At 61.2% G+C, this 53,477-nt stretch carries 48 protein-coding genes and 7 pseudogenes; 18 read left to right on the top strand and 37 right to left on the bottom strand.

The window, feature by feature from the left end:
* Positions 1-75 precede the first annotated feature (75 nt).
* The 3 genes and pseudogenes from ACTJKL_RS29395 to ACTJKL_RS29405 all read right to left on the bottom strand — a co-directional run bounded on the left by ACTJKL_RS29395 (position 76) and on the right by ACTJKL_RS29405 (position 2,615).
* Positions 76-1,503 (bottom strand): ISNCY family transposase, encoded by a 1,428-nt coding sequence (locus tag ACTJKL_RS29395; protein ID WP_440852859.1) that lies wholly within the window; start codon positions 1,501-1,503, stop codon positions 76-78.
* Positions 1,504-1,941: 438 nt separating this feature from the next.
* A pseudogene (locus ACTJKL_RS29400) lies at positions 1,942-2,160 on the bottom strand (IS110 family RNA-guided transposase); the annotation flags it as partial.
* Between the two features lie 50 nt (positions 2,161-2,210).
* Positions 2,211-2,615 (bottom strand): MerR family transcriptional regulator, encoded by a 405-nt coding sequence (locus ACTJKL_RS29405; RefSeq protein WP_440854523.1) that lies wholly within the window; start codon positions 2,613-2,615, stop codon positions 2,211-2,213.
* 54 nt (positions 2,616-2,669) lie between these two features.
* On the opposite strand from ACTJKL_RS29405, the gene ACTJKL_RS29410 reads away from it, so the two are divergent.
* The 7 genes and pseudogenes from ACTJKL_RS29410 to ACTJKL_RS29440 all read left to right on the top strand — a co-directional run bounded on the left by ACTJKL_RS29410 (position 2,670) and on the right by ACTJKL_RS29440 (position 7,024).
* Complete coding sequence (locus ACTJKL_RS29410) at positions 2,670-3,458, top strand: MauE/DoxX family redox-associated membrane protein (protein WP_440854524.1); 789 nt, start codon at positions 2,670-2,672, stop codon at positions 3,456-3,458.
* 148 nt (positions 3,459-3,606) lie between these two features.
* The gene (locus ACTJKL_RS29415) at positions 3,607-4,218 is read left to right on the top strand and encodes a class I SAM-dependent methyltransferase (protein ID WP_440854525.1); all 612 of its coding nucleotides are present in this window, start codon (positions 3,607-3,609) and stop codon (positions 4,216-4,218) included.
* Positions 4,219-4,627: 409 nt separating this feature from the next.
* Positions 4,628-4,873 (top strand): annotated as a pseudogene (locus ACTJKL_RS29420) (L,D-transpeptidase); the annotation flags it as partial.
* Positions 4,873-5,316, top strand: a pseudogene (locus tag ACTJKL_RS29425) (hypothetical protein). The pseudogenes ACTJKL_RS29420 and ACTJKL_RS29425, both read left to right, overlap by 1 nt.
* A pseudogene (locus tag ACTJKL_RS29430) lies at positions 5,309-5,462 on the top strand (EsV-1-7 cysteine-rich motif-containing protein). The pseudogenes ACTJKL_RS29425 and ACTJKL_RS29430 overlap by 8 nt, the downstream one beginning before the upstream one ends.
* A gap of 187 nt (positions 5,463-5,649) precedes the next feature.
* On the top strand, positions 5,650-6,648 hold the full coding sequence (locus tag ACTJKL_RS29435) for a sensor histidine kinase (RefSeq protein WP_440854526.1): 999 nt from the start codon (positions 5,650-5,652) through the stop codon (positions 6,646-6,648).
* 16 nt (positions 6,649-6,664) lie between these two features.
* A complete protein-coding gene (locus ACTJKL_RS29440; protein WP_440854527.1) occupies positions 6,665-7,024 on the top strand; it encodes a response regulator in 360 nt (119 codons plus the stop codon).
* Positions 7,025-7,820: 796 nt separating this feature from the next.
* Here the strand turns inward: ACTJKL_RS29440 and ACTJKL_RS29445 are convergent.
* Positions 7,821-8,498 carry a YoaK family protein gene (locus ACTJKL_RS29445; RefSeq protein WP_440854528.1) on the bottom strand — a complete coding sequence of 226 codons (678 nt, stop codon included), beginning with the start codon at positions 8,496-8,498 and terminating at the stop codon, positions 7,821-7,823.
* 203 nt (positions 8,499-8,701) lie between these two features.
* Between ACTJKL_RS29445 and ACTJKL_RS29450 the strand changes: the two are divergent.
* Positions 8,702-11,025 (top strand): annotated as a pseudogene (locus ACTJKL_RS29450) (heavy metal translocating P-type ATPase).
* A 58-nt stretch (positions 11,026-11,083) separates the two neighbouring features.
* Positions 11,084-11,401 carry a c-type cytochrome gene (locus ACTJKL_RS29455; protein ID WP_440854529.1) on the top strand — a complete coding sequence of 106 codons (318 nt, stop codon included), beginning with the start codon at positions 11,084-11,086 and terminating at the stop codon, positions 11,399-11,401.
* 427 nt (positions 11,402-11,828) lie between these two features.
* Here the strand turns inward: ACTJKL_RS29455 and ACTJKL_RS29460 are convergent, their stop codons facing one another.
* Together ACTJKL_RS29460 and ACTJKL_RS29465 are read right to left on the bottom strand one after the other, a co-directional pair.
* Positions 11,829-12,347, bottom strand: a complete 519-nt coding sequence (locus tag ACTJKL_RS29460; RefSeq protein WP_100674850.1) for a GNAT family N-acetyltransferase — start codon at positions 12,345-12,347, stop codon at positions 11,829-11,831.
* 275 nt (positions 12,348-12,622) lie between these two features.
* Positions 12,623-13,453, bottom strand: a complete 831-nt coding sequence (locus ACTJKL_RS29465; RefSeq protein WP_440854530.1) for a ferritin-like domain-containing protein — start codon at positions 13,451-13,453, stop codon at positions 12,623-12,625.
* A 171-nt stretch (positions 13,454-13,624) separates the two neighbouring features.
* On the opposite strand from ACTJKL_RS29465, the gene ACTJKL_RS29470 reads away from it, so the two are divergent.
* The 8 genes from ACTJKL_RS29470 (at position 13,625) to hmpA (ending at position 23,915) form a co-directional block, all read left to right on the top strand.
* Positions 13,625-15,892 carry a 4Fe-4S binding protein gene (locus ACTJKL_RS29470; RefSeq protein WP_440854531.1) on the top strand — a complete coding sequence of 756 codons (2,268 nt, stop codon included), beginning with the start codon at positions 13,625-13,627 and terminating at the stop codon, positions 15,890-15,892.
* A 24-nt stretch (positions 15,893-15,916) separates the two neighbouring features.
* Positions 15,917-17,836, top strand: a complete 1,920-nt coding sequence (nosZ, locus tag ACTJKL_RS29475; protein ID WP_440854532.1) for a TAT-dependent nitrous-oxide reductase — start codon at positions 15,917-15,919, stop codon at positions 17,834-17,836.
* Positions 17,836-19,197, top strand: a complete 1,362-nt coding sequence (locus ACTJKL_RS29480; RefSeq protein ID WP_440854533.1) for a nitrous oxide reductase family maturation protein NosD — start codon at positions 17,836-17,838, stop codon at positions 19,195-19,197. The genes nosZ and ACTJKL_RS29480 overlap by 1 nt, the downstream gene beginning before the upstream one ends.
* Positions 19,194-20,108 carry an ABC transporter ATP-binding protein gene (locus tag ACTJKL_RS29485; RefSeq protein WP_440854534.1) on the top strand — a complete coding sequence of 305 codons (915 nt, stop codon included), beginning with the start codon at positions 19,194-19,196 and terminating at the stop codon, positions 20,106-20,108. Before ACTJKL_RS29480 ends, ACTJKL_RS29485 begins: the two co-directional genes overlap by 4 nt.
* Positions 20,105-20,932 carry an ABC transporter permease gene (locus ACTJKL_RS29490; RefSeq protein WP_440854535.1) on the top strand — a complete coding sequence of 276 codons (828 nt, stop codon included), beginning with the start codon at positions 20,105-20,107 and terminating at the stop codon, positions 20,930-20,932. The genes ACTJKL_RS29485 and ACTJKL_RS29490 overlap by 4 nt, the downstream gene beginning before the upstream one ends.
* A complete protein-coding gene (locus ACTJKL_RS29495; protein ID WP_440854536.1) occupies positions 20,929-21,489 on the top strand; it encodes a nitrous oxide reductase accessory protein NosL in 561 nt (186 codons plus the stop codon). Before ACTJKL_RS29490 ends, ACTJKL_RS29495 begins: the two co-directional genes overlap by 4 nt.
* A complete protein-coding gene (locus ACTJKL_RS29500) occupies positions 21,482-22,483 on the top strand; it encodes an FAD:protein FMN transferase (RefSeq protein ID WP_440854537.1) in 1,002 nt (333 codons plus the stop codon). Before ACTJKL_RS29495 ends, ACTJKL_RS29500 begins: the two co-directional genes overlap by 8 nt.
* 220 nt (positions 22,484-22,703) lie before the next feature.
* Positions 22,704-23,915: an NO-inducible flavohemoprotein gene (gene hmpA, locus ACTJKL_RS29505; RefSeq protein WP_440854555.1), complete on the top strand. Its 1,212-nt coding sequence runs from the start codon at positions 22,704-22,706 to the stop codon at positions 23,913-23,915.
* Between the two features lie 92 nt (positions 23,916-24,007).
* On the opposite strand, the gene ACTJKL_RS29510 is transcribed toward hmpA, so the two are convergent.
* The 28 genes and pseudogenes from ACTJKL_RS29510 to fixL all read right to left on the bottom strand — a co-directional run bounded on the left by ACTJKL_RS29510 (position 24,008) and on the right by fixL (position 50,284).
* Complete coding sequence (locus tag ACTJKL_RS29510) at positions 24,008-24,301, bottom strand: DUF6522 family protein (protein WP_440854538.1); 294 nt, start codon at positions 24,299-24,301, stop codon at positions 24,008-24,010.
* Positions 24,302-24,372: 71 nt separating this feature from the next.
* Positions 24,373-25,560: pseudogene (locus ACTJKL_RS29515) on the bottom strand (NnrS family protein); the annotation flags it as partial.
* A complete protein-coding gene (gene ric, locus ACTJKL_RS29520) occupies positions 25,557-26,231 on the bottom strand; it encodes an iron-sulfur cluster repair di-iron protein (protein WP_440854539.1) in 675 nt (224 codons plus the stop codon). The gene ric and the pseudogene ACTJKL_RS29515, both read right to left, overlap by 4 nt.
* Before the next feature lie 307 nt (positions 26,232-26,538).
* Complete coding sequence (locus ACTJKL_RS29525) at positions 26,539-28,164, bottom strand: copper resistance CopC/CopD family protein (RefSeq protein ID WP_324765283.1); 1,626 nt, start codon at positions 28,162-28,164, stop codon at positions 26,539-26,541.
* Positions 28,165-28,232: 68 nt separating this feature from the next.
* Positions 28,233-28,763: a YcnI family copper-binding membrane protein gene (locus tag ACTJKL_RS29530; protein ID WP_198516824.1), complete on the bottom strand. Its 531-nt coding sequence runs from the start codon at positions 28,761-28,763 to the stop codon at positions 28,233-28,235.
* An 816-nt stretch (positions 28,764-29,579) separates the two neighbouring features.
* Positions 29,580-29,909 carry a hypothetical protein gene (locus ACTJKL_RS29535; RefSeq protein ID WP_440854540.1) on the bottom strand — a complete coding sequence of 110 codons (330 nt, stop codon included), beginning with the start codon at positions 29,907-29,909 and terminating at the stop codon, positions 29,580-29,582.
* The gene (gene ccoS, locus ACTJKL_RS29540) at positions 29,893-30,156 is read right to left on the bottom strand and encodes a cbb3-type cytochrome oxidase assembly protein CcoS (RefSeq protein ID WP_324765281.1); all 264 of its coding nucleotides are present in this window, start codon (positions 30,154-30,156) and stop codon (positions 29,893-29,895) included. The genes ACTJKL_RS29535 and ccoS (ACTJKL_RS29540) overlap by 17 nt, the downstream gene beginning before the upstream one ends.
* Positions 30,153-32,420 carry a cation-translocating P-type ATPase gene (locus tag ACTJKL_RS29545; protein ID WP_324765280.1) on the bottom strand — a complete coding sequence of 756 codons (2,268 nt, stop codon included), beginning with the start codon at positions 32,418-32,420 and terminating at the stop codon, positions 30,153-30,155. Before ACTJKL_RS29545 ends, ccoS (ACTJKL_RS29540) begins: the two co-directional genes overlap by 4 nt.
* A gap of 2 nt (positions 32,421-32,422) precedes the next feature.
* Positions 32,423-33,229, bottom strand: coding sequence for a DUF2189 domain-containing protein (locus ACTJKL_RS29550; protein WP_440854541.1), 807 nt, complete (start codon positions 33,227-33,229; stop codon positions 32,423-32,425).
* A gap of 27 nt (positions 33,230-33,256) precedes the next feature.
* Positions 33,257-33,448: a hypothetical protein gene (locus ACTJKL_RS29555; RefSeq protein ID WP_324765278.1), complete on the bottom strand. Its 192-nt coding sequence runs from the start codon at positions 33,446-33,448 to the stop codon at positions 33,257-33,259.
* Positions 33,448-34,329 (bottom strand): cytochrome-c oxidase, cbb3-type subunit III, encoded by an 882-nt coding sequence (gene ccoP, locus ACTJKL_RS29560; protein WP_440854542.1) that lies wholly within the window; start codon positions 34,327-34,329, stop codon positions 33,448-33,450. The genes ACTJKL_RS29555 and ccoP (ACTJKL_RS29560) overlap by 1 nt, the downstream gene beginning before the upstream one ends.
* Positions 34,320-34,490, bottom strand: coding sequence for a cbb3-type cytochrome c oxidase subunit 3 (locus tag ACTJKL_RS29565; protein WP_100673587.1), 171 nt, complete (start codon positions 34,488-34,490; stop codon positions 34,320-34,322). The genes ccoP (ACTJKL_RS29560) and ACTJKL_RS29565 overlap by 10 nt, the downstream gene beginning before the upstream one ends.
* Before the next feature lie 21 nt (positions 34,491-34,511).
* Positions 34,512-35,264: a cytochrome-c oxidase, cbb3-type subunit II gene (gene ccoO / locus ACTJKL_RS29570; RefSeq protein WP_440854543.1), complete on the bottom strand. Its 753-nt coding sequence runs from the start codon at positions 35,262-35,264 to the stop codon at positions 34,512-34,514.
* A gap of 4 nt (positions 35,265-35,268) precedes the next feature.
* Entirely contained in the window at positions 35,269-36,924 is a 1,656-nt protein-coding gene (gene ccoN, locus ACTJKL_RS29575) for a cytochrome-c oxidase, cbb3-type subunit I (RefSeq protein WP_127712321.1), read from the bottom strand.
* Positions 36,925-37,217: 293 nt separating this feature from the next.
* The gene (locus ACTJKL_RS29580; protein ID WP_338280806.1) at positions 37,218-37,898 is read right to left on the bottom strand and encodes a Crp/Fnr family transcriptional regulator; all 681 of its coding nucleotides are present in this window, start codon (positions 37,896-37,898) and stop codon (positions 37,218-37,220) included.
* Between the two features lie 82 nt (positions 37,899-37,980).
* A pseudogene (gene ccoS, locus ACTJKL_RS29585) lies at positions 37,981-38,139 on the bottom strand (cbb3-type cytochrome oxidase assembly protein CcoS); the annotation flags it as partial.
* Complete coding sequence (locus ACTJKL_RS29590; RefSeq protein ID WP_440854544.1) at positions 38,136-40,409, bottom strand: cation-translocating P-type ATPase; 2,274 nt, start codon at positions 40,407-40,409, stop codon at positions 38,136-38,138. The pseudogene ccoS (ACTJKL_RS29585) and the gene ACTJKL_RS29590, both read right to left, overlap by 4 nt.
* Positions 40,406-40,909, bottom strand: coding sequence for a FixH family protein (locus ACTJKL_RS29595; RefSeq protein WP_338280802.1), 504 nt, complete (start codon positions 40,907-40,909; stop codon positions 40,406-40,408). Before ACTJKL_RS29595 ends, ACTJKL_RS29590 begins: the two co-directional genes overlap by 4 nt.
* Complete coding sequence (gene ccoG / locus ACTJKL_RS29600) at positions 40,906-42,480, bottom strand: cytochrome c oxidase accessory protein CcoG (RefSeq protein WP_440854545.1); 1,575 nt, start codon at positions 42,478-42,480, stop codon at positions 40,906-40,908. Before ccoG ends, ACTJKL_RS29595 begins: the two co-directional genes overlap by 4 nt.
* A gap of 230 nt (positions 42,481-42,710) precedes the next feature.
* Complete coding sequence (ccoP, locus tag ACTJKL_RS29605) at positions 42,711-43,580, bottom strand: cytochrome-c oxidase, cbb3-type subunit III (RefSeq protein WP_440854546.1); 870 nt, start codon at positions 43,578-43,580, stop codon at positions 42,711-42,713.
* 3 nt (positions 43,581-43,583) lie between these two features.
* Entirely contained in the window at positions 43,584-43,736 is a 153-nt protein-coding gene (locus tag ACTJKL_RS29610) for a cbb3-type cytochrome c oxidase subunit 3 (RefSeq protein WP_102763113.1), read from the bottom strand.
* 12 nt (positions 43,737-43,748) lie between these two features.
* The gene (gene ccoO, locus ACTJKL_RS29615; RefSeq protein ID WP_440854547.1) at positions 43,749-44,480 is read right to left on the bottom strand and encodes a cytochrome-c oxidase, cbb3-type subunit II; all 732 of its coding nucleotides are present in this window, start codon (positions 44,478-44,480) and stop codon (positions 43,749-43,751) included.
* 13 nt (positions 44,481-44,493) lie between these two features.
* Positions 44,494-46,113, bottom strand: coding sequence for a cytochrome-c oxidase, cbb3-type subunit I (ccoN, locus tag ACTJKL_RS29620; protein WP_440854548.1), 1,620 nt, complete (start codon positions 46,111-46,113; stop codon positions 44,494-44,496).
* Positions 46,114-46,463: 350 nt separating this feature from the next.
* Positions 46,464-46,916, bottom strand: coding sequence for a pyridoxamine 5'-phosphate oxidase family protein (locus ACTJKL_RS29625; RefSeq protein WP_440854549.1), 453 nt, complete (start codon positions 46,914-46,916; stop codon positions 46,464-46,466).
* 83 nt (positions 46,917-46,999) lie between these two features.
* Complete coding sequence (locus ACTJKL_RS29630; RefSeq protein ID WP_440854550.1) at positions 47,000-47,635, bottom strand: helix-turn-helix domain-containing protein; 636 nt, start codon at positions 47,633-47,635, stop codon at positions 47,000-47,002.
* Between the two features lie 78 nt (positions 47,636-47,713).
* Positions 47,714-48,058, bottom strand: coding sequence for a transcriptional regulator (locus tag ACTJKL_RS29635; RefSeq protein ID WP_440854551.1), 345 nt, complete (start codon positions 48,056-48,058; stop codon positions 47,714-47,716).
* 101 nt (positions 48,059-48,159) lie between these two features.
* Positions 48,160-48,774: a response regulator FixJ gene (fixJ, locus tag ACTJKL_RS29640; RefSeq protein ID WP_440854552.1), complete on the bottom strand. Its 615-nt coding sequence runs from the start codon at positions 48,772-48,774 to the stop codon at positions 48,160-48,162.
* Positions 48,767-50,284: an oxygen sensor histidine kinase FixL gene (gene fixL / locus ACTJKL_RS29645; protein WP_440854556.1), complete on the bottom strand. Its 1,518-nt coding sequence runs from the start codon at positions 50,282-50,284 to the stop codon at positions 48,767-48,769. The genes fixJ and fixL overlap by 8 nt, the downstream gene beginning before the upstream one ends.
* 231 nt (positions 50,285-50,515) lie before the next feature.
* Between fixL and ACTJKL_RS29650 the strand changes: the two genes are divergently transcribed.
* Entirely contained in the window at positions 50,516-51,340 is an 825-nt protein-coding gene (locus ACTJKL_RS29650; RefSeq protein ID WP_440854553.1) for a universal stress protein, read from the top strand.
* 62 nt (positions 51,341-51,402) lie between these two features.
* On the opposite strand, the gene ACTJKL_RS29655 is transcribed toward ACTJKL_RS29650, so the two are convergent.
* The 3 genes from ACTJKL_RS29655 to ACTJKL_RS29665 all read right to left on the bottom strand — a co-directional run.
* A complete protein-coding gene (locus tag ACTJKL_RS29655) occupies positions 51,403-52,104 on the bottom strand; it encodes a cytochrome c3 family protein (protein WP_013845446.1) in 702 nt (233 codons plus the stop codon).
* Positions 52,105-52,107: 3 nt separating this feature from the next.
* Positions 52,108-52,563, bottom strand: coding sequence for a nitrate reductase cytochrome c-type subunit (locus tag ACTJKL_RS29660; RefSeq protein WP_440854557.1), 456 nt, complete (start codon positions 52,561-52,563; stop codon positions 52,108-52,110).
* Positions 52,564-52,580: 17 nt separating this feature from the next.
* On the bottom strand, positions 52,581-53,477 hold an 897-nt coding region (locus ACTJKL_RS29665; RefSeq protein WP_440854554.1), incomplete at its 5' end, for a molybdopterin dinucleotide binding domain-containing protein.

Genomic DNA, 53,477 nt, shown 5'->3' on the forward strand with positions numbered 1-53,477 from the left:
CTGGTCAGGGTTGCGCAGCCCGGTCGGCGGCGGATGGCTCCAGCTGCAAGATAAACTTTAGCTTTGACATCCCGATCACTCCGCCGCTTTCAGCTGCGCAAGGGCTTGCTGGCGCTTGGCGATGACCACCGGATCCTTGGTAAAATCCGTCTTCCGGCCAGGCTTCGTGCCGCGCTTTTGATAGCCATTGCTCTGGCTGCCGTCGCGAATGCCGAACATATGGTCCGTCTGGCCGGTGCGGCGCGGCCCGCCCTTGCTGCGCTGTTGCTCTCGTCCGGCCTGCATCTCGGCCACCACCGCCAGCATGTCATCAAGGCGCTTGTTCTCAACCACCTCGCAGCGGTGCACCGAGCGCAGCGTGTCGAAGGTTCTGTAGGGCAGGGACGTCCCCTCATGGGTGACCTCGAGGCGACCGTCGGGATAGTCGCAGACAATGACCTTCTTGCCGGCGAGCGCCGTGGCGAGGTCGGTCGGATCGAGGATGAACATCACCTTGTCATAGCGCAGCGTCAGCGACTGCGACAGCTTGCGGATCTCCTTGCGGCACATCGCGCCATCGAGGTTCTCATGCGCGGCAAACGGCCGATGCATGTCCTTCGGATTGCGCGGCGCCTTGCCAAAGCGGCGATTGAAGTCGGCCATGAACTCCGGCGCATAGGCATTCGCCGCCGCGATCGTGTCGATGCCGCGCAGCCGCAGTTCCTTGACGAGGCGATCCTGCAGCGTCTGGTTGGCGCGCTCGACGCGTCCCTTGGCCTGCGGGGTGTTGGCGCAGATGATGTCGATGTTGAGTTCATAAAGGGCTCGCCCGAACTGCGTCAGGCCACTGGTTCTGTCCTTCTTGGAAGCATGGGTGGTGCGGAAGACGCCATGCTTGTCGCTATAGAAGGCGATCGGCTTGCCCCATTGCTGCAGGTAGGCCTTCGTCGCGTGCAGATAGTCGAAGGTGTTCTCCGATCCGGCGAAGCGTAAGTGCAACAGCTTGCCGGTGGCATCGTCGATATAGACGAGCAGGGCGCATTTGGGGCCGCGGCCTTCGAACCACCAATGAAGCGAGCCGTCGATCTGAACGAGTTCGCCGAAACAATCGCGCCGGCCGCGCGGCTGGAAGACCCGCTTCTTGCGCTCGCGTCGCGACACCCAGATGCCGACTTCCATCATCCACTGACGCAGCGTCTCCTTGCTGACGGCAATCCGGTGGCGCTCCAGCAGCTTCTCGGCCGCCAACGTTGGTCCAAAATCCCCGTAATGCTCACGCACCAGATCGAGCACCAGGTTGCGGAAATCCTCGCTATGACGCCGGTTGCTCGGACGGCCGCGCTTCTTCGACACGAGACCGTCGGCGCCGTCCAGGTCATAGGCCTGCAACAGCCGGTGGACCTGACTGCGGCTGAGACGAAGCAACGCGGCCGCCTCGACGACGGTCAGGCTGCCACCGCGAATCCGCTGTATGAGTTCAAGACGATGCAATTCCTTCTGCGACATGGTGATCAAACAAGACATGACGACTCCGAACGCTCATGGTCTCAACCACGCTTCACGTCGCCAGTCTTCCTTCCAAACGTTGACGTTTGACCAGCATCCCGAGAGGCGACGACTGTCGCATCTCTAACTGGCTCATATGTCGCATCTCTAAACTGCCGCTACAATTGTAAAATCAGATAACGCATATTATGGAACTTCTCAATTCGGCGTCTTGAGGTCAAGCGCTATCGAGCCTTCCACCTTCACCGTTAGTTGATGTCGTACGGAGCCTTGCTTCTCTTCGGGATCGCGGCCTTTGCCCCCCCATTATGGGATCAGTAGAATGAAGTTGAACAATCTAAGACGCGTCCTGGTCGGTGAAGCCGATCGGTACGAGTTCCATAGCGGACTCACTTCATTCATCGGCCCGTGAAGGACCTCTTTCCACCGGCGGTGGAATCCAGCCGTGTAAGATGGTCAGGCCTTCGCCCATCCGGAGTCCTTTGACCACTGGAAGTCCGTACCATCACTCCACATGCGGTGCATGATCACAGCCAGTCGGCGTGCCAAGGCCACAATTGCCTTTTGATGGCCGCGACGTTTGGCAATACTCATCGCCCACGCCTTAAGCCAGGACCATTTCCTGACCACCGTTAGCATTACTTGAGCCGCTTCATAGAGCAGCGTTCGCATCATTATGTTATGACGCTCGAACCGAATCCCTCCGCGGCCGACCTGATCCGAATTCAAACTCCAAAGGAAGCCAGGATCGGGCAAGGCCCGGTCTTGTCCTCTGCGCATTCAGAGACCAGCTTACGGAGTGCTTCCCGAGCCCGATTAAGCTCTCCAATCTTGGCATCCAGCTGTTCAAGCCTCTTCTTCGCCAGTTCCCGTGCGGCCGAGCGGTTGTGCCCGGCATCCAGTGCCAGAAGCTGCCCAATCTCCTCAAGCGTGAAACCGGCCGCCTGCGCCTGTTTGATGAAACGGAGTCGGCGCACGTCTTCGCCTCCATAGTGGCGCACGCCTTCTAACCGCTTCGGCGTCGCCAGCAGCCCCTTGCGCTGGTAGAAACGAATGGTCTCAACACCCACGCCTCCGGCAGCTGCAAATTTCCCGATCGTCAGTTCTTGAAGGTCTTGACTCTGTACCATGCTACGGAACCTATAGTCCTGCCAACGATTTCACAAGAACAAGGAGATGTGAAAATGTTGGACAGGACCAATCCGCAGAATCTGGCCAGGAAGGCCGTCCTGTACCGGATGGTGATGCCAGGCCACACCTGCCCCTACGGGCTGAAGGCAAAGGACCTGCTGCAGCGGTCAGGCTACGAGGTGGACGACCATCACCTGACCACCCGCGAGGAGACGGACGCTTTCAAGGCGCAGCACGGCGTGCCGACGACGCCTCAGGTCTTCGTCGATGGCAAGCGGGTCGGCGGCTACGACGATTTGCGTCGTTTTCTCGGAAAGCCCGTAACCGAGCCGAAGGCGACCAGCTATCGCCCGGTTATGGTGCTGTTCACGCTGACGGCACTCACGGCGATGGCGGCGAGCTATGCCGTCAACGGAACTCCATTCACCTTGCGCGCAGCCGCATGGTTCATCGCCTTCTCGATGGTGGTTCTGGCGATGATGAAACTCCAGAACGTCGAGAGCTTTGCGACGATGTTCCTGAATTATGACCTCTTGGCAAAGCGCTGGGTCCCATACAGCTACATCTATCCCTATGCCGAGGGACTGGCTGGCGTGCTCATGGTGGCAGGCGCTCTGAACTGGTTGTCTGTTCCAGTCGCGATGTTCATCGGTACGGTAGGGGCTGTTTCGGTCTTCAAGGCGGTTTACATCGACAAGCGTGAATTGAAGTGCGCCTGCGTCGGCGGATCGAGCAACGTCCCCCTTGGTTTCATCTCGCTCACCGAGAACCTGATGATGATCGCGATGGCAGTCTGGATGGTCGCTGGAGGCATTGGGCTCATACCAACCCACGCCATGTAAAGCAGCGCGATGCAAACGCGCCCGATGATCGTGCGGGTCGTCGAGAGTGGCGTACCGGCGCATTCGGCAAGGACGATGCGTTCCGCCTACCCCGGAGCGGTTTGCCACAAACCACGATCTGAGGGAGAGTCCAAGCGGGAGAACGACCATGGGCATCTATCGGGACGTGATCTTGCCGAAGCTATGCGATCTCTCGATGCGCAACGAACGTCTGCGCCCCTACCGCGAGCGCGTAATCGGCGCTGCGCAGGGGCGAGCTCTGGAAATCGGCGTCGGCTCTGGCTTAAACCTCCCGTTTTACGGCCCTTCGGTAGGTGAAGTTCTGGCGCTCGAGCCGTCCGCGGGTCTTGTGGCGATGGCCCGCGAAGCCCGGCGTCCCGACTTGCCCGTCAGCTTCATCGACGCGTCTGCCGAGGCCATACCGCTCGACGATAGGAGCGTCGACACCGTCGTGACGACCTGGACGCTATGCACGATCCCGGACGCCGCCGCGGCGCTGACGGAAATGCGTCGCGTGCTCAGACCTGGCGGAAAACTGTTGTTTGTTGAACACGGCCTTGCGCCCGACCGGGGAGTACGCTGGTGGCAGGATACTCTCACGCCTGTCTGGCGGCGGATCAGCGGCGGCTGTCACCTCAATCGTCCGATCCGGTCAATGATCGAATGCGGCGGCTTCCGGATCGAGCGGGTCGAGACCGGATACATGCAGGGACCGAAACCGATGACGTTCATGTACGAAGGCAGCGCCCGTCCGGAGTGATGCGCGCCGCCAGGGTCGCCCAACTTCTCCCGATGAAGTAGTCGTTACCGTGATGAACGTGAGCATGAACGAACAAGGCGTGGATCGGCTGAACTTCTGATACGGAACCTTCGGCATTTTGAAATTGCAACAGCCCCCAAGATATGAGGGTTGCTGATACTGTTGGTTGTATCCTACGGTCGTCATCTCGGTGTCACAAAGCTTACCGGATCCCAATCAGGACAGCATGGAATTCCCGACCGCCAAGGACAAGGGGCCCCTTTGACTCAGCCGATCAACCTTCAGCGTCTTGCTCGCCAGCAATGTTTGCGCTCGTCAAGCCATTCGGCAGAAAACAACTTTCACGCTGCGCTCGGCAGGGCACAACGTCCTCAGGCAGCCGAGAACAACAAAGGGCCGAGGGACATTTTACTACGTCGAGGCTGGTGGAACAGCCACTCGCTACAGCGTGGGCGTCGGTCGAGAAGGCTATGGCTGGCGCGGAACCGAGACGGTGACCGCCAAACGTCCTGGGCCGGATTGGCGCCCGCCGGCGGACATGCTCGCTCGAAGACCGGATCTCCCGACACATATGGTCGGCAGGCCTGACAATCCGCTCGGCGCGCGGACCCTCTACCTGGGTAACACTCTCTACCGCATTCATGGTTCGAACGAATGCCTGCGCACCAGAGGCGGGCCTACGCCGGCCTCGACCAGTATCGCCGTCCCGTCGATGTCCGCGGCGTTCGGGAACTCGCCAAGGGATTGCCGAATCCTTCGGCGCCTTTGCGTCGACGTGGAGGCGGTGCTGCGATCTCCAGCGATCGCGCCATTTGTAACGCAGACGCTCTACTCGATCCCGCTTGAACTGCGGCGGGCCGCCTGCGACCGTGATCGGCTGAAAGCAGATAGGACGCGCAAGGAAATCGCGCGGATAATCTCGGCCGCCCTGCTGTCGCGATACCATTTCGAGCCGCTGAGGCACGTCAGCACCTCATGCCATCCGAATTGGGAAATGGCGTTCGAGCAGCAGTTTGGCGCCGGTCGAGATCACCCCAACTTTGAAGCCCAACGAGTCGCCATAGCTCTGAAGGAAGAGGAGGCGACCTGGATGAGTGACGAACTAGGCGCCAAGCCTCATTACGACGCCGGACCCCTATATCCACTACTGCGAGCACCCGGGCTGCACCAGATGGGGCAGCTTCGGCTTCGCCGTCGGCCGGGCGGAGCCGAACTGGTTCTGCGCTGAGCATCAGCCGGAATGAAGGTCGCGCCATGAGGCCCAGTCGCGGCATTGAACTCGTCCCCGACACCCGTGCAATCGCAGCGCTGCGTAGCGGTTCGGTCGCCACGACGCAGCTGCTTCCGCGCCGACGGCCGCGATCAATTGTCGTTTTGCGGGCGCACGGTCGCAGTAGTATGATTGTTCAGTCTAGCGTCAGGGGAACAGAAATGAATTTGGAAGAACTCTATCGGCTCTTGCGAAATGGCCATGTCCAAGCGCAGGGCATATTCGACACCGTCCCCGATCCGCTGCTTATCCTTGACGAGAACCTTCGTGTCCAGAGTGCCAGTCGGGCCTTCTTTGCCGCATTCAATGTGGGCCGCGACGAAACGATCGGGCAGCACTTCTACGAGCTCGGCAATCGGCAATGGGACATCCCGGAGCTTCGCCGCCTGCTTGATGAGGTAATCCCCAAGAGCACCGCAGTGGTCGACTATGAAGTAGAGCACGATTTTCCGAGCCTCGGTCGCAGGACAATGCTCGTGAGCGCACACCGGCTGTTCCATCCGGACAATAACAGCCGCACCTTGCTGCTCTCAATCGTCGATGCGACGAAGCGCCGTGAGCGCGAAGCAGAAAAGGACGTCCTGTTGGGCGAACTCCGGCACCGCGTGAAAAACCTGCTCGCCCTGGTTCAGGCAATGGCGCGCCAAACCTCGACGGAGGGCCGGTCGGCCGAGGAGTACCGCGACGCGTTCCTTGGCCGGTTCAATGCACTCATACAGGCGCACGAAGCGGCTTTCTCGGATGGCGCCGGCGCCGACTTGAAGGAACTTATCGAACGGACGTTGGAACCCTATGCAGCGAATCGCGCCGGAGTTCTCGTCGAGCCCGGCCCGCCAGTGCCACTTGCATCGGGGCAGGTGATGTCGCTAAGCCTCATCCTGCACGAACTCGCCACCAACGCAATCAAGTACGGCGCCCTTTCCGGGGCGACGGGGCAGGTCCGCGTCAGATGGGAGATCGAGCATGCGAGCGCTCCACATTTGAGGCTGGTCTGGCGGGAGAGCGGCGGACCGCCGGTACCGCCGCCGGCATCTCCTGGGTTCGGCACGAAGCTCATTAAGTTTGCCGCCACTCGCGAACTCGGAGGACGGTTGGAACTGAACTATGCGTCGACGGGTTTGGAGGTGGAGATCGTCGCCCCGTTAGGATCGGTCTCATGACCCCGAGGCTGATCGCATGCGGAAGACTGTGCTGGTCGTGGAGGACGAGTTCCTGATCGCGATTGATCTTAAGCTGCTGCTTGAGAGCCGCGGCTGGGAGGTGCTCGGACCGGCCGCGACCGTGAAAGAGGCGCTGCTTTTGTTGGGCGACGAACTGCCTGAAGTAGCTCTTCTAGACGTGAGCTTGAAAGACGGGGTGGTCACGGTATTGGCAGAGGAGCTCCGCGCCCGAAACGTACCGTTTGTTGTGGCGAGCGCCTATTCCAGACCGGAGCTCATCGGCGGCGACGTTTTGATCGGAGCGCCAAATGTCGGCAAGCCGACCGAGGAGCGCCGACTGTTCGCGGCTCTGGAACGACTCGTCGGATCCGCTTGACGTTGGTGCGGAATTGGCAAGGCTGGTGGCCGACGACGATGATGGCGGCGACGTTCGCAGGTCTGCCACAAAAGATTTCTTGGAGCTCATCTGATTTCGTCGGAACATTCACGCGAGCTCGCCGGTTTGTCAAGGTGTTGAGTAAGTCTCTCCTCAGAACGTCGACTTAGCCGGAGCGCTGCTTTTCTTGCCGCTAAGCTGGGGGATCAGATTAGCCGTTGAACCCCAACGATGCCGTAGATCGCCATCACGAGCATGACGAGAATCAGCAATAGAATAATTATCGTTGATACTATCTTGGACATCTAAGTCAATTAAGGGCGTACAACGTATTTGGAATAGGACTGAAGTCTTACGCCGACGAGTTGCAGAATTCCGTTCGATCCAAGCAAGACCAGCACAAGCCAAGCAGTGCCCAGCCCAATGGCGTGGGGCACTGCTCTAGACTAGTGCCCATCCATAAACAGCAAGTATCAAAAATTATTGCGGGAAAGCGCCTTTTTTGTGCGGGCAAGGCCCGGCGGTTTTGGTACACTTTAGCATCAAGCCACTGATTCTAAAGACAAACCCGCAACGGCCGGACCCGCCAATGCGCCAAGAACGCACCGTCCAGGGCAGCATATTCAATCTTTTCGCCAAGCACGAGATCGTTCGTGAGTTGGAGGCGATGTCGCATGGCTGGACGCCCATCGCGATCCTGAGACGTCCGAGTAAGGTTGAAAGCACTTCCGATTTGAAGGAGAGGCAGCGAGCGGCTTTGCAAATGGAGTATGGGCAGTTCACATGGGGATAACCACTAACGATGTTGAATGAATCTACTTTGCCAGCGACGGGGTATTTGGATCGCGACTGCTGTCAATAACAGGGCTGCAGCCGACGGGATCCACAGGGCCAGCCTTCCTATTTCTTGCACGAGGGCTGCCCCTGAAATGGCTCCTGCCATCATGCCGAGCCACGGCACGATTTGGATGACCCAGTGCGTGCTGCGGATGCCCATCACCCAGCGTCCCAAGCCGCGTCCGAAGCGTGACAGTGCCCCGGTAACATATGTTAAGCCGACCGGCAGCCCTTCGATCTGTTCGACAGAGGCGTTAATGGCTCCCATCGCCAGAATTAGTAAAAGGAACTGCATCTCTCTTCGATCAGCTAACAGGGCTGCGCATGCGAGCAGAACGGATACGAACAGCAAAACAGAATGCGGCCTGAACCTGATCGAGACCATCACTCCCGCGGCGTTCCCTATCACGAAGGTCATGAGTCCCCCGATGAGAAGCACTCCCCGCGCGACGTCCGCCTGGATCAGAGCGACGGATGCGCGAGTCGTGTTGCCACTCATGAAAGACACAAAATCCCCGAGGGACATTAGCCCCATGGCGTCGGTCATGCCTGCGAGGAACGATATTGCAGCGACAAGCGCCAAACCAACAGAACTTCTCTGACGCTTAATGATGCGCCGCCGCCGCTGTACCGTCATTTGTGATGATCCAAGTGAACCCCCGCCGAGTAAAAGCAAACCCGGTGCGGAGTTGCAAGCTCGCGATGCGCTGCGAACGACGCCGCGATTCCCATTGCCATGCGTTTTTTGGCTCGCCGGTGGGGTTCTTGCGGGATATTGCGCAGAATCAAGACAACGGTTCTGGGATCCAATATTCTTCACGAGATCTGTTGGAGAGTACCTTGACCAGGAGCCGAGATTTTGCGCCGATTTGGCAAGGGGAAGAGCTGGGCAAGCGCCTTCTCCTTGCCCTCATCGCTGTAGCCATCCTCGCCGGCTCAGTCACCTGGCTCGCGGGCCGGCCCGACCTCAGCGCCGCGTCGTGGGCTGCCGGCACCGCGGTGATCCTGGCGAGCCTCCTGACCGAGATCGCGATCAGTCTGGGACGGAAGGAATTCGGGCTGGATCTCATCGCGGCCCTCGCGATGGGCGGTGCCCTCATTCTCGGCGAGTACCTGACCGGCACCATCGTCGCACTGATGTACACGGGTGGCGAGGCGCTCGAGGATTTCGCCCAAAGGCGCGCACGCCGAGAACTGACAGCGCTGCTCAACCGGGTACCGCGCACCGCCGTGTGTTACGCGGACGGGCAGTTGCAGGAAGTTAACATAGAAGAACTCCATCCTGGCGACCGAATCCTGATACGCCGTGGCGAGGTGGTGCCGGTCGATGGAAGCGTGGTGGATGGCATCGCTGTGCTGGACGAGTCGGCCTTGACGGGCGAGGCAATGCCGATCCGGCGCCTCTCCGGAGAGCCAGTGACGAGCGGCACGACAAACGCCGGCGATGCCTTCGAAATGGTCGCCTCGAGCGCGGCGAGCGACAGCACCTATGCGGCAATCGTCAGGCTAGTGGAGGCGGCAAAAGCCGTGAAGGCGCCTATCGTTCGGCTTGCGGACCGTTATGCGCTGGGGTTTCTTGCGGTCACGCTGCTCCTCGCCGGCGGCGCCTGGGCCATAAGCGGGGAGCCGGTCCGCGCGCTCGCCGTGCTGGTCATTGCAACGCCGTGCCCGCTCATTCTCGCGGTCCCGGTGGCGATCATCGCCGGAGTTTCCCGTTGCGCGGCAAGGGGGTGCTCGTGAAAGGCGGAGGCGCGCTGGAGATGCTTGCGCGCATCAAGACAGTAATCCTCGACAAAACAGGGACGATTACAGACGGCCGGGCCCACCTTATAGAGCTCAAGTCGCGCACCGATCTCAACCCTCTGGAGGTGCTGCGGCTGGCGGCATCGCTGGATCAGGGCTCACATCACGTGATTGCCCGCGCCTTGGTCGCAGCCGCAAGAGAGCGGGGCCTGCAACTCGTTGCACCATCCGGAACTCGGGAATCGGCGGGTTCGGGCGTGAGCGGCAACATAGATGGCCACGAAATCGCGGTGGGCGGCTGGGATTTCATCAGCGCAAGGATCGATGAGACCGCCTTCTCGCGAGACATACGGACGTGGATCCGGAGGGATGGCGTCGTCTCGGTGCTCGCTGCCATGGACCGAGTTCTCGCGGGCGCGTTTCTCCTCGCCGACGAGGTCAGGCCAGAGGTCGGCAGCGTGCTGCGGCAATTGCGGGAGGCCGGCGTCGGACGGATCGTGCTTGCGACTGGCGATCGTACCGAGCTGGCGGAGAGTCTCCAGTCCTTTTTGAGACTGGACAAGGTTGCCGCTGAATTGAAGCCCGAAGACAAAACCCGAATTGTGGTAGAGGAAAGAGCGGCAGGACCGGTCATGATGGTCGGCGATGGCGTCAACGACGCACCGGCGCTCGCAGCCGCCGACGTCGGGGTAGCCATGGGCGCGCGTGGGGCTGCCGCCTCCTCCGAAGCGGCGGACGTGGTCATCCTGGTGGACCGGCTCGATCGCCTCGTCAGCGCCATCCGCATCGCGCACCGCTCACGCGGCATAGCCCTCCAGAGCGTCTATATGGGTATGGCCTTGTCCGCCGCTGGCATGGTTGCGGCCGCCTTTGGCTATCTGACACCGGTTCAGGGCGCGCTGCTGCAGGAAGCAATCGACATCGTCGCCATCTTGAATGCACTGCGCGCGCTAGGCGGCCCCATGCGCGGTTGGAGGAAAACAACACGTTTGGAGCATGCAGAGCTCCTGAAGCTCGAAGCCGAGCATCGTGCCCTGATGGATGTTGTGGACGAGATACGTCATACAAGCGCGCGCATCCAGGACCTCCCGGAAGATGAGGTCCGTAATCAGCTTGCGCACTTAGATACTCTGCTACGACAACGTCTTCTTCCGCACGAACGCCAGGATGACGAGGAAGTCTATCCCAAGCTGCGCAGGCAGGCAGGCGCGCCGGATGCTCTTGCCGGCATGAGCAGAACTCACATGGAGATCCAGCGTCAGGTCCACAGCCTCACTTTGCTTCGACAAGCCTTTGGCGAACATGCGTCGAGCCCGGCACAGCGTTACGAGATCCAGCGCCTGCTGCACGGTCTGGAAGCTATCACTCGCCTCCACTTCGCCCAGGAGCTGGAAATCTATCGATCGCTCGAGCACGAGTAAAACGAATAGACGCATCGGCTGGTACGAGTTGCTGGTCAACCATTAGGACACGGCTGCAATGAAGCGAATATGTGGTCTGCAATGTGCTGGCACCGTTGCCCTCCTTCTGATTGTCACTGGCGAGGCCCCCGCGGCCGATCGGCTCCACGGCCGCGCCATCGCCCAACGCTGGTGTAGCGAGTGTCACGTCGTTGCACCTGGACAAGTTCGCGGCTCTGATACTGTTCCGACGTTCGCTCAGATTGGTGCATCGGAACGTTTTGACGAGAGAAGCCTTTCGGCATTCTTGGCTACCCCTCACCACTCCCGCATGCCAAATCTATCCCTGACACGCGCCGAGATTGCCGATCTCGTTGCGTACATGAAGGCGAAATAGCGCTAGTCCATCGTCGCGAATCGATAACGCAGTGTGAGCGCAGCCACCGAAATCAGTTATCTCTGGCCACTAACCGACTGACTCACGATCGGCCTGTCGGTAGGCCTCTGCTGAACGGAAGGATAGCTGGGAATTACGGTTTCGCGGCCGTCGCAGCCGGCTTGATTCTTGGCGGCGAGCTACGGCGGAAGTTTCGGAACTGATTGATACGCCTTCAACTTCCAACGGAATCCGCAAGCCGCTGCAGGAACAACAACCGAAAAAGCTGGCCGTCCTCGCAAGTCTGGAAGTGGAGCGAGCTCCAGTTTCCGCGGTTGCGTTTGAACTTGCCACAGTCATTCACGGTATCGTGGTCCAGACTGGAGATGTCAGCACTCCGGCCGGAAAGCATGCTCCGGCCGAACAAAAATTGCTTACGTACGGCGTCTCACGCAGCTCTGAGTTCCTTCCGGACGAGGAGGATCGTGGGGTCGTCGGGATCGGTCACGGTGGTGAATCCCATCTGCTGCTCGATTTCGATCGCCGCACGGTTCTCGCGCCGCTCGATCGACTCGAGCACCTTGACGCCCTTTGCCTCGGCGACCCGCGAGAGAAATCCGAGGAGCTCCCAGCCAACGCCCAGATTCTTGTAGTCCGAGCGAATGCTGATTGCCACCTCGCCTCGCTCGAATGCGGGATCACAGGCCAGCATGGCAGTGGCGATCAACGGATCGCCGCTCTCGCCGAAGGCCAGGTAATTCTCCGTCCGGACGTGATCGACATTGGTGAGGGCCGCGATCCGCTCCTTGCCGACCTCGTTTAGGCCAGCAAGATAACGAAAACTCAGGTCCTCTTTGGTGACATGGGTGAAGAATTCGGCAAGCATCGGCTCATCTTCGGTTCGAACGGCCCTGACGCGAATTTTAAGGCCTGTTCGGGTAATCAGATTTGCGGTCCCGTTTCCCATAGTGGTCTCCTTTGGCTGCGCCTTCTCCCTTCCGACAAATGCAAGCGGAAGATGATTGCTGAACATTTAGTCAAAGGAGAATGGAGCGCATTGTTCCGGATCAATCTCCTCTTCACCGCAGGAAACCAATCAAAACGGCTCGGAGCGTCTGGGGTAATGCCTCTCCGCTTCGCCGATGTACCAGCGGATGGCGAAATCAAAGCTAATCGTCTATGGATTAGTGGCTTCAGCGCCGGAGTGGCCCAGTGCCTGCGACGGTGCCACCGGGCAGCAGCCTAAAGGTCCCGTGCTGCATAGAGGCAGCGGATGATGTCGCTGGCGAACGACTGCATCCGAACTCTTGCCGACTCGGTGCTTTCGTGTTCCGCAAGGTCGAGATAACAATCGAGCAGGAATTCGCAGAGTGGGACCAGCCGCCCGGTGACGTTCGCGGGAACGTGCTGCAAGAGAGGCGTTTCGCCAGGCGGCGTTGCTATTAGAGCGGTCGCGCGCTCCTGCGCCTCGTTCGCCAAGCCGCGCAACCGCTCCGCAGTTTCTCCGGGTGCAGCCGCAGGGATGCGCATCAACAGTTCGGCGAGCCGCCCTTCGAGCGTCGGCAAGTCCTCCCTTATTGAGTCGCCTTCCGCGCGGCGTATTTCGTGAAAGGCGCGGCGGCGCTCGCGACGCAGTGTCGCCACATGACCCAGTTCCTCCCTTGCCAGTCGCTCGGCGGCCTGCCTGATTGCCTCGGAAGGCGCATGCGCCGCCGCATAGGTCCAGAAGACGAAGGCCCGCTCCTCGTTGCGCACCGCCATGGAAAACGCGCGGTACGACGTCAGCAGCTCCGGAGCGACAACGCCCGCCCCCTCGTCGTCGAAGAACGGTTCTGGGAGGTTGACCGGTTGTGGCGCTCTCTCGCCTAGCCATTGGTCCACCTTTCCGAGATGCCCCTGCTCTTCCGCAACAAGGCCGTCGAAGACTGCGGCGAGGTCGGGGCGTTCTTCGGCGCGCATGCGCGCTGCCAGGGCGACATAGCCGTCGACAGCCTCCTGCTCCATTGCTCGGGCGAACGACAGCAACTCTGTCATCGACGCCATTACCCAGGGTTCGGTTCTCTTTTGCGGCATGTCCTGCTCTCCCGGTGGCACGCGCAAGTAGCGCAATTTGAGCTCGATCTTCTCGACCTTCGACACATTGGACCGAGTTGAAGTTAATCAAGTTGATCTGGCGCAAAGAAATACATTTCGGGCCGTGCGAAATGGCCGCGATGCAGTGGCTCCGTGGGCCTAGGAAATCCGATGTACCAAGCAGCGATACAAAAGAACCACATTAAACGCCTTCTTCGCGGCCTCGTCGCTCTCTGCATGGCCATCTTGTTAGCCGGTCCAAGCATGGCCGCGGGCCAACTTTCCAACTACCTTCAAAAGGTGCAGCCGCAGCAAATATTTCCTGGTGCAACCCGCTTCGGCGAGGTCACCGGCGATCCGCCGATCGCACCCGTCTTCCGCGGCGACAGCCTGCTGGGTTACGCGTATCTCAATTCCGATGTCACAAGCTCCGTCGGCTATTCCGGCAAGCCCATCCATGTCGTAGTTGGAATCAATCCGAAAGGCGTCGTACGCGGGCTTAAGCTTGTCGACCATAAGGAACCGATCGTTTTAATAGGCATTCCGGAAGCGAAGGTCGTCGCCTCGGTCAATGCCCTCATCGGCAAGGACCTCGGGCGCGTCTCGGCAGGGGCCGATCGGCCCCCGCAAGTCGATATCGTCAGCGGTGCCACCGTAACCGTCCTCGTCATGGGCGACAGCATCGTCCGTTCCTCCGTCAAGCTGATCCGCAGCGGCAGGCTTGGTATGGATGCTGGAACGGCGGCCGGATCCACCACCGAGATCCGCAAGCTTGATCTTGACAAGACTGATACGAGCGACTGGCAGACCTTGATCGGGGACGGCTCCGTTCGAAGTCTACGGCTGACAGTCGGCGAGGTCTCCGAAGCGTTTCGGCAGGCCGGTCAGCAAGCCGCCGCAGGCCGGCCCGAGACCCACAACCCCGGCGACCGGTTCATCGATCTCTACGTCGCGCCGGTCAGCGTGCCGGCAATCGGAAGGTCGCTGCTCGGAGATGCTCGTTACGAGCAGATGCGCCATAAGCTGAAACCCGGAGAGGAAGCGATAATCGTCGCGGGAGATGGCGCCTATTCGTTCAAGGGTTCGGGCTACGTTCGGGGCGGTATTTTCGACCGCATCGAACTGCTCCAGGAGGGCCAGGGGCTGCGGTTCCGCGACCGCTATCATACGAGGCTGCCGGCGCTCGCGGCGGTCGGTGCGCCGCGGCTGCGCGAAATCGCCCTATTTGTGATTCCGGCAGAGTTCGATTTCGATGTGACCGCCCCCTGGGAGCTGCAGTTGCTGGTGCAGCGAAGTGCCGGCGGGCGCGAAAAGGCCGTTCTGCCCTATAATCTGGGTTACACCCTCCCCGACGCGTATGTAACCGTCGAGACAGCCACCGCACAGGCACCACCGGTCAGCGCCGCCGAACAGGCCGCACCCGCCGACGCGATTGCGGAAGAGCAGCCCCTCTGGGTGAAAATGTGGGACATGAACCGGCTGTCGGTGGCGGTCACGGTAGCCGCCGTGCTCGTCCTGACCCTGATCTTCTTCTTCCAGGACTGGCTGGTGAAGCGGCCGGCGCTGTTTGCCTTGGTCAGACGCGGCTATCTGCTCTTCACGCTGGTGTGGCTCGGCTGGTACGCGAACGCCCAGCTCTCCGTTGTTAACGTCCTGACATTTTTTAACTCCCTGGTGACGGGATTCCACTGGGAGTTCTTCCTCTCCGCACCTCTGGTCTTCCTTTTGTGGGGCAGCGTGGCCGCTGCTCTGCTGTTTTGGGGGCGCGGCCCCTTCTGCGGTTGGCTATGTCCGTTCGGCGCCCTGCAGGAACTGACCAATAATGTCGCGCGATTGCTGAAGGTGCCTCAGGTGAGAGTGCCCTGGGGCCTGCATGAGCGTCTCTGGCCGATCAAATACATCATCTTCCTCGGCCTGTTCGGACTGTCGCTCTACTCTCTCGCGCTTGCCGAGATGTTTTCTGAAGTGGAGCCGTTCAAGACGGCGATCATCCTGAAGTTCGCCCGCGAATGGCCCTTCGTCGTGTTTGCGCTCACCGTGCTCGCCGCCGGCCTTTTCATCGAACGGTTCTACTGCCGCTACCTTTGCCCGCTGGGCGCAGCACTCGCCATTCCTGGCCGGATCCGCATGTTCGAGTGGCTGAAACGGTGGCCGGAATGCGGCTCGCCCTGCCAGCGTTGCGCCAAGGAATGCCCGGTCCAGTCCATCCATCCGGAGGGTGCCATCAACGTCAACGAATGCATCTACTGCATGCATTGCCAGGAGCTTTACCACGACGATCAGCGCTGCCCGCACATGATTCAGGTGCGGCTGAAGCGCGAAAAGTTCATGGCGCTTTCGACGCCGGTTTCGCGGGGGGAAGTGCCGTCGAAGACCGTCGTGACCCATAAGGGCGCCCCGATCAGAAAGACTGAAACGACGCCGGAAAATCCCGTCTGAAGCCAACATCCAAGGAGAGGCACAATGTCAAACGAAGAAACTAAGATGCGTCTGAACAGGCGACAGATGCTTGGCACCACCGCCTTTATGGCGGCGGCCGGCGCTATGAGCGCAGGCGGTGCGCTGACGCTTTCTGGCGGCACGGCGACCCCGGCCAAGGCGCAGGCGGCTTCCGACGGAAGCTACGAAGTGAAGCCGGGCGAGCTCGACGAATACTACGTGTTCTTCTCATCCGGGCAGTCGGGCGAAATCCGTATTCTCGGCGCACCCTCGATGCGCGAGATGATGCGGATACCCGTCTTCAACCGGTGCAGTGCCACCGGTTGGGGCCAGACCAACGAAAGCCGCAAGGTCATGACCGAGGGGCTGCTGCCGGAAACGGTCGAGTTCCTGAAGGATCAGGGGGGTCTTTACCTGAACGGCGACCTTCACCATCCGCATCCGTCGTTCACCGACGGCACCTATGACGGGCGCTACCTCTACGCCAACGACAAATCCAACTCCCGCGTCTGCCGCATTCGGCTCGACGTCATGAAGTGCGACAAGATCATCCAGCTTCCGAACCAGCACACTGTCCACGGGCTTCGGGTCCAGAAATATCCGAAGACCGGATACGTCTTCTGCAATGGCGAGGACGCCGTGCCAGTCCCGAATGACGGCAAGACCATGGGCGATAAGAACTCCTACCAGGCGATATTCACCGCCGTGGACGGTGAGACGATGGAGGTCGCCTGGCAAGTAATGGTCGACGGCAACCTCGACAACGTCGACGCCGACTACCAGGGCAAGTACTGCTTTGCCACCTGCTACAATTCCGAAGAGGGCTTTACCCTGGCGGACATGATGGCGAGCGAGCAGGACTGGGTCGTCATCTTCAACCTGAAGCGGATCGAGGAGGCAGTCGCAAAGGGTGACTACAAGGAAATCGGCGGCGTGCCGGTGCTGGACGGCCGCAAGGGTTCGCCCTACACGCGCTACGTGCCCGTGCCGAACAGTCCGCACGGCATCAACACGGCGCCCGACGGCATCCACGTCGTTGCGAATGGCAAGCTCTCGCCGACCGTGACCGTGTTCGACGTACGCAAGTTCGATGATCTCTTCGATGACAAGATCCAGCCCCGCGACACCGTTGTCGCCGAGCCGGAACTCGGTCTCGGTCCCTTGCATACCGCCTACGACGGCAAGGGCAACGCCTACACGACATTGTTCATCGACAGCCAAATTTGCAAATGGAACATCGAGGACGCCAAGCGGGCCTATGCGGGCGAGAAGGTCGATCCCATTCGCCACAAGCTCGATGTCCATTACCAGCCCGGCCACAACCACACGTCCATGGGGCAGACCAAGGAAGCGGACGGCAAATGGCTAATTTCGCTGAACAAGTTCTCCAAGGACCGTTACCTGAACGTCGGCCCGCTCAAGCCGGAAAACGACCAACTGATCGACATTTCGGGCGACGAGATGGTACTCGTGCACGACAACCCGACCTTTGCCGAACCCCATGACGCGACGATCGTCCATGCCTCCAAGATCAACCCCGTCCATGTCTGGAACAGGGACGATCCTTTCTTCGCCGATGCGGTCGCGCAGGCTAAGGCCGACAACATCGACCTGATGGTCGATTCGGAAGTCATCCGAGACGGCAACAAGGTCCGCGTCTACATGACGTCCGCCGCCCCGGCCTTCGGGCTGGAAGATTTCACCGTCAAGCAGGGCGACGAGGTCACGGTCTATGTGACGAATATCGACGAAGTCGAGGACCTCACGCATGGATTCTGCATCGTCAACTACGGCATCAACATGGAGGTGGCACCGCAAGCGACCGCTTCCGTCACCTTCAAGGCGAGCAGGCCGGGGGTCTACTGGTACTACTGCACCTGGTTCTGCCATGCGATGCACATGGAGATGAAGGGCCGCATGCTCGTGGAGGCGCAGGGCGCCTGATGGTTCGGACGAACATATCGGCTTTCGGGATGGCGGCGCTTGCCGCCGTCATCCTCGCCTGTCCCGTCTCAGCCGCGACGATTCGGAAGGCTGCCGACGGGTTACCGCTCCAGGCTGTGCTCGACCGCGCCTCGCCCGGCGACGTCATCGTGCTGCAAGGCGAACATCAGGGACCGGTTACAATCGGCAAAACGCTGACGCTCGAAGGCGAACCCGGAGCCCTTATCATGGGCAACGGCAAAGGCAGCGTGATAACCGTGAAGGCGCCGCAGTCGATCGTCCGCGGCCTCGAAATCAGAGGCTCGGGCAAGGACCTTTCTGGAATGGACTCCGGCATCTTCGTGGCACAGACGGCGACCGGAGCGCGCGTGGAGAAGAACGCGATCATCGGCAATCTCGTCGGCATCTATCTTCACGGTGCACGAGACGCCTGGGCACTAGGCAACCGGATCATCGGCTTGCGCGAGGGCAGGATCAGCGAGGCGGGGGACGGCATATCGGTCTGGAATGCGCCGGGCGCGCGGGTCGTCGACAATGACGTCAGCTACGGGCGCGATGGTATTTTCAGCAAAACGAGCAAGCGGAATGTCTTCAGCGGCAATCGCTTTCGTCAACTGCGGTTCGCAGTGCATTACATGTACACGAACGACAGCGAAATCAGCGACAACGTCTCGACGGGCAACGCTGTCGGCTATGCGATCATGTATTCCAACCGCCTCAAGATAGAAGGCAATCGCTCGGACGGGGATCGCGACCACGGACTTCTGTTGAACTACGCGAACAACTCCCGGATCACCGGGAACATCGTCGTCGGCCGCCTTCAGCCGGCGGACCGCTGGCTGAAGGCGCGGTCCTCGGAGCACGGCGTTCCGAAGGCCGAGGACGAGAAACAGACAGGAGTTGAAGGCCGCCGACTTGGGCCGGAAAAATGCGTCTTCATCTACAATGCTAACAAGAACCGCTTTCGGAACAACGTGTTCGAGGGCTGCGCGATCGGCATCCACTTCACCGCAGGCTCGGAGGGCAACCTGATCAGCGGCAACTCCTTCGTCAGCAATCGAAATCAGGTCAAGTATGTTGGTACGCGCCACCTCGATTGGTCGTCTGAAGGACAGGGCAATTACTGGAGCGACAACCCCGCCTTCGACCTCAACGGCGACGGTGTTGGCGATAGCCCCTACAGACCGAATGATCTAATCGACAAGGTGTTATGGACTTCCCCGCAGGCAAAGCTGCTGACCACTAGCCCCGCCGTCCAGGTGATCCGCTGGGCGCAGGCGCAGTTTCCGGCGATCCTGCCCGGCGGCGTCGTCGACAGCCACCCGCTGATGGTGCCGGCAGACAGGAAGGTCGTGCAATGACCGGGACAGTCGAGATAGTCAACGTCAGCAAGTGCTACGGAAACTCGACCGTAGTGCGGGACATTTCTTTCGGATTGGGAGCAGCCGAAACTGTCGCGCTCGTCGGGCATAACGGCGCCGGCAAGACCACCCTCATCAAGCTGATGCTCGGCCTTATCCGGCCGACAAAAGGTCTGGTGCGTGTCCTCGGAGAGAACCCGGCGACGGGCGACTTCGCGGTACGGCAACGCCTCGGTTATCTCCCGGAGAGCGTCTCCTTCAACATGGCGCTGACAGGGAGGGAGACTCTGCGCTTCTACGCACGGCTGAAGCGGGTGGACTGTGTAGCCGCCAGCGATCTTTTCGAGCGCGTCGGGCTAGCCGAGGAAGCCGTCGACCGGCCCGTCCGGACCTATTCCAAGGGCATGCGACAACGCCTGGGCCTGGCGCAGGCCCTGCTCGGCACGCCACGGATCCTGCTGCTCGACGAACCCACTAGCGGACTCGACCCGGCCCTGCGGCGGAACTTCTACGAGCTGATCACCGAACTGCGGGCAAAGGGCACCACCGTGCTGCTCTCGTCGCATGCCCTTACCGAACTCGAGGGCCGCGCCGATCGCGTGATCATCGTCAACAATGGCGTGAAGATCGCAGACGGAACACTTGCGGAGCTTCGTGGCATCGCCCGGCTGCCGACGCGAATCAGCCTGACGCTCTCCCAGGCCGACGCCACGCCTGCCTGGCTGAACGGCGGCATGAAATGGTGCCGCAGCCCGCACGGCGTCCTCGACGCGGAAGTTTCCTCGGACCGCAAGATCTCGCTGCTGCATGAGATCACCGCGGATGCTGCACTGCTCTCCGGCTTGACGATCACTGAACCGACGCTTGATGACCTTTACGCGCATTTTCTCAAGGGCGGGGTAACGAAATGAGCAATATAATCACCCTCGCCGGGAAAGAAATCCAGGAAGGCATGCGGAACCGGTGGGTATTGGCAACCACCTTGCTACTGACCGCACTTGCCCTGACGCTGTCCTTCCTTGGCAGCGTGCCGACCGGTAGCGTGGGCGTCGACAAGCTTGATGTCGTCATCGTCAGCCTCTCGAGCCTGACCATCTTCCTCGTGCCGTTGATCGCCCTCCTGCTGTCGCATGACGCGATCGTCGGCGAGATGGAGCGAGGAACGATGCTGCTTCTCCTCAGCAATCCTATCGGACGCCGCGAGGTCGTCTTCGGGAAGTTCCTCGGTCATCTGGCGATACTCGCCTTCGCGACGCTCTTCGGCTACGGCGCGGCTGCTGCGGCGCTGGTCGCGACGGGAAGCGCTGTCGGACCGGATAGCTGGCGGGCCTTCGGGTCGATGATCGCATCCTCGATCCTCCTTGGCGCCGTGTTTGCGTCGATCGGCTATCTGATAAGCTCGGTGGCCAGGGAGCGCGCGACGGCCGGGGGCATCGCGATTGGAATCTGGCTGTTCTTCGTGTTGATCTACGACATGGCGCTGCTCGGCGGCCTCGTTGCCGCGCAGGGGCTGCCCATTCCGACCGGGCTGCTCAACCTGCTCCTGCTCGCCAACCCGACCGACGTCTACCGCCTGCTCAACCTCGGTTCCGGTGGGGCACGCGCTCTTTCGGCCCTGGGAGGCGTCGCCGACCACACCGGCCTTTCCGCGCCCGTCCTGCTTGCAGCGTTCGGGTTCTGGACGCTCGCACCGCTCGGATTCGCCACGTTGATCTTCTCAAGGAGGGAGCTATGAGGTTCACGGTCGCCACTGCCATCCTCGCCGCAACGCTTGTCCTTGCCGGCTGCCAGAAGGAGGAGGATGCGATGATGCCCTCCCCCTATGCGCTCACGGCCGACGCAATGGGACGCTACTGCGGCATGAACGTCCTCGAGCATCCGGGGCCGAAGGGCCAGATCATCCTGCAGGACATCCCCGAACCCATCTGGTTCTCTTCGGCGCGGGACGCCGTCGCCTTTACGATGTTACCGGAGGAACCCAAGGACGTCGCCGCGATCTATGTATCGGACATGGGCGCAGCGCCGAGCTGGGGGGAGCCGGGAGCGCAGAACTGGATCGACGCGACAAAGGCGTTCTACGTCATCGGCAGCAAGGTAAGGGGCGGAATGGGGGCCGAGGAGGCGGTGCCGTTTTCGAGCGAACGCGCTGCACGGGATTTCGCTGCAAGGAATGGCGGCCGGGTGACCGGATTCGAGGAAATTCCCAAGGACTATGTACTGGGGACCGGGGCCTCCGAGTACGGCGCGGGAATCGAAACCGAGAGCCATGGGGAGGCTCAAACTCATGGTTAGCCCGATTACGCGCCGCCGGGCGATCTGCATCATGGCCGCTGCCGCCGGACTCCCGCTGCTGGACACTGGCGGACGTGCCGAAGCCGCAGTGGCCGCGTTGACGTGGACAGGCCGCGCCCTGGGCGCGCCCGCGACACTGATCCTGAACTTAGAGAGCCAGGCAGCCGCGGCGCGGCTCATAGACCGTGTCGTTGCCGAGGTGTCGCGCCTCGAGAGGGTGTTCAGTCTTTACCAGAGCGATTCCGTCCTCTCCGAACTGAACCGAACCGGAGCGATCGCCGCTCCGCCGTCGGATCTGGTGAACCTGCTCGAGGCGAGCCATGACTTCTGGGTGGCGACTGGTGGTGCCTTCGACCCCACCGTTCAACCTCTGTGGACGCTCTATGCAGAGCACTTTTCCGCCAGCGACGCTGATCCTGCGGGACCGCCGGAGGCCGCGAAGAGGCGCGCATTGTCGCGCGTCGGCATGGACAAGCTCAAGTTCAACCGCGATCGCGTCGTATTCTCCCAACCGGGAATGGGGCTGACCCTCAATGGCATAGCGCAGGGCTACATCACCGACCGGATCGTCGGCCTGCTCAAGGATGCGGGTATGGCAAACAGTCTCGTCAGCATGGGCGAAACACGCGCCATCGGGGCGCAGCACGACGGCCGGCCGTGGCGGGTCGGACTTGCGACGCGAGAAGATGCCGGCACGCCGGACAGCGTACTGAACCTCGTCAACAGGGCCGTCGCGACCTCGAGCCCGGACGGCTTCCAATTCGGCGGCTCCGGCCGGTTCGGCCACATTCTCGACCCGCTGAGCGGGGCAACGCCAAGACTCTATCGACGGGTCAGCGTCGTAGCCCCGACTGCGACGGCTGCCGACGCCTTCTCAACCGCCTTCAGCCTCATGGGCAGTTCGGCTGTTCGCATCGCGTGCGAGCACCATTCGGAACTGACCGTTGAAATGATCTCTACTTCGGGTGCGCACGAGCGGTGCGGCCGTGCGTGACGCCGGTGGTCCAAAGATCCGGGGGTCAGAAAACGACAAGATCTGAAGCTCAATCCGCGCAATTCCGCTCTATTGCTGAGTAGAATTCAAGGTCTGCGTCAGCGTCAGCGGAATGATGCACAGTCAGTGCAGCCGAGACAGCTGCACTCGTATGTTGAACCCGGCGCAGTCAGAGCGCCCCGGTTTGAAGAGCCGTTCAGTGGCCAAAGGAGAGCCCCAAATGCTGACCCAGAAGACCAAAGATATCGTCAAAGCCACGGCCCCAGTGCTCGCTCAGCACGGGCACGCGATCATCCAGCATTTCTATAAGCGGATGTTTCAGGCGCACCCGGAACTCAAGAACATATTCAACATGGCGCACCAGGAAAGGGGCGAGCAACAGCAAGCGCTCGCACGCGCCGTCTACGCCTATGCAGCCAACATCGAAAATCCGGAGAGCCTTTCGGCGGTGCTGAAGGATATCGCCCATAAGCACGCCAGCCTTGGCGTGCGACCGGAACAATACACCATCGTCGGAGAACATCTGCTTGCATCTATCAAGGAGGTGCTGGGAGATGCCGCGACAGATGAAATCATATCAGCCTGGGCACAGGCCTACGGCAATCTGGCGGATATTTTGGCTGGCATGGAGAGTGAGCTCTATGAGCGCTCGGACGAACGCTCCGGTGGTTGGACCGGCTGGCGTCGTTTTATCGTCCGTGAGAAGCACCCGGAGAGCGATGTCATCACCTCATTCGTTCTGGAGCCGGCGGACGGTGGACAGGTGGCGGATTTCGAGCCTGGACAGTACACGAGTGTCGCGGTGCATGTGCCCAAGCTCGGGTACCAGCAGATACGCCAATACAGCCTTTCGGATTCTCCGAACGGACGCAACTATCGCATTTCCGTCAAGAGAGAAGATGGCAGCTTGGGGACGCCCGGCTACGTCTCGTCCTTGCTGCACGATGATGTCAATGTCGGCGATGAACTCAAGCTCGCCGCTCCCTACGGGAATTTCTACATCGACGTCACCGCGACGACGCCGATCGTTCTGATCAGCGGCGGGGTCGGTCTGACGCCGATGGTCAGTATGCTGAAGAAGGCGCTCCAGACACCGCCGCGGAAGGTCGTGTTCGTGCATGGCGCACGAAACAGCGCAGTGCATGCGATGCGTGACCGTCTGAAGGAAGCCTCCCGCACCTACCCGGAATTCAAGCTGTTCATCTTCTACAACGAGCCCCTGCCGACGGATATCGAGGGGCATGACTACGATTTTCCCGGATTGGTCGACGTCGAGGAGATCAAGGACAGCATCCTCCTCGAGGAGGCCGACTATTACATCTGCGGACCGGTTCCGTTCATGCGCATGCAGCACGACAAGCTGCTCAGCCTTGGCATTTCCGAAGCGCATATTCACTACGAAGTATTCGGCCCCAATTTATTCGCCGAGTGAGGGTACCACCGGACGAAGCGGTTTTCGACCAAGGGCCGAGGGGCCGGCCTTCAGACTGGCCGCGGCTGGCCTTTCCCTGCGAATGGTCTGGGTCAAGATCCGTCTGACGCCAGTTTGATCTCAGTACGCGAGCTCGCGCGATAAAAGGAAATTTCTTCGCTGATCACGCGATCCTCGCTGTTCAGGATTGCGGTCCATATTCGGTTCCCGATTTTGACGCGCAAGCGGCACGTGCCAGCGTCTTCACCCTCGCCGCGCTCGACCGTGCTGGTGACGAGTCCCCTACGGATGTTCCGACGCAAGTCGTCGCTTGAGAGCTGGAAACGATCCGCGAGCGCAGCGGGGTCGAATGTGAAATCTCCATTTTGATTTCGTTGAACCTGCATGACTCTCTCCTGCAAGATACATCTAATCGGAGGGGCATTCTCAAGCACCGGCACCTTGGTGCTCTGCGGACCCCTTCCACGGCCGTGATGCCGTTGCCACGCCCAACCTTATTGCCGAGTGCGGCGCTGAACGCGGGTCTAGGAACAGGACCGCTCATGGCCGGAAAATATGCGACGAGGAAGAGCGTCCACCCCGCCATCCAACAGATTGCGGCAGCAGCGGCGGTGTTGAAAGCGTCTTCATTCAACCAGCCGCCGGAAATCCGCAGCAGCGCCGAGAGCGACACGAGTGAGAACGCGCCTGCCATGGCCCGACCGAGGATCAGGGACTCGCCGTCGCGGACCATGGCTGGCCGCATCATGAAGGCGGCGATCATCGTGCCCATCGCGCCCATCGTCAGTGCGTGCAGGGCGTCATCTGCTGGAACCTGGTCGGGTATAATAGCTGAAAGGCCGCCGAGAATGAGCGCCGTCGGTGTCCAGGCGAAGGCAACATGCAGGATGAACAAGGCCGGATAGCGGCGGGTCCAGAGGCTCCGCCATGCGCTCATCTGCCACAGCAGCACAGCGCCCGAAAACAACAGCAGGAGACCTCGCAGCGTAGGCGGCCAAGCGCCATGAAGACAGGCTGCGACGAGAGTGCCCGCTATCGCCAGGTGGGAAAGATTTCGCCGAGTGTAGAGCAACTTCCCTCTTCCTCTCCGGTCCAGCCAGGATCGCGTGAAGGCGGGCACGGCGCGTCCGCCTATCAAAACGATCAGCACGGCATAAAGCAGCGGCTTGGGACCCGGGCCATCGCCGATGCTAACCAAGGCATTTATGCCAAGCGCGCCCGTCCCAAGCGGCGCCCAGCACCGATCCCACGCCCCGGAGACAACAATGCCATGCATCAACATCGCAGTCAGGAACGCGAAATAGGCGGACACCCCGGTCGCGGCAGCGATAAAGGGCAAATGGTCCGAGAGCGCGCCGGTCAGACGGGCGACGCACCAGAGCCAGGTTGCAACCATAGTGGCGGCCGGCGAGACCGCCCTCCTCTTCGTCCAGGCTGGCAGGGCCGACAGGAGATAGCCCCCTGCCGCAGCTCCCCCCATGCCGAACACAAGTTCGCGGCTGTGCCACTCGACCCTGTCCGGTGCGAGTTGTTGCGGGAGGAGCCAGACCATGGGCACGACAAGCGCCCATAGTCCCGCGAGAAAAAACAGGGGTCGGTATGGCGCCCGCCAGATGGAACCCCAATCGGTCGACTCGTAAGTCAAACGGCCGCCTGGGACTGGTCTTCGAAGCGCGGAAACAGCACGGCGTTCTCGAGATGCATGTGCGCGATCAAGTCGTCGGTGAACTTGCGCAGTCCCGTATAAAGCGCGGTCCACGAGCCGCAGGCGCCTGGCGGCAGCGAAAGCCCATGGGTCACATGTTCGATCGTCCGGAGATGCTCCGCCTCCTCCTCGTGCTCGTCTCGCATCCGCATGATCGGATGGGCGATCACCGCACTGCCGCCGCGTTGCATCATCGGGAAGAGGACCTGCTCTTCTTTCATCATGTGGCTCTCTAGGTCGTCCCGCAGGTGCTCAAGAACCTGGGAGAGCCCGATCGGTGCCGAGGGGTGGTCTCCGTGCACCCGCTCCACCTTCTGGGCGAGCGGGATGAGCCAGGCGAGCTCCGCACGGTGCGTCTGGTGATATCTGTCCAGGATGTGTCCGATGAGGTCCGATGTCTGCGCAGGTGCATCTCGTCTTGCGGCCACTACGAGGGATTGCAACTCTGCAAGCAGCGCCGACGGTGCGAGACCCGCCTTAACGGCGGCTTCCGAGAGTCGGACGTCGCCGCCGCAACAGAAGCTGATGTCATGTCCCCGGAATAGTTCCGCGGCTCCGGGCAGCTCTGCTGCGATTGCTGACACAGTGTTGTTGAGGCTTATTTCCGTCATGAGCTTTTCCTTTGCCGTGTTTCTTCCCAGGTGTGTGCTTGGATTCCGCTGGCCGAAGCCAGTATCGCGCCGAATTCGCGTCCCTGAATTCGACATTCCTTGTGCAGAATTTTGGTCCGCACGTCTTTGCGCCTGCGCAAACAGTGCTTTTCAACGTCGCGCTCCAGAATTGTGCTTTCGCAGAGAGAGAGCACGCGCGCCTTTGTGCCTGCAGGAAAGTGGCTTGCCGAATGTCTTGTCGAACACGGCGTCCTGGCCGCTCGAGACTTCGCCCCCCAGTGGATGTTAAGCTAAGCAAGGGGCATCTTCAGGGCCGGATTCCAACCTTGCCCTCGAGCTTCACGAGCTCGAAATCGGAGACCAGGAGATCAAGCCGCACATGCCAAGCGCCGGGCAAGGGCACCACGAGACCATCGACGCGCCAGTTTCTCTCCCCGGTGGGCTGCGCGGGCCGCCGGATCGCTTCTATGCCAGACGCGGGATTGGAAAGGACGAGCGTCACCTCCCTTGGCGCGAGGACCTGCCCGTCCTTGCCGAACACCTCGATGAATGCCGCCACCTGACCGACACGGCCTGGCGAGAGCCGCACATTCGCCATGGCTCGCGCTGCATGGAGATGAACGGCTGCAGGTCGGGAAGCGGCAACTTCCAATGCCCGCGGCGGGGGCGTGAACCGCCATACTGCGGCTACGCCGAAGATCAAGACGGCGACGACGGTTTCGATGGCGATCGACCGAGCGAGGCGCCCTGCAGCCGGTGCGTCACGTCGCTCTGCCGGCTCCGTCAGCCGCAGGCGATTAAACACCGCAAGAGCAAGAAGCAGAACAAACAAAGCCAATTTGGCGAGGAGTACCACCCCGTAGGCGGTCTCAACCAATGCTGCCGGTTTGCGAACCTGGGTCACGGCCAACACCATGCCAGCGACGATCAGCAAGGCGAGAACGAGCGGGATCGTGGTGGAGAAGCGGCGCAGCATGCCCGCAGACTCTGGTGTGCGACGTGCCAGCGCTAGTCCCAGCGGTGTAAGCACTCCTGTCCAGAACGCAATCCCGACGCCGTGAAGGAAGACCATCGGGCGCGTAACCCATTGCGGTTCCGCGGCGCTGGCATGGCCGCTCAGCGCAAGTGCCAGACCGGTCCCGCTGAGCGCAGCCAGAGAAAGAAGGCGCCCCCAGCCGCCCTTCGCAACCAGCGCAAAGGTTGCCATCACAGAAGCAAGAACGGCGACGACGGAGGTCCGGCCGAAGCTAGTGCTCATTCCAGCTTGCCAGGTCGCCAAATGCACGAGGCGCCGAAGAGGAACGGCGAGCGCGTCGAGACCCTGGAAGCCGACAGACAGCAGCGCTCCGACGAGTCCGACGCCGAGAATGATGTGAATGGCCACGGTTCCGGAGCGCTCGCCCTTTCCAAGCCACGACAGCGCGAACGACCCGCCAATTCCTAGAAAGAGGCCGAGATAGAGGGCGAGCTTTGCCATCCATATTGCCGTGCCAACCTCCCAGTCTATGCCCACTGCGGCTGCGGGAGGCGTTGCGCTCGGCGCCCCAATCGTGAAGATCACCGAACCACCGATCGGATGTCCGTCTTCGGAGACCACACGCCAGGAAAGCACATGCGTGCCCCGGACGAGTCTGGACGGTGGTTCGATTTTCAGTGTTCGATCGCGTAGCTCGTAGTGTTCGAGGCTAACGCTCGAGCCGTGCGGCCCGACCAGTCTTAGGGAGAGCGGCGAGATCACCTCGCTGAAGGTCATCAAAAACGCCGCAGGCGCCTCGGCGAGCACGGCGTTGTCTGCCGGGTTGGTCTCGACCAGCGATGCATGCGCGAAGGCCGTTGCGGCGAGCCAGAGCCATGCAGAACAGGCCAGCACCGAAAGCGCCAGCATGCGAGCCGGGGCGTGGCATCGGCGTCCCTCCAAGCGCGGGTTGATCATGCCAATCTCCGTCAGCCATATAGGGAAGCGCGCCTCGAGTGCACGCTTCCCTCCGCCTCTCATTGTTTTTAGTGGCTGCCCGCCTTCTCGAGGAGCTTTACACCGGGAGCCGGAAACTCGAGATCGTCGCCGCTCTGGCCTTCTGCCGGGATCTCGATCCATCGTTCAGCCGCGCCGTCGGGGCACTCCTGCACGGTAGGGAAATAGAGCACCTTGCCCGCCGGCAGGTCCGACGTCAGATAAACGCGCACTACGAACTCATCGTACTCGTCGTCTCCCAGGTGGCCACCCTTCCACAGCACCTCCTTCACGCCCTCCTTCGTCGGGGTGCCGTGGTTGTCGTAGGACTTCTCGTAGGCGCCGCTTACCTTCTCCAGGGTCCAGCCGGGCTTGGGCATCGGCTTAACGGCAATAACGCCCTCCGGAATCTGGACGCGCACCGCGTTGGTCGGCTTCCCGTCGCAGCCGTGCGGCACGCGGAAGACGGCCTTATAGCTCGCGCCTACCGGAGCTTCCTTCGTTTCGAGCGAGGTGTGAGCGATCGCCGCTCCCGCACCAACGGCAATCAGGGCGGCGGTCAGCACCGGTTTCTTTAGCATTGGACTTTTCTCCTTATCGAATGCCGGCTCGCGTCGGCGGGATTCGCGAGGACCAGCGTCGCCGGTCCGCTTCACAGCTGAAGGGGTTGAGTTGGGGACTGGACAGCAGCCCGCAGTTCACGAAGTTCGGATAGCCTGCACCTCGACTAACGTTGGTCCAGGCGTCAGGAAGTTTCCGGCGTGGGAAAACACGCTCGACGCGATCTAGGCAGTCGGCGGCGGAGCTCGGGGACAGCCGGGATCATGGTCGCTTCTGCGAACCAACAGCTCGCAGGATGGGGGCAGGACAGCGCTTGAAGACCGCGGCGTTACAGGAACCGACGCGATACCGCCAGGTGGGGCAGGCAAAGCCGAGGACAGGCCGCATCCGAGGATACAGCACTCGGCCAGCCTGTCGTGATCGCCGCCGCCAGGGTCAGTGTCGGAGTGGCTTGCCCCCGTAATGCAGAGGGGATCGCCGAAGGGATCCAATTGTCGGACAACCGGTCCTTGGCCGACAAAAGCGTGGACAACGGACTGCAGGACGAGCATGCAAGCGGCGACCAGCGCCAGCCCTCGGCTCAATCCCGTTCGTCGTCTCGCCATCGTCCATTCTCCATACGGGCGCAGCACTCGATGCAGCAAATAGACGAGCCTGTTGGAACAATCCTTGTTCCAGATCAACAAACGCGGGGTCGGAGAGATAAGCGCAGTTATTCGCGGATCAGCTGGCCGCATTCGCCCTAACGATTGGCGTTTACCACCGACGCTTGGGCAACAGCGATAAAACCAGCGTCGCAATAGGTCCGATTTCAAGCGACGCGATAGCCGTGATGATCAAGGCCCGACTTGTCTAGGCACCCGGATGCCGCGCGTGATGCCGATCGCCGCTCCCAGCGTCCCCCCGGCGACGATCCCCGCAGACCCACCAGCAAGGACTGCAATTAGACAATTGAGGACAGCGGCCCCGAGTCCGGAATTCGACAGGAGAATGATCCCGGTGACGAGGCCGACTAGACCGCCGATCGCGCCAAGGGCAATTGCAAACAAGGTCACGGACTCCGAAGGATCAATCTGGCGGTCCGGCATGTCGTTCTGTTTCGAACTTGACCTCTCCACAGCTTGCTCCGGGGAGCGGTTGTCCATGTGTTCATCCGTGTTTGGCATTGGATCCTCCGGGGTGCAGCGTCGCTTCATCGTCTTCTTTCGGTCCAGAACGCTGGCCTGTGCTGGCGGTTCCGTCCATGGCCGGGTCCGCCGGCGGCCCTTCGTCTTCCTCATCGTCCAACAGGACTCTTTCAGCCGCCCCGTCCAGGTCCTCATATTGACCCGCACGCAGCGACCAGAGAAATGCCAGCAGTCCGACAGCGCCCATCGCCAATGCCACCGGTATAAGAACGGCAAGATAGTTCATGGCTTTGCCGTGACTGGTTTGGTCGCCCGGAAAAAGCGCGGGCCCTTTCTAACCTTTGCACGGAGGCGCAGCGCGTTTCCAACGACGACGATCGAGGACAAGGACATGGCCAGCGCCGCAGCGAGCGGCGTGACCAGTCCTGCGATTGCGAAGGGCACGCTGACGATATTGTAGGCGACTGCCATTCCGAAGTTCTGGCGGATCAGCACATCGGCCCTGGACGCGGCTTCGATGACTTCTCGGACAGCCAGCAGGCTGTGACCAAGGAACACGAAATCGGACGCGCTTCGTCCGATGTCCGTCGCCGACGACGGGGCGATCGACACGTGTGCGGCGGAAAGAGCCGGCGCGTCGTTGAGACCGTCGCCGATCATCAGCACCTTGCTGCCCGCCTCGGCCAATGACCGGATGGCCTTCACCTTCTCACCGGGAAGTAGCTCGGCCGAGAACTTCTCGATGCCCAACTGCTTGGCGACGGACGAAACCGCGGGATGGGCATCTCCTGAAACTATCGCTAGTGAATAGCCGGCGGAGCGGAGTGTCTGTACAAGCTCTCGAGCGCCAGGACGGATGGAGTCCTCAAATGCGAAAACCGCTATCGTTTCGCAGTCCTTCGACAGCACGGCTACCGACGCCGCTCCCAGGTCGACCTGCCTTGCATTCGACGCCCACGACGGGCGCCCGAGACGGTAGACCGCATTCCCTGCCCGCCCCTCGATTCCGCAGCCATGAATCTCCTCCAGACTCTCGAACTCCAGAGGGGACCCGTGCCGTCCTGCGCCCGCCATGGCAATGGCCGCGGAGGCGGGATGCCGCGAGACCCTCGCCATCGCCGCGGCCAGAGACAAGAGCCGGGGCTCAATGTCGTCCGCATTGACCAGACGCATCTCGCCGAAGGTCAACGTCCCGGTCTTGTCGAAGAGTACGGTGTCGATTTCGTTCAGTCTCTCGAATGCGGACCCGTCGCGCGCCATGATGCCGCGTTCGAAGAGGCGCCGTGCCGCCACCACCTGTACCATCGGCACGGCAAGTCCAAGGGCGCATGGGCAGGTAATGATCAGCACGGCGATGGCAATGCTGACTGACTTGTGGAGATCTCCGGTTCCGTAAAGCCATGCGAACATGGAAAGGAGGGCGACACCGTGCACGACGGGCGCATACAAGCTTGCGGCGCGATCAGCGATTCGGCGGTAATTGGAGCGCCCGCTCTCGGCAGCCTCCATCATGCGGGTCATCTCGGCCAGGAAAGAACCGTCGGCGGATACGGTCGCCACCAGTGTCAGCGGATTGGCGAGGTTCATCACTCCCGCCTGCAATGCGCTTCCCGGCGCTGCACGCTTCCACTCGCTCTCCCCTGAAACGAGCGAACAATCAAGCTCCGAGGCGCCTTTGACAACAACGCCGTCGACCGGCACGCGCTCGCCGGCGGCGACCAGCAGATGCATGCCAGGCTTGATCTCGGAAAGCGAGACGTAATCAATCGCGCCGTCCGCCCGGATCACATTGGCGCCCCGCGGCGCGAGCCTCGCAAGCGCTCCGACGGCGGAACGCGCCTTGCCCCGCACCAGGTGATCCAGTGCTCGCCCTGCCAGCAGGACGAACAGCAAGGACGTGCTCGCGTCGAAATAGGCATAAGCCGCGTTGTGTAGGGTGTCGTAAACACTCAGGGCGAAGGCAAGGAGAACGCCGACGCTGATCGGAACGTCCATATTGGTGCGGCCGTGCCGCAGCGCCGCCCAGGCCGAGCGATAAAAAATCCTGCCGGAATAGACGATCGCCGGCAGAGCGAGCGCGGCCGAGATCAGATGGAAAGCATGGCGCGTCGCGGGATCAGCCCCGGACCAGACCGATACCGAGAGAATCATGATGTTCATCGCCGAGAAGCCGGCAACCGCGAGCGCCTTTAGAAGGGAAGAAAGCACCGGATCCTGGGTGTCCTCCTCAATGGAGGCCAGATGCGAGGCATAGCCGATTTTCACAAGTGCGGCGGTGAAATCCGGGCTCTCGTCGTCATTGCCGCGCCAGTTGATGGTCACGCGCCGGGAGGACAGATTCACTCGTGCGAGTTCCACGCCGGGGAGTTTCCTAAGCACGCCTTCGACGGCAGCGATGCAGGCGGCACAATGCATGTCGGGCAGCGCCAATACGGTTTGGCGAAGGCCGTCGCCGAGATCGCGGCTCGCAAGCCGGATCTCCTCAGCCTGCGGGCTCGTCCGAGGAGCGGCCCCAGCGCTTGCAACGGCTATCCCGGAACAGCAGGACATGACTAGTGCACCGCCTTGTAGGCGTGCCACGTTGCATGCCCGAGCAAGGGGAAGATCACGACCAGACCGATCAGCCCGGTGGCGACGCTTACCAGGAACAGTCCAAGCACAATCGCGCCCCAGACGAGCATCGGACGGAGATTGTTCCAGACAAGCGCCACGCTGATCCCCATTGCCGTGAACGCATCGATGCGCTGGTCCAGAAGCATCGGGATGGAGAACACGCTTATAGCAAAGGAAAAGCCCGCAAAAAGCGCGCCTATGAAAATGCCGACTGCAAGCATGGCCCAACCGGTCGGCGTCGTCAGAAGCAGTTGCGTGACATGCCCTAGGCCCGGAAACGGCCGAACTCCAAAAAACAAGGCATAGATGAGCACGGCCGCACGCATCCAGAGCAGCATGAGCATGCAGAGCAGAAGCCCCGTGAAGAACACCTGGGCGCCGGCCACCGGTCTGACGCGGAGCATGCTCCCAAGAGTGACCGGCTCGGAGCGCTCGAGGCGCGAGCTCTTCAGGTAAAGGCCCGTGGCGAGGAGCGGCGCGATGATCATGAAACCTGCAACGGCGGGGAACAAGAAATAGTCGCGTCCGGTCGCGAAGAGGAGCCAGATGATCAGGAAGGAAACGACGAAGACGGTTATCCCGTAGCTCAGGCTGAGCATCGGGAAACTGATCAGGTCACGCCAACCTTTCGCCAACCACTCGAAGGGCGCCTGGGCCGGTAAATGGCGCTGCCATTTCGGGTTCCAGGTCTCCTCTATGCCTGAGACCTCGCCTACCCAACGCTGTAACTTTCGAGTTCCAGACATATGTCTCTCCACGGGTACACCATGCCGTCAGCAGGATGATTTTGCGGCCCTGTACTGTCCCGGTGTCGGTCCCGTCTCCTTGAGGTGGGCGACGCATCCGGGATCGCTATCGATCGCGACGTAAAGCATGTGGGCGTTAGCGCCGAGGAAAATCGCCGCAGCAACGAGGCCCCACCAGGCCAGCGCCGATCTGCTTCGTCTGGCAACAACCTTCGTCATCACGGCTTCTCCACGCCCAGCGCGTTGACATAGAGGGCCAGGATCTTGATCTCCGCCGGTGTCAGCCGCTCGTCCCATGTCGGCATGTGGCCCTGGCGTCCGCCATGGACCGACTCGATGATGGTTTGCATCGAGCCGCCGTAGATCCAATAGGCATCGGTCAGGTTCGGAGCGCCGACCTCCCGACTGCCTCTCGCGTCTTCGCCGTGGCAGGCGGCGCAAGTGGTGAGGAACACTTCTCTACCCGCCTCGATCCGGCCAATGTTCTCCGGCGTGGAGTATTGGGGATTGGTGAGCGAATAGACGTAAGCGGCGACATCACGGACCTGATTGCGTTCGAGCATCTGGTCGCGTCCGAACGAGGGCATCTGCCCGACGCGGCTCTCAGGGTGCCTGGTGTTGATGCCAACCCTCAGAGTCTGCTCAATATCCTCCGGTCCGCCGCCCCAAAGCCAGTCGTCATCGGTCAAATCCGGATAGTTGCTGCGACCCTTTCCGTCGACGCCGTGGCAAACGGCGCAGTTGTCGCCGAAGAGTTGATGGCCGGTTGAGCGCACCGTCGCCATAAGGCGTTCGTCCGCCCTTATCTCGTCGTAGGAGAGCGTATCGATTTGGTTCTCCCAGGTCGCTCTGGCGGCAGCCGCGGCGGTTAGTTTTTCCTCGACAACGTCGCGCTCGTCGATCCCAAGCAGGCCCTTGGTGTAGGTGGTGCCCAGCGGCCACGTGGGCAGCAGAACCCACCAGATAAGCGCGAAGACATGAGTGATGACGAGGAAAAGCAGCACTCCGCGCGGAACCGGGGTGTCGAGCTCCTTGATGCCGTTCCACTCATGCCCGGTGGTCTTCCGGCCGCTGATTGGATCGACTTCTTCTACGTCCATGGCTGATCATCCTTGTCGAGAATCGCCTTCTTGGCGCGATCGAAACGGTCGCGGTTAGCCGGCCAGAACGTGTAGACGATGACACAGATCGAGAATCCGATGAGATAGAAGAGCCCCCAGCTTTTCGCCGCCTCCACCAGTGTCTCGTGCGTCACGTCCATGACGAATTGTCCCTTTCTCGTTCAATCGGCTGGATCGGGTACCTGTTCCGGCGCTGCCGTGTTCTGGTACGCCGCCTTTGTCAGCCGTCCGAGGACCTGCAGATAGGCGACGAGCGCATCCATTTCCGTGACCCGTGTTGCCACCCCGTCGAAGGCGCTGACCTGGGTCTCCTCGCCATATCGTTCGGTGACGCCCGACGCCTGCTCGCTGTCGGGCATGGCTTGGCCGAAGGCGTCCTGCGCGGCGTTCTCGATCATTTCGTCGGTATAGGGCACTCCGACGCTTCGCTGCGCCTCCAGATGAAGACCGAGGTCATCCAGGCGCAATGGTGTCCGCGCCAGCCAGGCATAGGCCGGCATGTTCGACTCCGGCACGACGTCGCGCGGGTTGGTGAGATGGGCTACATGCCAGAAATCGGAATATTTGCCTCCTACCCTGGCGAGATCCGGTCCGGTTCGCTTCGACCCCCACAGCATCGGGTGATCATATTTGGATTCGACCGCCAGCGAATACGGGCCGTAGCGCTCGACCTCGTCGCGCAGCGTGCGGATCATCTGGCTGTGGCAGGCATAGCAGCCCTCGCGGATATAGATGTTTCGGCCGGCGAGCTCCAGCGGCGTGTAGAGCCGCATGTCCTCGACGTCCTCGACGGTCTCGTTAATTGTGAACAGCGGAGCGATCTCCACGATGCCGCCGACACTGGCCGCCAGGATGATCGCCAGCACGAAACCGATCGCCGTCCGCTCGAGCTTTCGATGGATAAGTTCGCGCATGATCCTACTCCGCCGGTCCCGTTGCCGCGCCTTTCGGCAATGGCGCGGCGACCGGAACGTCGTCGTGCCGTTCAGCCAGCACAGGGACGCCGCGAACGGTCATCCAGATGTTGTAGGTGGCGACAACGGCTCCGATCAGGAACAGCAGGCCGCCGAAGGCGCGTGCAATGTAGTAGGGGTACATCGCTACCAGGGAATCCACGAAGGAATAGGCGAGCGTCCCCTCCCCGGTATAGGTCCGCCACATCAGGCCCTGAATGATGCCCGAGTTCCACATTGCGAAGACGTAGATCACGGTGCCGGCGAAGGCGAGCCAGAAATGGACCTCAACGAGGGCTGCCGAATACATCCTCTCGCGCTTCCAGATCGCCGGCACGAGCGTGTAGAGCGAACCGTAGGTGATCAACGCCACCCAGCCCAGAGCCCCCGCGTGGACATGGCCGACTGTCCAGTCGGTGTAGTGCGAAAGCGAATTGACGGGACGGACCGCGAGGAAAGATCCCTCAAAGGTCGACAGGCCGTAGAAGAAGGCGGCCATCATGATGAAGCGCAGCGTCGCGTCGTCGCGAACCTTGTGCCAGGCGCCGTTCAGCGTCAGCAGCGCGTTGCCGGCCGATGCCCATGAGGGAACAAGCAGCATCACAGAGAATGTCATGCCGAGGTTCTGCACCCAATGCGGCAGGGCCGTATAATGAAGGTGGTGCGAGCCGGCCCACATGTAGAAGAAGGTTATGCCCCAAAAGCTGAGGATAGACAGCCGGTAGGAAAAGATAGGCCGCTCGGCACGCTTCGGCAGGTAGTAATAGAGCATCGCCAGGAAGCCTGCCGTCAGGAAGAAGGCGACCGCATTGTGCCCGTACCACCACTGCACCATAGAGTCCTGCACGCCCGCCCAGATCGTGTAGCTCTTGGCATGCCCCAGGGAGACCGGAACTGTCAGGTTGTTGATGATGTGCAGGATCGCCACGACCACGATGAAGGCCATGTAGTACCAGTTGGCGACGTAGATGTGAGGCTCCCTGCGCCGCGCCAGCGTCCGGATGTAGAGGATGAAATAGGTGACCCAGACGATGACGAGCCAGAGGTCGGCATACCATTCGGCCTCGGCATATTCCTTCGACTGCGTGACGCCCATGAAATAGCCGGTCACGGCCAGAATGCAGAAGAGATTGTAGCCGAACAGCACGAACCATGGGCTGAGTTGGTCCGCCAGCCGGGCGCGCGAGGTCCTTTGAACCACGTGGAACGAGGTTGCGATCAGGGCGTTGCCGCCGAACCCGAAAATTACCCCGGTCGTGTGGGCCGGCCTGATCCGCCCGAAGCTCGCCCAGGCGGTATCGAAATTGAGGCTAGGCCAGGCGAGCTGCGCGGCGGCCCAGACTCCGACGAACATGCCGAAGATCGCCCAAAACAACGTGAACCAGACGCCGACCTTGATGGGATCGTCGTAGTAGCGCGAGATCCGCGACGGATCCGGCGGAGGTCCGAACGAGCTCGACATTATAACATACAGCAGGCCGAGGCTGTATAAGAGGACAATCGCGCCATGTACTCCGAGCGGGTCGAACCGGCCTGCTGCCGCCATGGCTATGCCCACAATAGCCAGGACGAGCAATATTGCCGCGGCTCGATCCCGTTCGCGCGTCGTCAACTGTCCCATGAAGTTGCTCCCTCGTCATGAACAGCCCCTAGCAAAGAGCATCTATCCCCCAAGGGGGACAAATCAAGGCTTCTGTCGATCTTTGCCGATCGCATCCAGGGCTTGAAGTCGATGCTTGACGGCACGGCACATGGTTCCCCATCCTCGCGCGACGCGGATAGCGAAACCAAGCATCCGCAGCCTTCTGGAACCGGACCATGTCTTACCGGAAGATGTATTGTGTCAACTCCTCAATTATCAGTAAATTAAACGTTGTGCGTGTATTTTCGGATCGGTCGTGCTGCTGCTCCGGCTTAGATCCGCTCCAGCTCGTGCCGGTCGTGAATCTCGATCATCCGACCCTTTACGGTGACCCCGGACTGGCGCAGCGTCGAAAAGGCGCGTGACAGGGCTTCCGGGGCCAGGCCAAGCTTCCCCGCAAGCACGTACTTCTGGAACGGCAAGCGGAACGAGAAGCTTGTGGTGGTGCCGTTTGGACAATGGCTGAGGATGTAGCTTGCAACGCGCTGCGTAGCGGTGAGCAGGCGATCTTGTGCGAGCAGGTCTTCCGTTATATTGCCTCGATGGCAGAGATGCTCGATGAAAGCCTGCGCCACATCGGGGTCTGCGGCGGCGAATTGGCGAAGCTTGGCACTGTCAATGCGCGCAATGTTGGATGCTTCGGCAGCCTCCGCGCTGGCGGTGGCACGCCCCAGGTACATGACGTTCTCGGCAAACATTTCGCCTTTGGAGAACACCGCCACATCGGCCTCGCGCCCGTCTTTTCCAACGCGGTAGAGGCGGATCAGACCTGAAAGTACAAAGAACACGTCGTCGATGCTGTCGCCCTTGTGGAAGAGGATATCGTGCTCCTCGTAGGTGGATAGCCTCGTGTCCTCGATAATGGCGTCGACGGTGGAGCACGGCAGCCGTCCGAAGAAGCGCGAACTCAGGAAGGTCGTCCTATCGCTCGAAGTCAATTGCAGCGTCTTCATTGCGAATGTCCCAATAAACCTGCCATCAGTCTAGCGCTATGCCGGTTTCGGTAAGTTGATCTTGGTCAAATAGCTGGAAAGGCCGGCTCGATTCACCCTTGCGATCTCCGTCGTCGAGTACGCGCCAGGAGGCTCCCTCGAGGTCCTCGTACTGTCCGCTCTTGAGCGCCCACAGAAATGCGACCAGCCCCAGACCACCGAGACTGAGTGCGATTGGAATGAGATAGATGAGGGTGTTCATGAGGTCACCGCGTCTGAATGCATCAATGTGGATGGCGTCGCGGCCTTACCGGCGGCAAGGCTGCGCTTCAGTCTCAGAGCATTGAAGACCACCACGAGCGACGAGGTGGACATAGCGACAGCGGCAACAAGCGGAGTTGCGTACCCAAGAATGGCGATCGGCACGGCGATGACGTTGTAGCCAATCGCCAGCACGAAGTTCTGCCTGATAAGTCGTCCGGCGTGCCGCGAAGTCTCGACGGCGAAGGGAACTGCCGAAAGGGCCTCATGCATAAAGACGAAGTCGGCAGCCTGGCGCCCTACATCGGCGGCAGTCGCCGGAGCCATGGAAACGTGTGCCGCACGCAGAACCGGCGCGTCGTTTATGCCGTCCCCCACTACCAGGGCCTTGTGACCTGCCTCGGCGGCAGCGGCGCATGCCTCGACTTTTTCGCGTGGCGAGAGTTCGGAATGCCAGTTCGAAATCCCCAAACTCCTGGCGAGGGCTGCGACCACAGACTCCCGGTCGCCGGATAGGATTCCCGTCGCAATGTCCAGGCGGCCAAGGGCTTCGATCGATTCGCGCGACGCGGGGCGCGGCCGATCCTCGAACCGGAAGCAGGCAAGCTCACGAAAATCCAACGACAGGATTGCCTCCGATTGCCCGCCATCGGAGCCCGGATCGCCGACCGCAAAGCCGCGGCTTCCGAGCCGATAGACGCCGTCCGTGGTCTTCACTTCGATGCCGGCGCCGGGAATTTCCCGGATATCGCCAGCAAGCGCAGGGATTGCCCCTGCCGAATTCTGAATCGCTATTGCGATCGGATGGCGCGAATGCACCGCGATAGCCGCCGCAATCGCGAGCCGACCCCCTGCGATTTCGTGCGCATTCACGAGCCGTGGTCTGCCGATGGTCAGCGTGCCGGTCTTATCCAGGAGCACCGTGTCGATCTCAGAGAGACGCTCCATCGCCGTGCCATCCTTGACCATGACACCGCCTTGGAACAGCCGCCCGGCCGCAACGACCTGGACGACGGGAACCGCGAGACCAAGAGCGCAGGGGCATGTGATGATGAGCACCGCCACTGCGATCAGCATGGCATGGTGGACATCTCCCTCCACTAGCATCCAGCCGACAAAGGTCAGGAGCGCCAGCAGATGGACGGCCGGCGAGTAATAGCGGGCAGCGCGGTCGGCTATGCGTCGGTAGCGCGCCCTGCCCCCTTCGGCAGCCTCCATCAATCCGATGATTTCGGCGATGAACGAGTCGCGCGACGCGGCGGTCGCCTCCAGCGTGAGCGGTCCGGTGAGGTTGAGCGTGCCGGCCTGAACCGTGTCCCCTGTGGCGACCACGGTCGGCGAGCTCTCGCCGTTGACCACGGAGCGATCGAGGTCGCTTGTCCCGGACAGCACCCGTCCATCGACGGGGATACGCTCGCCAGCCGCGACAATCAGGCGTTCGCCTGGCTTGATCTCGTCGACGGCGCGGTACTCGCGCGAGCCATCCGGATGGACAATCGTGGCCCCGCGCGGAGACAAGCGTGCGAGACCGCTGATCGCCGTTCGTGCACGGCCCCGCATCATGTGATCGAGCGTACGGCCGATCAGCAGGAAGAACAGCAAGGTCACGGATGCATCGAACCAGGCATGTTCGCCATGACCAATCGTCTCGTAGAGCGACATGCCATAGGAAAGGCTGACGGCGAGCGCGATCGGCACATCCATGTTGGTTCGGCCGTGGCGAATGGCGTTCCATGCCGACTCGTAGAAAAAGCGGCCAGCATAGATCAGCGCTGGTCCGGCGATCAGCGCCGAGATCCAGTGGAAGAGATCGCGGGTGGCCGCATCCGCCCCAGACCAGACTGACACGGAGAGCAGCATGATATTGGTTGCGGCGAAGCCGGAAACGGCAACCGCGAGGATCAACTGCTTCAGCAGGTCGTCGCCCTCGTCCCCGCCGGGCGAAAAGAGGTGTGTCTGATAACCACGCTCAGCGATGGCATGCAAGAAGTCACAGGGATCGGTGCGACGACCGCCAACCTCCTCCTTCCAGACGATTGAAACCCGACGGGAGGAGAGATTGACGCGGGCGCGTTCGACTTCGGGCTTGGCGTGCAGCGCTCCTTCGATCGTGGCGATGCAGGCACCGCAACAGGCATCGGGGACGCTCAGCTCCGACTGACGCAACCCGCCTCCGAGGTCCCGGCTCGCAAGCCAAAGTTCCTCGGAGACGGGCGACGCCTGCCCTCCTTCGGCAAGCATGGTTGCCGCACCAACGGCGCAGCAGCTCATTTGTCACCTCCCTCTGCGATGAAGCGGATCGTCTGGCGGTGAACCACCGCATCCCCCGCCATGGCCGTAATGGCGGCGATCCATTGACCGGGCTTCAACTCCTCAGCCAATGCAAAAGCGCCCTCGCCCCGCGGACGGAGCTCGACGCGAAGGTCCTCATGCTCCTCAACCGGTCGTTTGAGAACGGCGATTACCTTGTCGATTTGTCGGTCCGGTTCTCCGTTGCGGGTAAGGACGTAGCGGATTGCGCGGGGTTCGGCCGTCAGTCGTCCCTTGATGCCGCTTGCCTGAAAGGCGCGGCCCTCAGCCACCTTGCCGTTGAATTGCTGGCTGGCGACGTAGGTGTTCTCGACGACAAGGCCGCTCCAGCTTCGGCTGGCGTTCCAAGCCATGACGAGGTTGACGGAGATGATGGTGCCGAAGAAGAGGCCCATGACCGCCACCATGTGCCAACCGGTGAATCCGCGCTCCGGGCCGCGCTGTTTCGTTGTCGTGCTCATCGTCTTGCTGCTCGCGGCAGATTAAAATTGGCCTGATACACATCGCGTTCGTGGCTGGACGGATCCTCCGCGATGAGGGAGAAGCCCTCTTCCGCTTCGGCGAGTCTACCCTTCGGCAACGTGACGAAGACCTTGAGTGGGGTGACCTTGTCCGGCTCGACGCCGATGGTGATGCTGCGCCCGTCGCCGGTCGCCTGGCCGGCCACGCGCATGGTGGCGGCGGGCATACCCTCGATCTTCAGGCCGATGGTACGCTGTTCGGGGATCATGTTGAGCAGCTTGACCATATAGCCGTTGCGCACCGAGCCGTCGGATTCTACGACGAACTGGGGGTTGCGGTCGTGCAGGACGTTCAGTTCCAATCGGTCGCGCGCCAGCAGGCCGAAAAGAAGACCGAGTCCGACAATCGCCCAGACGCCGAAATAGACGAGAACGCGGGGCCGGAAGACGATGCGCCAGTTGAGATGCCGCACCTTGTCACGGAAGGCGCCATTGGCGTCGCGCACGCGGGTCGGGTCGATATCCGCAGTCCCGCCGCTGGTCGCAAGGGCCATATTGGTGGCATAGTCGCTGAGCGTCGCGTACGAGATCAGCCCGCGCTCGCGGCCGAGCTTGTCCATCACGCCGTCGCAGGCGTCGATGCAGAGGGCGCAGGTGATGCATTCGAGCTGCTGGCCATCGCGAATGTCGATGCCCATGGGACAGACGGCGACGCAGGCGTTGCAGTCGACGCAATCCCCGACGACTTCGCCGGCAGCCGCCGCCTTCTTCGCATGCCGCGAGCGCGGTTCCCCCCGCCAGTCGTTGTAAGTGACGACGAGCGAGTTCTCGTCCAGCATGGCCGCCTGGATGCGCGGCCATGGGCACATGTAGGTGCAGACCTGCTCGCGCATCAGTCCGCCGAAGACATAGGTCGTCGCGGTTAGAATGCCGATCGTGGTATAGGCGACCGGCGGCGCATCGAGCGCGACCAGGCTCGCCAAAAGCGAGGGCGCATCGGCGAAATAGAATATCCACGCACCGCCGGTCGCAACCCCGATCGCCAGCCAAACGGCATGCTTGGCGACGCGCTTGCGGATCTTGTCCAAGCTCCAGGCTCCAGCGTCGAGGCGCATGCGCGCGTTGCGGTCGCCCTCGATGAAGCGCTCGACGACGAGAAAGAGATCGACCCAAACGGTCTGCGGGCAGGCATAGCCGCACCAGGCCCGCCCGACCGCCGAAGTCACCAGGAAGAGACCGAAGCCCGCCATCACGAGGAGCCCCGCCACGAAGAAAAACTCCTGCGGCCAAATCTCTATGAAGAAGAAATAGAAACGCCGAGAAGCGAGGTCGATGAGGACTGCCTGATCCGGTGCATAGGCCCCGCGGTCCCAACGGATCCACGGCGTCAGATAGTAGATGCCGAGTGTCACCAGCATCACCAGCCACTTGAACCGGCGGAAACGACCCTCGGCCCGCTTCGGGAAGATCTTCCGACGCTGCTCGTAGAGCGGCCCTCGCACGCGCGCGGCATTGACCGCTTCGGCATCGAGCCGCTCGACTGAAGCTTTGGTTATCGGCTGGTGGAGCATGCAGGCAGGTCCCGACGATAGTTTCGCTTGTGAGGCGGACCTTTGCCGATGTGCACTCCGGTCACCTTGATCTGCATCAAGTCCGCGCTCGGATGCCGAACGTTGCGGTGGGCACCCCACGGACTTTGAACGGACCGGTCTCCCCTGCTCGTAGACGAACGAAAGCTGGCCACCCACCCGTGACTAGGAAAATCGGCCGCACGCGTGCACGGCCAATCGGTCGTGGACCTCTACTCGCCGCCGCCTAGCGAGTGGACGAACACCGCTAGCTGCTTGACGGCTTCGTCGCCGAGGCGTGGCAGCCATGCGGGCATCACGCCATGCTTCGGCGTCTTCATCTGCGCGATGACCGCCTGCTCGCCCTCGCCCTTAAGCCAGATCGCATCGGCGAGATTGGGTGCTCCCATCTCACGGTTTCCTTTCGCGTCTGCGCCATGGCAGGAAGCGCAATTGTCGGCGAAGACCTGCTTGCCCTGGTCGACGAGGTTGGGTTGCGACGGTGCTTGGGTAAGGCTCACGACGTAGGCGGCCGTCTGCTGCATCTGCTCTGGCGTCAGCATGTCGCCGAAGGGCGGCATCTCCGAAACCCGAGTCTCCCCGTCGGGGGCGTGGCGAACCCCATGAGCTATGGTCTGATAAATTTCTTCCGGCTTGCCGCCCCAGAGCCAGTCGTCGTCATTGAGATTCGGGAAACCCTGCCCGCCCGCAGCCCCCGAGCCGTGGCACTGGGCGCAGTTCACCTTGAAGACGGAAGCCCCGGCCGAAACGGCGAATTGCTGCAGTTGCGGATTTGCAATGATCTCCTCGACCGAGCTCGATGCGATCTGCTCCAGATTGCCGGCCTGTGCAGCCCTGGCAGCGTTCAGTTCGACGCTGACTTCGGCGCGACTCGAATAGCCGAGCACGCCCTTGGTCGCCTCCGTCAGCATAGGCCACGAGGGATAGGCGATCGCATAGCCGATCGCCCAGATGACCGTGGCATAGAAGCTGTAGACCCACCAGCGCGGCATCGGATTATTGAGTTCGCGGATGCCGTCCCATTCATGCCCGGTGGTTTCTACGCCGCTGACCTCGTCGACGTGCTTGTGCTTGTCGGCCATAGATCAGTCCTCCTTCAGCGGGATGACAGACGCCTGAGCGGCAGCCTTCTTGGCGCCGGGGCGGAAGATGAAAAAAACGACACCGAGGAAGAACAACGTCATCGCGAGCAATCCCCAGCTATCAGCAAAATGGCGCATGGCCGTGTACGTTTCCATGTTGCCTCCTTCTCAGCGATAGCCGGCGGCGTCGTCGTAGGTGGAGAAGTCGACGAGCGTGCCCAGCATCTGGAGATAGGCGACGAGCGCATCCATCTCCGTAAGCCTTTGCGGATCACCGTCGAAGTCGCCGAGCTTGGCCTTGGGATAGCGTGCCTCCAGGCCCGAACCGTCGGCATTCGGATCGGCCTGGGCCTTAAGGTCCGCAGCCGCGTTTCCGATCATCTCGTCGGTGTAGGGGACCCCGACAGCTCTGTTCGCCTTAAGGCTCATGGCAATATTCGTCACCTCGAGCGGTGTCTCCTTCAGGAACGCATAGCTCGGCATTACAGATTCCGGTACGACTGAGCGGGGCTCGATCATGTGCTGGACATGCCATTCATTGGAATAGCGGTCGCCGACGCGGGCGAGATCCGGTCCGGTTCGCTTGGAACCCCATTGAAAGGGATGGTCGTACATCGACTCCGCCGCCAATGAGTAATGGCCGTACCGCTCCACCTCATCACGGAAAGGACGGATCATCTGGCTGTGACAGACGTAGCATCCCTCGCGGATGTAGATGTCGCGACCAGCAAGCTCCAGCGGGGAGTATGGTCGCATGCCTTCGACTTTCTCGATGGTGCTTTCGAGATAAAAGAGCGGCGCGATTTCGACGATTCCGCCGATGGAAACGACCAGGAGTGAGCCTATCAGCAGCAGCGTGGCATTGCGCTCGAGTATCGCGTGTTTGTCGAGAATGGACATAGTCTTTGCTCTCCTATTCTGCAGGCGCCGGCAGCGGTAAAGCACCAAAGATTGGTTCCTCATCGCGGACGCGCCCGAGGATCGTCATGGTTACGTTGAAGGCCATGAGGAGCGCGCCGGCGAGAAACAGGGCGCCGCCGGCGGCGCGCATGACATAGTAGGGGAACATGGCCGCGACCGTTTCCACGAAGGAGTACACGAGGAAGCCTTGGTCGTCGTATTCGCGCCACATCAAACCTTGCTGGATACCGGCGACCCACATAACAGCGGCGTAGACGACGATGCCGAGGGTGGCGAGCCAGAAGTGCCAGTTGACCATGCGCACGCTGTAGAGCCGTTCGCGGTTCCACAGCTTCGGCACGAGATAGTAGATCGCGCCGAAAGTGATCAGTCCGTTCCACCCGAGCGCGCCGGAATGGACGTGGCCGATGGTCCAGTCAGTGTAGTGGCTGAGTGAGTTGACTGTCTTAATCGACATCATCGGGCCTTCGAAGGTCGCCATGCCGTAGAAGGCGACGGCCATCACCATCATGCGGACCACCGGATCGGTGCGGATTTTGTCCCAGGCGCCAGACAGCGTCATCAGGCCGTTGATCATGCCGCCCCACGAGGGCATCCAGAGCATGATGGAGAAGACCATGCCGAGCGTTTGCGCCCAGTCGGGCAGTGCCGTGTAATGCAGGTGGTGAGGACCGGCCCAGATGTACATGAAGATGATCGCCCAGAAGTGGATGATCGACAGACGGTAGGAATAGACAGGGCGGTTCACCTGTTTCGGGATGAAGTAGTACATCATCGCCAGGAAGCCCGCCGTGAGAAAGAACCCCACCGCGTTGTGTCCGTACCACCACTGCGTCAGCGCGTCTTGCACGCCGGAAAATGCGGAGTAGCTCTTCGAACCAAGGAAGGAGACGGGCACCGCCAGATTGTTGACGACGTGCAGCATCGCGATGGTGACGATGAAGGCGAGATAGAACCAGTTCGCCACATAGATGTGCGGTTCGTTGCGCTTCAGGACCGTACCGAGGAAGGCGACGAGGTAGGCGATCCACACGATGGTGAGCCAGAGGTCGACGTACCATTCCGGCTCCGCATACTCGCGACTCTGGGTAATTCCGAGCAGGTAGCCGGTAGCCGCGAGGACGATAAAGAGCTGGTACCCCCAGAAGACGAACCAACCGAGGTCCCCTCCGAAGAGCCGTGCGCGGCTGGTACGCTGCACGACATAGAACGAAGTTGCGATAAGCGCGTTGCCCCCGAAGGCGAAAATGACGGCGGACGTGTGAAGCGGCCGTACCCGGCCGAAGTTGAACCAAGGCTCCACGTTGAGATCGGGAAAGGCGAGCTGAAGGGCAACGACCACACCGACGAGAAAGCCGACCACGCCCCAGAATACCGTCGCGATTACGCCGTACTTCACGACCTCGTCGAAGTATTCGTTTTGACGGCCAGGATGACCCGCGACAGCCGGGCGGAAGTCAACGCGGCGCATGAGCACCAGGGTGCCGGCGAGCAGCACGAAGAACAGCACCCACATGTGCGCGCCAAACAGGCGGTCTTGCGCAAGGCCGGCTCCGACCAGCGCCAGGAAGGCGCCCACGGCAAGCACGACCATCTCGACTGTGTGTTTCATGGTTAGGCCCCAACTCTCTCTAATCGCGGACTGACGCACGCGGCGCGGACCGCAAAACTATTGCGAGAATTGTCAGAGGCCGACCCGTGGCACCTTGATCCAGATCAAGTTGCTTGGGAGCTCGCGAGACGTGCTGCCAGGTAAAAAGTGCCGGCCAAGAGCGGAAAGACATCGGTATGCACGATGCGACCTCCTCCGCTCGCACAGCGGTGTGGATCGTGACGTCACGAAGGCGCCGGAAGTTTGCGGGCTTGGAAGTGGGATCTGCCGGCCCAACGGAGCTGCTATACAAGCGACCGAGACTGGGGGCGTAGGATCCATCGGAGGCGATCGCCTGCGGATGTGGGAGACTATTGCTCACCGGCGCAGGCTGCCCGGCCCGTCATCTCGTCCATCTCGACGCAGAAGAAGATATGCGCAGACGCCCCTGAGATCTCTTGCGGTACAGGTTTGAGGCCCCCTGGTTCCCACCAGTTGGCCTTCTTTTGGAGCAGGGACCAGGCGTGAAGCCGCTCGTTACCGCAGCCTTGCGCCGGTAGTTCTCTGTACGTGCCCGTCACGACCACGCTCTTCCACCGTCGATTGCTGGCAAATTCGGAAATCTGCAGCGACACCTTTGGGTTGCTGCGCATCCAGTCGATTTTCTGGCCAGGCATGGAAAAGAAATAAAATGCTTTACCCGAATGCGCGTACGTGATCGGCACAATGTAGGGCTGGCCGCCCCTGCAACATGCCAGCCGCGCGAGATCTCCGGCTGCCACGACGCCTTGGCATTCCTCACGAGACATTTCCCTTACAAACATGGCTCTTCCCTCCTCCCGTTAGAGCACGCCGGATTGGCGGCGGCGGAGAATCAGAGGGGCCTATTGCGCGGCCCCGGCCAGTCTTAGTCGCAGAGCGAACGCAGAGCTTCCAGCTTGACGATATCGATCGTCCTTGCGTCCCTGAGCGCGATGACGCTGCGCGCCTTCAGTTTTGTCACCACGCGCGACACCGTTTCGATTGTCAGGCCGAGATAGTCCGCGATATCCTGTCGCGACATGGGCAAGCGTAGCTGCCTGCCTCCTCCCTGACGTTCGCAAAGATCAACGAGGAATGCGGCGATCCGTTCCACGGCACATTGCCTGCCGATCACCAGAAGGTGCTGCTGAGCCCGCGCCATGCCGGTCAAGGCGAGCGCGAGAAGCTCCCGCGAACGCTCCTGCATATGCCGGCGCCCGAAAACGGCCAATGTTGTTTCCGTGATGGCTTCGGCAAAGAAAGAATGGTTGGATCCCGCTTCGAAACCGAACATCTCGCCTGGGAGATGAAAGGACACGACTTGTCGGCGTCCATCTGAAAGGAGACGGTAGACACGCACGGCTCCGATCGAAACCTGATAGCACCTGTCGTTGAGATCGCCTTGGGCATAGATCTCGCGACCCGGCTTGTAGGTGGCGATAAGATGGGGCCCAGCAATTGGGGCCGGTCCAAGGTGTTCGGCCTCGATGGACTGTGGTTTGGCTTGTGCAGCGGCGTACATGGTTATCCCCCGTTCGATGTGGGGACAGATTGCCAATTCGCGTGACTTGGAGAAATTCGGTTAGATCACTAAGGGAGACTACTTAGCCGCCTCGATCAGGCTGTTGATCACGCCGAGCAGGTCGGCACCGGTGAACGGCTTCGTCAATGTCGTATTGTCAACACGTTGCTGAAGGGCCGACAGGCCATCAACTAGCAGTATGGCCCGGCGGCCCCTATTGCTAAGGAATTGCGCCGCGGCCTGAGGCTCGGATCTCAGTACGTCATCGTCGAGAACGGTGCAGAGCGCTTCCCGGCAAGAGGCTTCAGCCTTCTGCACAGTGTCGTAGGCTTCGGTGGAATATCCTTCGACCTCCAGGGCGAATGCCACGGACCGCCGGATGCCCTGGTCCGCTGCAACGACGATAATGGTTTTCGCATCCAACAATTTAAGTCCCGCGCAATCTGCTCTGCAACTGCCTGCAATGAGCCGCCATTAAGCCGTTTGCGGCAACGCACCGCATTGCGCGAGATCAACTCGGCGGATCAGGAAGGGCCGAAACCTGCGGCCAGAGCCATTCGCACAAGATGGGGAAGGCTCTTCGCCTTCATCTTGGCCATCACGTTGGCTCGGTGCACCTCGACGGTGCGAGGACTGATGTCCAGGTCATAAGCGATCGACTTGTTGGGAAGGCCCGCGACGACTGCCGAGAGCACCTGGCGTTCTCTCTCGCTCAGCGTCTGGAGTCTTGCTCGGATATCGTGGGCTTCGTCCGCATCGGCTTCAGAAGCGACCAGATGTTCAGATGCCCTCTCGATTGCCTCGATGATCACGGTATCTTCGAAAGGCTTTTCGATGAAATCCACGGCCCCCGCCTTCATAGCCTCCACCGCCATGGGTACGTCGCCGTGCCCCGTAATTACGATCGAGGGTATATTGATCTTGCGATCGCCGAGATTGCGCAGAAGCTCTACGCCGGACATGTCCGGCATTCTCAGGTCGGTGACGAGAACCCCGTTTCTGACGTCCGGCGCGAAAGCCAGAAAGGCCTCGGCGGATTGATGCATTTTCACGGCGAATCCGTTCATTGTCAGCATGAAGGCCAGCGACTTCCTGACCGGCTCTTCGTCATCAACAATGTGCACGGTATAATCAGTCATTTGCAACGATCCGTTCATCTACATAGGCGGGAAGCGTAAACCGGAAGGTGGCTCCGCCGGCCGCATTTTTCGAGACTGTCATCTCACCGCCGTGCGCCTCGACAATCCGCTTCGAAATAGACAGCCCGATGCCCATTCCGCTAGCCTTGGTCGTGACGAACGGCTTGAAGAGCTGGCCGGAGATTTCCTCCGGAATACCTCCACCCGTGTCTTCGACAAGGACGGCAACCTCCCCCCCACCGGCCGGCATGGTGCGGATCGTCAGCTCTCGGCGGTCGACGAGGCGCATTGACTCGATCGCGTTGCGCATCAGATTGATGAGGACCTGCTGGACTTGGATACGGTCCACCATTGCCATTTCGGCACCGGGCAGATATTCGAACACGGTTCTGACACCCTGCTCGCGGGAGCCGACCAGAGCCAGCGCGGCGGCCTCCTCCACCAGTTTGCGGATGTCTTCCGGCGCCTTCTCCGTCTCCCCCTTTGTGACGAACTCCCTGAGATGTTTGATGATCTGGCCGGCCCGCAGCGACTGGCTCGCCACCTCTTCGAGCGCCTCGCGCATTCGTGTAGCTATGGCGTCGTCCATGTCACGCAACAGCCTCGTACAGCCATGCGCATAGTTGGCAATCGCCGAAAGCGGCTGGTTCAATTCGTGGGCGAGCGTCGAGGCCATCTCGCCCATCTCGTTGAGGCGGGCAAGGCGCGCCAGTTCAGCTTGTATCTGCTCGAGCCTTGCGGCAGACTCCTCCCGCTCCGTTAGGTCTCTGATGAAGCCCGTGAAAAACCTCTCGCCGCCGGACCGCATCTCTCCAACAGCGAGCTTCATCGGAAACGTCGATCCATCCTTCCGCTGCCCGGAGACAACGCGGTCGATACCGATGATGCGCTTTTCCCCCGTTCTCATGTAGCGCTGCATATATCCGTCGTGTTCGTGGCGGTAGGGTTCCGGCATCAATATGCGCAGGTTCTGGCCGATAACCTCCTCCTCCGTGTATCCGAACTGCCGCACGGCCGCGGCGTTGAAGGACACGATTGTGCCATCGGTAGCGCTGACCACTGTGGCGTCGGGAACAGTATCCAAAATCGATCTCAGATGAGCGTCGCGGGCCTTTATGACGTTCTCGGTCCGGTCGATGGCGCGTTTTGCCGCCTCAAGCACTTCTCCCAGTGCCACGATCAGAAGCACTGCCGACCCGAAGACCACCAGTTCCACGAGACTCGGACCGTCGGCACTCGTGATCTGCTGATGAAGAACCGCTGCAAAAAGCGACAGCCCGGCCGCAAAGAGGATCGCATTCCGGCCGCCGACCAGCGCCACGACGAGCATGGCAGGGATAAGCGAGAAGAGAAGAAGGCCTTCGCCGATTGGTTCGCCTAGTGTCACTGTGAGGGCGAGAACGCTCGAAGTGACTATCGCGGCGACAACATACGCTGCGACGCCGTGGCCTCTCCACCTGAAGAGCAACCTTCCCAACCGAGTCCTCTCAAAAACGCTCTCTGAATGCATCCCATCATCCATCAAAGGACTATTTACCGCTGCAGTGTCTAGCGTCTTCGCTGTATTTGCACCATGCAGACTCTTCCATAGACCATGCTGGAGTAAACAGCCAACCCGCCGCTTGCTGCGGATCGCTTCAGGAGGGGAGTCCGTCGCGACGCTCTTGACCGTGATCAATGTAGCCGCCGAGACGCAGAGTAGGATCGCTCTGCATTTAATTGGGTTCGGGAGACCAGATCAATGACGTACAAGACGATCCTCCTCGTAGTTGGTGTCAGCCAATTCGAAGATGACCTGAGAGCAGCGGCAGATCTTTGTGCATCGGCGGGTGCGCACCTCTCGGTTCTCGCTAGCAAGATCGCCACTCTCCCTCCGATGGGAGACCTTTCAGCGATCTCCGACGCCTGGATTGACAGTTGTGACAGTGACGTGGAGCAGTTGCGCCAAGCGGTCAGAGAAGCTAAGGAGATCCTCGGAAATACCGGGATTTCATTCGATGTGGCTGGGCGATACTCAGAGACGACGCGGCTCGGGCAAGACGTCGGAGAGCGTGCCCGATATGCGGATGTCACCGTGATCGGCACAAGTCTAAGGGTAGATGACCTCCTCCGGCGGGGAGTCATAGAAGGTGCTCTCTTCTTTTCGGCACGGCCGGTCCTGCTCGCCGCGAATCTCCGATCAGCCACCTTGCAACCGAAGAACGTCCTTCTTGCGTGGAACTCGACCATCGAGTCCACAAGGGCCGCCCGCGAAGCGCTGGACATGATGAGAAATGCCGAGGGGGTGAACCTGGTCCTCGTCGATCCAAAGATCAAGAACTGCAAAGAACCCGGCGCCGATATCGCCACCTATCTTGCACGCCATGGGGTCAAAGTCACAGTGGCCCGGCTTCCGAGTGCCGGCCGCCCGGTCGAAGACATACTCCTCCAGTACGCACGCGACACTTCGGCCGACCTGATCGTGATCGGCGCCTACGGGCACTCGCGCATCCGCGAGAGGATATTCGGCGGCGTAACCAAGACGATGATTGACGAACCGATCCTGCCGATCTTGATGGTTCGATAATTCTTTGTTCTCCCCGCGCGGGGGTTTCAGAAGCGCCGCCGAATGCGTCGGAGGCGGCGGTCTCAATTTGCGAGCGCGGCGCTGTGAGCCTCGTCCATGACTCTCTTTAGCTCGTCAATCGCCGAAGCCGAGGGCAGCGTCTCTCCCTCGAGTTCGGGCGGCAGCTTCCATCCGGGCTCAACGCCCTGCATGTTGGGCAGTTCGTGAGCGATGCCCTTATGGCAGTCGATGCAGGTCGCCCTGCCCGGCAGCAGGTAACGCGTATGGATTTCCGCGGCACGCTGGGTCTGCTTGGAAAGGTCCATCGCTGCCGACGAGTGACAGTTGCGGCACTCGAGGCTGTCGTTGGCCTTGAGCCGCGCCCATTCGTGCTTCGCGAGTTCCAGGCGGTGGTCGAGAAATTTCTCGCGCGTGTTGATGGTCCCGAAGATCTTTCCCCACACTTCCTTGGAGGCCTGCATCTTGCGGGCGATCTTGTCCGTCCATTCATGCGGCACGTGGCAGTCGGGACAGGACGCCCGCACGCCCGAGCGGTTGGAGAAATGAACCGTGCGCGTAAGCTCCTCATATACGTTGGCCCGCATCTCGTGACATGAGACGCAAAACTCCTCCGTGTTGGTAAGCTCCAAGGCGGTGTTGAAGGCGCCCCAGAAGATCACACCGCCGACGAAGCCGCCGAGTGTCAAAAAGGCGAGGCTGAGCGTTGCGGCCGGCGTGGTCAGAATCTTCCACACCCAGAGCAGGAGGCGCTTGATGCGAGCCATGGTCTACTCGCTCCCCGCCTGTTTAATGCCCATCTCGCTCATGTCCCGGAAGGTGTTGCCGACGAGCGGTCGCACGTCGGCCTGCGGCACATGACAGGCTGTGCAGAAATAGCGCCGCGGCGAAACGTCCGCGAGCATCTGCCCCTCCCGCGTCATGTAATGGGTGACGCTGACCATCGGCGCGCCTGATTCCTGCGTGAGTTCGCGCTTGTGGCAGGAAAGGCATCGGTTGGTGTTGACCGAAAGCTGGTAGCCCTCGATTGAATGCGGGATGACCGGCGGCTGGTCGGGATAGGCGCGCTCCTTGCGGGCGTCGTCAACGACCCATTTGGGGATCTGGTGCGCCTCCACCTCGCCCATTTCCTGCGGCGGGCCGGAAAGCTCCGGCACCCGTTTGTCGGCCATTTGCGCGATTGCTCCCGTTGCGACGAACAGGATTGCCAACAGCGCCGCCAGCATCGGTCCAGGGGTTCTCATCATGCGACTGAGACGATTTTGACCGCGCATTTTTTGAAATCCGTCTGTTTGGAGATGGGATCGGTTGCGTCGAGCGTCACCTTGTTGATCAGCCGGCTGGCGTCGAACCATGGTACGAAGATGACGCCTGGCGGCATGCGGTTGCGGCCGCGCGTCTCGACGCGCGCGCGAATCTCCCCGCGGCGGGAAACGATCCTGACCTCCCCGCCCTGGTTGATACCGCGATCGCGGGCGTCACCGGCATTCATGAAGCAGACGGCACCGGGGAACGCCTTGTAGAGTTCCGGCACCCGCATCGTCATCGAGCCGGAGTGCCAGTGCTCGAGGACGCGACCCGTCACCAGCCAGACATTGTATTCGTCGTCGGGAGATTCCGCCGGCGGCTCGTAGGGAACGGCGAGGATCACCGCCTTGCCGTCCGGGCGACCATAGAACTTCACGCCCTCCCCAGGCTTCACGTAGGGATCGTACCCTTCCCGGTAGCGCCAGAGCGTCTCCTTGCCGTCGACGACCGGCCAGCGCAGGCCCCGTTCCTCATGGTAGCGGTCATAGGGCGCCAAGTCATGCCCGTGTCCGCGCCCGAAGGAGGCATATTCCTCGAAAAGGCCTTTCTGGATGTAGAAGCCGAAGGCCTCCGCTTCCCGGTTGGCATATTCCATATTGATTTCGCTTGCGGGGAAACGGTCGACATTGCCGTTCTTGAAGAGCACATCGTAGAGGGTCTTGCCCCGATAGCCCGGATTGGCGTCGAGGGTCTCGGCCGGCCACACTTCGTCGGTGGTAAAGCGCTTGGAGAACTCCACCATTTGCCAGAGATCGGAACGTGCTTCGCCGGGGGCATTCACCAGTTGGTGCCAGACATGGGTTCGGCGCTCCGCATTGCCGTAGGCGCCTTC

Source organism: Sinorhizobium sp. 22678 (genome assembly GCF_052044265.1).
Lineage (GTDB): Bacteria > Pseudomonadota > Alphaproteobacteria > Rhizobiales > Rhizobiaceae > Sinorhizobium > Sinorhizobium meliloti_A.

What these genes read in the sequence shown, in the direction of transcription:
- ACTJKL_RS29465 (WP_440854530.1), bottom strand. Translation starts at nt 13,453, where the DNA reads ATGCCGCAAAAGAGAACCGAACCCTGGGTAATGGCGTCGATGACAGAG.
- ACTJKL_RS29610 (WP_102763113.1), bottom strand. Translation starts at nt 43,736, where the DNA reads ATGGAAACGTACACGGCCATGCGCCATTTTGCTGATAGCTGGGGATTG.
- ACTJKL_RS29545 (WP_324765280.1), bottom strand. Translation starts at nt 32,420, where the DNA reads ATGTCCTGCTGTTCCGGGATAGCCGTTGCAAGCGCTGGGGCCGCTCCT.
- ACTJKL_RS29485 (WP_440854534.1), top strand. Translation starts at nt 19,194, where the DNA reads ATGACCGGGACAGTCGAGATAGTCAACGTCAGCAAGTGCTACGGAAAC.
- ACTJKL_RS29415 (WP_440854525.1), top strand. Translation starts at nt 3,607, where the DNA reads ATGGGCATCTATCGGGACGTGATCTTGCCGAAGCTATGCGATCTCTCG.
- ccoG (WP_440854545.1), bottom strand. Translation starts at nt 42,480, where the DNA reads ATGCTCCACCAGCCGATAACCAAAGCTTCAGTCGAGCGGCTCGATGCC.
- ACTJKL_RS29525 (WP_324765283.1), bottom strand. Translation starts at nt 28,164, where the DNA reads ATGATCAACCCGCGCTTGGAGGGACGCCGATGCCACGCCCCGGCTCGC.
- nosZ (WP_440854532.1), top strand. Translation starts at nt 15,917, where the DNA reads ATGTCAAACGAAGAAACTAAGATGCGTCTGAACAGGCGACAGATGCTT.
- ACTJKL_RS29395 (WP_440852859.1), bottom strand. Translation starts at nt 1,503, where the DNA reads ATGTCTTGTTTGATCACCATGTCGCAGAAGGAATTGCATCGTCTTGAA.
- ACTJKL_RS29460 (WP_100674850.1), bottom strand. Translation starts at nt 12,347, where the DNA reads ATGGGAAACGGGACCGCAAATCTGATTACCCGAACAGGCCTTAAAATT.
- ACTJKL_RS29550 (WP_440854541.1), bottom strand. Translation starts at nt 33,229, where the DNA reads ATGTCTGGAACTCGAAAGTTACAGCGTTGGGTAGGCGAGGTCTCAGGC.
- ACTJKL_RS29535 (WP_440854540.1), bottom strand. Translation starts at nt 29,909, where the DNA reads ATGCCAAACACGGATGAACACATGGACAACCGCTCCCCGGAGCAAGCT.
- ACTJKL_RS29480 (WP_440854533.1), top strand. Translation starts at nt 17,836, where the DNA reads ATGGTTCGGACGAACATATCGGCTTTCGGGATGGCGGCGCTTGCCGCC.
- ACTJKL_RS29630 (WP_440854550.1), bottom strand. Translation starts at nt 47,635, where the DNA reads ATGTACGCCGCTGCACAAGCCAAACCACAGTCCATCGAGGCCGAACAC.
- ACTJKL_RS29650 (WP_440854553.1), top strand. Translation starts at nt 50,516, where the DNA reads ATGACGTACAAGACGATCCTCCTCGTAGTTGGTGTCAGCCAATTCGAA.
- ACTJKL_RS29530 (WP_198516824.1), bottom strand. Translation starts at nt 28,763, where the DNA reads ATGCTAAAGAAACCGGTGCTGACCGCCGCCCTGATTGCCGTTGGTGCG.
- ACTJKL_RS29660 (WP_440854557.1), bottom strand. Translation starts at nt 52,563, where the DNA reads ATGCTGGCGGCGCTGTTGGCAATCCTGTTCGTCGCAACGGGAGCAATC.
- ACTJKL_RS29490 (WP_440854535.1), top strand. Translation starts at nt 20,105, where the DNA reads ATGAGCAATATAATCACCCTCGCCGGGAAAGAAATCCAGGAAGGCATG.
- ACTJKL_RS29440 (WP_440854527.1), top strand. Translation starts at nt 6,665, where the DNA reads ATGCGGAAGACTGTGCTGGTCGTGGAGGACGAGTTCCTGATCGCGATT.
- fixJ (WP_440854552.1), bottom strand. Translation starts at nt 48,774, where the DNA reads ATGACTGATTATACCGTGCACATTGTTGATGACGAAGAGCCGGTCAGG.
- ccoO (WP_440854547.1), bottom strand. Translation starts at nt 44,480, where the DNA reads ATGTCCATTCTCGACAAACACGCGATACTCGAGCGCAATGCCACGCTG.
- ACTJKL_RS29455 (WP_440854529.1), top strand. Translation starts at nt 11,084, where the DNA reads ATGAAGCGAATATGTGGTCTGCAATGTGCTGGCACCGTTGCCCTCCTT.
- ACTJKL_RS29625 (WP_440854549.1), bottom strand. Translation starts at nt 46,916, where the DNA reads ATGTTTGTAAGGGAAATGTCTCGTGAGGAATGCCAAGGCGTCGTGGCA.
- ric (WP_440854539.1), bottom strand. Translation starts at nt 26,231, where the DNA reads ATGACGGAAATAAGCCTCAACAACACTGTGTCAGCAATCGCAGCAGAG.
- ACTJKL_RS29435 (WP_440854526.1), top strand. Translation starts at nt 5,650, where the DNA reads ATGAATTTGGAAGAACTCTATCGGCTCTTGCGAAATGGCCATGTCCAA.
- ACTJKL_RS29410 (WP_440854524.1), top strand. Translation starts at nt 2,670, where the DNA reads ATGTTGGACAGGACCAATCCGCAGAATCTGGCCAGGAAGGCCGTCCTG.
- hmpA (WP_440854555.1), top strand. Translation starts at nt 22,704, where the DNA reads ATGCTGACCCAGAAGACCAAAGATATCGTCAAAGCCACGGCCCCAGTG.
- ACTJKL_RS29590 (WP_440854544.1), bottom strand. Translation starts at nt 40,409, where the DNA reads ATGAGCTGCTGCGCCGTTGGTGCGGCAACCATGCTTGCCGAAGGAGGG.
- ccoN (WP_127712321.1), bottom strand. Translation starts at nt 36,924, where the DNA reads ATGGGACAGTTGACGACGCGCGAACGGGATCGAGCCGCGGCAATATTG.
- ACTJKL_RS29470 (WP_440854531.1), top strand. Translation starts at nt 13,625, where the DNA reads ATGTACCAAGCAGCGATACAAAAGAACCACATTAAACGCCTTCTTCGC.
- ccoO (WP_440854543.1), bottom strand. Translation starts at nt 35,264, where the DNA reads ATGCGCGAACTTATCCATCGAAAGCTCGAGCGGACGGCGATCGGTTTC.
- ACTJKL_RS29555 (WP_324765278.1), bottom strand. Translation starts at nt 33,448, where the DNA reads ATGACGAAGGTTGTTGCCAGACGAAGCAGATCGGCGCTGGCCTGGTGG.
- ACTJKL_RS29445 (WP_440854528.1), bottom strand. Translation starts at nt 8,498, where the DNA reads ATGACGGTACAGCGGCGGCGGCGCATCATTAAGCGTCAGAGAAGTTCT.
- ACTJKL_RS29655 (WP_013845446.1), bottom strand. Translation starts at nt 52,104, where the DNA reads ATGGCTCGCATCAAGCGCCTCCTGCTCTGGGTGTGGAAGATTCTGACC.
- ACTJKL_RS29510 (WP_440854538.1), bottom strand. Translation starts at nt 24,301, where the DNA reads ATGCAGGTTCAACGAAATCAAAATGGAGATTTCACATTCGACCCCGCT.
- ccoP (WP_440854546.1), bottom strand. Translation starts at nt 43,580, where the DNA reads ATGGCCGACAAGCACAAGCACGTCGACGAGGTCAGCGGCGTAGAAACC.
- ACTJKL_RS29495 (WP_440854536.1), top strand. Translation starts at nt 20,929, where the DNA reads ATGAGGTTCACGGTCGCCACTGCCATCCTCGCCGCAACGCTTGTCCTT.
- fixL (WP_440854556.1), bottom strand. Translation starts at nt 50,284, where the DNA reads ATGCATTCAGAGAGCGTTTTTGAGAGGACTCGGTTGGGAAGGTTGCTC.
- ACTJKL_RS29405 (WP_440854523.1), bottom strand. Translation starts at nt 2,615, where the DNA reads ATGGTACAGAGTCAAGACCTTCAAGAACTGACGATCGGGAAATTTGCA.
- ACTJKL_RS29580 (WP_338280806.1), bottom strand. Translation starts at nt 37,898, where the DNA reads ATGAAGACGCTGCAATTGACTTCGAGCGATAGGACGACCTTCCTGAGT.
- ACTJKL_RS29565 (WP_100673587.1), bottom strand. Translation starts at nt 34,490, where the DNA reads ATGGACGTGACGCACGAGACACTGGTGGAGGCGGCGAAAAGCTGGGGG.
- ccoN (WP_440854548.1), bottom strand. Translation starts at nt 46,113, where the DNA reads ATGAAACACACAGTCGAGATGGTCGTGCTTGCCGTGGGCGCCTTCCTG.
- ccoS (WP_324765281.1), bottom strand. Translation starts at nt 30,156, where the DNA reads ATGAACTATCTTGCCGTTCTTATACCGGTGGCATTGGCGATGGGCGCT.
- ACTJKL_RS29500 (WP_440854537.1), top strand. Translation starts at nt 21,482, where the DNA reads ATGGTTAGCCCGATTACGCGCCGCCGGGCGATCTGCATCATGGCCGCT.
- ACTJKL_RS29595 (WP_338280802.1), bottom strand. Translation starts at nt 40,909, where the DNA reads ATGAGCACGACAACGAAACAGCGCGGCCCGGAGCGCGGATTCACCGGT.
- ccoP (WP_440854542.1), bottom strand. Translation starts at nt 34,329, where the DNA reads ATGGACGTAGAAGAAGTCGATCCAATCAGCGGCCGGAAGACCACCGGG.